Below are 57070 nucleotides of genomic sequence, written 5' to 3'. Positions count from 1 at the left end.
CCCGGCTGTATCGGAAGCAAGGTCATACCCAACGAGCCATCGAGATTGTACAAAAGGGGATAGAACATCATCCTGACTATCTTGAAGCGCAGCTGTATCTGATTGAGCTCTTGAGCGAAGTCGGCGATACTTCGGCCGCTGAAAACAAGGCGTTTTCCGTGTTCTCCAAGCTGCTGTCCTATGAAAAATTCTGGGTGAGCCTCCGCGCACACTATGCAAAGTCCCAGCGCTCCGATTTGGCGTTGGCGTCTTTTCTGGTTGAACGAAACGCACGGGGTGAAGATGTCGATCTGCTCAAACTCCTGACCTACGGCATAGGCCATTACACCGAACTGACCAGTTCGGACTCTCCAAGTGTCGAACCGGAACAGGATCTTGATGCCGAAGAAGTCGCCCAAATTTGCCTCAATTCCGGAATAAAGACGAAAACCATGGCCAAACTCCTGGTGGCCCAGGGGGAATTCGCGCAGGCCATAAAGATTTACGACGATCTGCTGGAAGGGGTGGTCAACGAGGAAGAGCGGAAGGAGTTGAGCGCACTGCGCGCCAACGCGCACAAGGAATTGGGCAGCGTGCCCGATCCGGCGGTCGAAAAAAACAACAAACTTTTTTTTGTGCTCAACACCCTGGCGGATCGTCTTGAACAAAAATCCAATCCGCAATCCCTGAACGCCGATTGAAACTTCACGGCGAAATTCCCTCTTGATTCTTTTTTGTCGCAACTATAGGTCCTTATAAATTTTCATTTTTTACATGAGTTTGCCTTTTTTGGTACTTTCTTATTCAATTCCAATCGATTCCGAGAGACTCCATGAAATTTATCATTCCAATCCTTGCGTTGCTTTTACTTGTAGCGTGCAAACCTGTTAAGGTTACGCAGCAATATTACAATGATTACGTTAATCCGGTAGCAAGTATTGATTACGAAGACACACTTTCCGCTGATATTCCTGCAGAGTTTCTGGATGATTATTATACTGTTGACAGTAAAATTGTTCGGCTGGCAAACCAGCTCGATCTTTTTGATTCACGCGTGGATGAAAATTGGATTGAATATCAAAAATCTATTCAGCCGTGGATCAAGAATGTCGCGGTTTTGGATCAGGATCAGCTTTTTATTTCCGGCGATGACGCACTTGGCTTTGATCCGGCGATCCGCACTATACTGGCTGACTTCACTCCTGAGAAGAGCAGGGTTTTTGTATTTAAAGACAATCGACAATTCTTTATCCATCTTTACTCAACGCCAGACGGGCAATACAAGACGACAGTCGTTGAAGTCGATATGAACGCTCTCGCGGTTGAAATACCTGACAACCGAACCGTGATCGCTATTGACGATCAGATTTGCGGACCAGCAATCGCGAATTATTCCGAAGCATGCATAAATTTGAGAAATGCATCCAAGTATTCAGGAAGTATTGAGATTAATGACAAACAGTGGTATTGGATCAGAAGCATGGGTTCTGATAATCTTGTATATTTACATCTCAATCAAGAGTAATAAGCATGCGCCAAGTAACAGTTGTCGAACATTTGCTCCTGCGTCAAAAAGAGAGGCCAATGGCCTCTGGTCGTTTCACCAGATTGCTGACCGAACTGATCCTGTCCGCGAAGATCATCGATCGCGAAGTTTCCAAGGCTGGTCTGCTTGATGTTCTCGGCGTTACCGGGGAAGTGAACGTACAGGGAGAAATCGTCCAGAAGTTGGATGATTTCGCCAACCGTGTCATCATCAGAAGAATGGAACGGGCCGGCGTGCTTTGCGCTATGGTATCGGAGGAAAACGCTGACTTTATCCCGATCCCCCGCCAGTATCCCGTCGGCGACTACATCCTTATCTTTGATCCACTGGACGGCTCGGCCAACATCGACGCAAATGTCAGCATCGGAACCATTTTCAGCATTTACCGCCGGACGTCCTTCGATCAGCAGGCCGTAAGCGTCGGCGACCTGCTCCAGAAGGGTTCCATGCAGGTCGCGGCCGGGTACATCATCTATGGTTCCTCGACGATGATGGTCTATACCGCCGGAAACGGTGTTCACGGGTTCACTCTTGATCCCAGCGTGGGCGAGTTCCTGCTCTCCCACCCGGACATAAAAATTCCGGAACGGGGAAGAATCTACTCCGTCAACGAAGGGTATTTTTCCTATTGGGACGAGCCCACAAAAAATATTGTGAATTATTTCAAATCCAATGACAGCGCTACTGGTCGTCCTTACAGCTCGCGCTATATCGGCTCCCTGGTTTCCGATTTCCACCGAAATCTGATTTACGGCGGCATTTTCATGTATCCCGCCGACTCGCGTGATTTGCGCAAGCCTTCAGGCAAGCTGCGACTCATGTGCGAAGCCGCCCCCATGGCCATGATCGCCGAGCAGGCCGGCGGACTCGCGACGGACGGAATTCGCCGCATCCTGGACATCGAGCCTCAGGAACTGCATCAGCGCGTGCCCTTGTTCATAGGATCCAAGCAAGACGTCGAGGTTGTCCTCAAGTTCTATGCAGACGCCGCCAAAAGCTAGGAATTCACTTTGTCCCCAGCATCTCTTAAAAACATGTGCAGAAGATGATTTGTCTTGGCATTGAAACCTCCTGTGACGAGACCTCCGTCGCGCTATGGCAAGACGGACATCTCATCACCGATCTTGTGCACACGCAGATTCCCATGCATTCGGTTTTTGGCGGAGTCGTGCCGGAACTGGCCTCGCGGGAACACCTGCGCCTGCTGGACGGGCTTGTCTCCTCGGTGCTTCAAAGCGCGGATCGGCCAGCTGGGCAGGGTATCGACCTCATTGCGGTAACGCGCGGACCGGGCCTGCTGGGCGCGCTTCTGGTCGGCATCTCCTATGCCAAGTCGTTGTCCTTGTCGCTCGGGATTCCGATCATAGGGGTCAATCACCTCCATGCGCATCTGCTGGCCTGCGATTTTACCGAAGCCATCGAGTACCCAGCCCTTGGCGTTCTCGTTTCCGGGGGGCATACGCACATCTACGAAATGCCCGCTCCCTGCGAATTCAACCTGCTCGGAAAGACGCTTGATGATGCCGCGGGCGAGGCGTTCGACAAGATTGCCAAGGTTTTGAATCTTCCCTATCCAGGGGGGAAATACATAGACATTCTGGCCGGGCACGGCACTGCGAATCCGCGTCTTTTTTCAAAGCCGTATCTGCACAACGACAACTGTGATTTCAGTTTCAGCGGTCTGAAGACGGCGGTTGCGCAATATGTGTATAAAAAATCATTTGCCGCCATTGACTATGCCTCCTTTGACGTGGAAAGCATCCCTCAGGAAATCAAGGACCTTTGCGCCACGGTGAACGAGACGATCGTCGAGACCCTGCTTGAGAAGACCAGACGGGCCGTGGCGCGCTGTCAAGAGGTCAAAACCCTGTGCCTGGCCGGCGGGGTGGCTGCCAACAGCCATCTTCGGCAAAGATTTTCTACGTTTGCGCGCGACCGGGGATTCAAATTTTTAGCTCCCGCGCAAAACTATTGTGGTGATAATGCGGCTATGATAGCGTACGCAGGAGTTCAGTGGGCGAATAGAGGTCTCATGAGTTCCATGGATTTTGAGGCCATCCCACGGGGAAAGATTGTTCCCAATGATTTTATTGTAAACCCTTTCTTCAAGGAGTGAATAATGGCTGCACAAGTGAACGATGCCGGATTTGAAGCGGAAGTTTTGAAAGGTGATCTTCCTGTATTGGTGGATTTTTGGGCACCGTGGTGCGGACCGTGCAGGGCCATTGCTCCCGTGATTGAAGAATTGACCCAGGAATTCGAGGGCAAAGTCAAGATCGTCAAGATGAATGTCGACGAAAATCCCGGTACACCGAGCAAGTACGGAATCCGCGCCATCCCGACCTTGATCCTTTTCAAGAACGGAGAAGTCGTGGAGCAGGTCACAGGCGCTGTCTCCAAAGCCAGCCTGAAGCAGATGCTCAGTGACAAGGCTCTCTAATTGCTGTTGATCCTTGAGATTGTCTGATGGGGGTGGCTGCGAAAGCGTAGTGGTCACCCTTCCTTTTTTGTGTTGAGCTTGGAGCATTTTGCCGACGATCAGCTAAATGGCATTCAATCTCGTCCCATCACTTCCATTTACCGTGAGCCAGGTAATTGTAATGCGTAACTATTTGATTCTTTTTTCTTTTGTCCTGCTTTTAAACGGGTGTGGAGCCATTGACTATTACTTCTTGACTCCGCCTGAAGACACCGCCCAGGAGCTTTACGAGAATGCTCGTGGCTTCATGCAAGACAAGGAATATGTTGAAGCCATTGATTCCTTGACCAAACTCAATGACAGATACCCGTTCAGCCCTTACGCCACGGAAGCCAGACTCATGCTTGGCGATTCGTACGCCCTTGATGCGCAGTATCTGGAAGCCGTCGATGCGTACGAAGAATTCCTGAACATGCATCCACGCCATGAATCCATCGATTACGTTCTGTTTCAGATTGGCGTGAACAAATACAACTCACATCGATCCATCGACCTGCCGCACACGCAACTTGGTGAAGCTGTCGAGTCTTTCAGAAGACTTGTGAATGCATATCCTGACAGTGCTTATCGAGACCAAGCTCTTGATTATATAGTCAAGTGCAGAAAGTTGATGGCCGAACATGAAATGTTCGTGGCGGATTTTTACTTCAAGTCCGGCTCGTACAATGCGGCATGGACACGTTACGCATACATCATCGAGAATTTTTCCGAACTGGATGAAATCGTGCAACTGGCCAAATCAAAGGCCAAAGTGGCTTATTTTTACGCCCAGGAGCAGGAAAACGACACCAAACGCCATCCGAGCAAGCTCAAGCAATATTTTGACTGGCTTTGATTTGGCTGCGGCCGTTATTTGAATTATATAGGGGCGTCTGAGACGCCCCTTTTTTTTATTCCAAGCACGCCTGGCGTTTCAACTTCGATTGCGCCTATCCCTCAAAAAAAACAGCTCGGGTTCGCGACGCTCGGCAAATTTTTCATGCAGGGTGCGTCCAAGTTCCAAAATTCTCGGATGGACCATGACCCTGGCCCCAGTCGGACAGACGCGGACGCAAGCGCAGCAGCGCAGGCACGCCATCTTGTCGGTTTCCACGGAGTCGTTGGTCAGGGTGATGGCGTTGGAGGGACAGGACCTGACGCAATCGCCGCAGAGAACGCATGTGTCGGCGTCGGTCTCGGGTGAGATCGGGGCAGGCTGGACTCCTTCGCGATACGGAAAATTTCCCGGTACCTCCAGCACCTGGGTGTTGCCGTCGCCGTCCCCACCTTCGAGCATTTTTTCCCGCACGCTTCTTCCAAAGCTCAGCGCCTTCTCCAGATCGATCTTGTCCGGTCGTCCGTGACCCACAGGAAGATCCGAAGTGGAAAAGGAATGTTCCCCCACGAAGGCCGCTGCCGCGACCGGCACAAACCCCAGTTCCACGGCCAGGTCCCGAAGCTCCAGCAGGGCGTCTTCGTAGGCCCTGTTCCCGTAGACGACCACAAGCACCGCCTTGCGTCCTTTTCCCTGCACGGAAGCGCGCAGTCTTTCCACTGCCAGAGCGGGAATTCGTCCTGCATGAACCGGCATCCCGATGAGTGCCACCTCGCCGTCTTCGATCTGAGCACCCAAAGATAATTTCTCTGAGTCAGGATACGTCAATTCCAGTTGCGTGCAGGTGTCGGGCGCCAGACCCGAGGCTATGGATTCCAGAATCTTTCTGGTTGTTCCCGTCGGTGAAAATAGAATTTGCTGCGCGTCAAATTTATGCATGTCTTGCTGCTCCGGTTAATATTCGAGAATTTTCCCCAAGCGTCGCTCCGCAGGGATCATTGTTGAAATTTTGATCTGCCTTATCCGAATTCTTTCCGACTCTGATCAATGGGCGAGTTCGTCACGCTCCTGTCACCATCCTGTCATCCGTTTTTGACATTTTCAACGCACAAGACAGCAACGTCCGTGATAGACAATTCTTCAAACTATCCATTTTAAAACATCATCTTATTCAAGGTGCGAAACGTATGGGAAAAAATCTCGGATTTCAGATCAAGCTTTCTGTCGTCACCATAGCCATCGTTCTTGTGACAGTTTTATGTCTGTCCCTGTCGCAGATATTCATGACGAGAAATGACGTCTTGCGTCAAGGACGCGATGGGCTTTTCAGCATCTCTTCCACCTTGGTGGAATCAGTGACCTTGCAACATGCTCTCATGCAAAAAAAGATCATCATCGATCGGGATATCATGAAAACTCAGTTCGAATTGGGTGGTTTTCCTGTTCCTGAAGTGCTCATGGATGCCGAACTTGATCTTGTGAATCAGGAAGGCGGAGAGTCCAGCAAGTCAATCATTCCCGCCATGAAGCACGGGTCAGTCTATCTGCATGAGGATGATGCCGTGATGCGCAAGGTCGCCCAGTTCACCGGTGGAGTGGCCTCGGTGCTGCAAGTTCACGAGGGCAAGCTGGTGCGCATTTCCACATCTCTTGAATCTGCATTGCCGTTCTGGGGCAAGGGGTCTTTCATCGGGGAGGATTCCGCGATCCAGAAGGCGGTCATGGCCAATCAAAGCTGGGAAGGCATCGCCTGGCTGGGAGGGGCGTGGCGCATGGCGGCCTACGTTCCCTTCACGGATTTGAACGAAGGCAAGGTACTCGGGGCTCTGGAAATTACGCATCCTTTGATCAGTGACGCCTTTGCGGATTTCGTGCGCAATGTCCGTGTCGATGGACACGGCGGGACACTCGCCTTTGATGCTCTCGGGCGAGACATCATCTCCTTGCCCGAGGAGGGCGAAGTAGCCGCGGGCATCCGTGAGGCCAAGGCAAACAACGGGCATGCTGCCTTTGTCATGCAGGATGGAAGGCATCTGGAAGTCGCCCTGCAGACCTTCGAGCCCTGGAATCTGACTTTTGCGACCTGGGTCGCGACAGAGGACCTCATGGACGGGGTCAATGCGCGGCTGATCAAAAATTCTCTGATCAGCCTGATTCTGCCGCTGGCCTTGTCCGTGATCCTGATCTGCATCGCGGGGCGTGTCCTGCTGGCTCCGGTGCGGCGCATGGCCATGCTTGCCGACGAGGTGGCCGCCGGCAATTACACGGCAACCATCGTCTACCCGGCTCGGGACGAGATCGGGCACCTGGCTGATTCCCTTAACTCCATGGTCGCCAAGAGCAGGGAGATGCTCGCGGAAATCGTCACGGCCACCGGCTCTCTGTCCGGTGCGTCCTCGGAGCTTGACGCCTTGTCAACCGGCCTGACCGACAATTCCGCCGGAACCACGCGTAGGGCCGAAGCCGTAAACAGCTCGGCCAAGTCCGTGAGCGAAAACATGCATTCCGTATCCGCCGCCATGGAGCAGGCCACGGTCAACGTCGGCAGCGTGGCCGCATCCACGACCGAACTGGCGGCGACCATTCAGGGCGTGGCACAGAGCGCCGAACTGGCCAAGCGCACAACCTCGGATGCCGTGGTCAAGGCCGCGGAAACCACTCGCCACATGGACCAGCTGGGCAAGGCCGCCAATGAAATAGGCTCCGTGACGGCAAGCATCGCGGCCATTTCCTCCCAGACCAACCTGCTGGCCCTGAACGCAACCATCGAGGCCGCCAGGGCCGGGGCCGCAGGGCGCGGCTTCGCCGTGGTCGCCGGAGAAATCAAGGAGCTATCCCAGCAGACCGCGGCCGCCACGGAAAACATCCGCCGAACGGTCGCGGCCATCCAGAAGGTGACCACCGTCACCGCCAGCGAAATCGCGGAGATCATTTCCGTCATCGAGGACATGAACGACATCGTCATCTCCATATCGGAAGCCATGGAGGAGCAGGCCGTCATGACCAGGGACATCTCCAATAACGTGAATCAGGTCGCCCAGGGCATCGCCGAAATCAATTCCAACGTCACGTCGAGTTCCGTCATGACCAGAGAAATCAGCGATGAGATAAGGCTGGTTCTGGATTCATCCAACGCCATGCAGGACGAAAGCAGGATGGTGCTGCGCAGCGCCGGAGGGCTGGCCGACCTGTCCTCGCATCTGGAGAAGCTGGTCAGCCGATTCAGGTTCTGATCAGTCGGCAGGCTCAAGGTGCAGCAGCTGGCCGGGATCGTGGTCCGTGAGCAGCCACAGGTTGCCGTCCGGGCCCTGGCGCACGTCGCGGATGCGCAGTCGCAGGTTTTCAAGGAGCCGTTCCTCTTCGATCACAACCTCTCCGGCCAGCTTCAGGCGCGCGAGGTGGCGGTGGGAGAGGGCGCCGACAAAAAGGTCTCCTTTCCATGCGGGAAAGGCTTCGCCCGTGTAAAAAGTCATGCCCGACGGTGCGATGGATGGAGTCCAGTGATGCAACGGGTCAGCCATGCCGGGCATGTGCTTGAGCCCCTCCCCGATGGTGAAACCGGTGTAGTCGATGCCAAGGGTAACGACAGGCCAGCCGTAGTTGACACCGGGATGGATGATGTTGATCTCGTCCCCGCCCTTGGGGCCGTGCTCGTGGGTCCAGATTTCTCCGGTTTGCGGATGCACGGTCATGCCTTGGGGATTGCGGTGTCCGTAGCTGAATATTTCTGGCCATGCGCCTTGTTCGCCAACGAAAGGGTTGTCCTCGGGGACGCGCCCGTCTTCATGGATACGGATGATTTTTCCGGCATGGTCATCCAGCTTTTGCGCGCGCTGCATTTGCCCCCGGTCGCCCACGCTGATGTAGAGATGGCCCTGGCCGTCAAAGCTCAGTCGTGATCCGAAGTGCACCCTGCCCGAAGAGGCGGGTTCCGCCCTGAAGAGTACCTCAACGTCTTTGAGCGTATCGTCCTCAAGCCTTCCCCGGGCCACGTGCGTGGTCACATCGCCATTTAAATTCCCGGAATAACTGAAATAGAGCAGACGGTTTTTTGCAAAATCCGGATGTGGAAGAAGGTCAAGCAGGCCGCCCTGTCCCCGCACCCGAATCTGGGGCAGGCCCTGAACCGGTTCTTCCAGGAGGACTCCATCCCGGACGATGCGCAACCGTCCTGGGCGTTCGCTGATCAGCATATCTCCGTCGGGGAGAAAGGCCAGGCTCCACGGATGTTCCAGTCCGCTGGCCACGGCCGTGACGCGAAAACGGTGATGCTTGGATGAAAACTCTTCGGCTTGCGCCGACATGCCGATGCCGGAAAGCAGCGTCATGGCGCAGATTATGAGGATCACACCGCTGATGCGTGCGGACGCGCTGATTTTCATGGTACCTCCCTTGGACTGGTCCTAGCTGGAAACAAAAGTCACGTGTGCAGATAAATCTTGAAACCTCATGCGTCACATTAGATATTGTCATATGGCCGGGAATAATCACATTCGGGATTCATGACAAAATCGCCTGACGATGCTAACCCGCATAACAGACAATCCGCCTGCAAGCAAAAAAAGGCCGCCCGGGCGTCATCGTCCCGGGCGGCCTTTTTTTGCCTGTGCCGTAAAATCCTTAAAGCTTTTCCACGTTTTTGGCGAGGTAGTCGGCCACTCCGCCGGCGTCGGGCTTCATGCCGATGTCGCCTTTTTGCCATCCGGCAGGGCAGACCTCGCCGTATTTCTCGGTGAACTGCAGGGCGTCGACGAGTCGCAGCATTTCATCAACGTTGCGTCCAAGCGGCAGGTTGTTCACGACCTGATGCTGCACCACGCCCTCGCGGTCGATCAGGAAGGAGGCGCGCAGGGCCACGCCTGCATCGGGGTGTTCGATGCCATAGGCCCTAGCGATCTCGTGCTTCACGTCCGCGACCATGCTGAAGCCCACCGGACCGATGCCGCCCTGGTCCACGGGGGTGGAGCGCCAGGCGAAATGGGTGAACTGGGAGTCTATGGAAATGCCGACAACCTCAACGCCTCTGTCACGAAATTCCTGCAGGCGGCGATCATGGGCGATGATCTCTGTGGGGCAGACAAAGGTGAAGTCCAGCGGCCAGAAAAAAAGCACGACATATTTTCCGCGTAACGAGGAGAGGGTAAAGTCCTCGATGCATCCGCCCGGAGTTACGGAGGGTGCGGTGAAATCAGGTGCCTGTTTGCTTACGAGTACGCTCATTGCTAGCTCCATATGATTGATTGTTCATGATTATGCATGCTTGATGGAATTGATAATTATTCCTGATTAAGTCTGAAGTCAACAAAATTTAACTTGTCTAACTTAATTTTCCAAACCACCTTGTGCCGCTGCGACGCAAATCATGAAACCGCGAAGGCAGCCCGCCGCCATCGCGGCGTTCCTTCGGGGACCGTTGCATTTTCAGGCGCAAATTTTCTTGGGATAAAAAGGAAGTCATCGTGAAATACAAAGCTGTCGTTTTCGATATGGACGGAACCCTGCTCGACACTCTGGCCGATCTGGCTGACGCCATGAACCGGGTGCTCGCGGAGCACGGTTTTGCGACGCACCCCGTGGACGCCTATCGGCATTTCGTGGGCAGCGGGGCAAGCCGTCTCGTGGCCCGCGCCCTGCCTGCGGACAGGCAGGATGAAGAGCTGCGAGCGCTGTGCCTGCAATCCTTCCTGCGCGAATATGAATCCGGATGGCGGAACAAAACCTGCCTCTACGAGGGCGTACCCGAGCTTCTGGGTGCGCTTGCAGCCCGAAAGATCCCTATGGCCGTGCTTACCAACAAGCCTCAGGCTTTTGCCGAACTCTGCATGCAGGAATTTCTTTCGCGCTGGGATTTCACATTGACCCTGGGACAGATGCCCGGTGTCGCCGTGAAACCCGATCCGGCCGGGCCAAGGCAGGTCATCCGCCATCTGGGCGTGCAACCGGAGGAAATCCTGTATCTGGGCGACACGGATGTGGACATGTTCACGGCCGTCAACGCCGGGATGCACCCGGTGGGCGTGCTGTGGGGATTCAGGGCCGAGCGGGAGCTGCTCGATGCCGGGGCGGCAGTTCTTTTGCGGCACCCCATGGAACTGGTCTCTTTGCTGGATTGAAAAAAACTCACCAAGGGCAGGATTTGGTTTTTTTGAGAAGCGCAGGGGCCGCTACCAGCCCCTGCCGCGTTCCCAAATTTCCGTCACCGTGTTCTCTCCCGCGCCGATGACATGGTAGCGGTCATGCTGTGTGGCTGTTGCACAGGCGTGGTTGGGGAGAATCCGCAGGCGCGTGCCGATGGGCAGATCGCAGTCCAACCGGGGGCTGCCCGGGCGAGCCGAGACAATGCCGTGTTCCTGGTTGACGATGGTGACTACAAGATCGGCCATGGGATGACCCGCGACGTCACAGACCAATCCATACCCCTGGTCCACGGCCTGGCCGGCAGTGCCGCGATCCGAGGACAGCGCGGTCCAACCGGCGTCGATGATCGTCCAACCCTTTTCGCGCTGATGTCCGATGACGGTGCTCAGCACCGAAAGGGCGATGTCGTCCGTGGCGCAGATGCCGATGCCGGCCTGGACCAGATCGAAAAAGACAAAGACTCCGGCGCGCACCTCGGTCACGCCTTCGTAGCTTTGAGCCGTAAAGGCCGTGGGCGTTGAGCCGACGCTGACCACCGGACACGGATGGCCGGCCGCGCGCAGCGTCTCGGCGGCCGTGACCGCGGCCATGCGTTCCTGCTCGGCGGCGGCTTCAAGCGCCGATTGCCCACGCGCCTCGTAGCTCTCGCCAGCGTGGGTCAGCACGCCCATGAGCCGTGCCTTGGGTGTCAGTTCCTTTGCAATGGCCAGGAGCAGGGTTGCATCCTGCGGCTTTACGCCCGAGCGATGACCGTCGCAATCGAGCTCGATGAGCACCGGGATGGGGTCGAAAGGGTCCGACGCCGAGGCCACCGCAACGGCCTGTTCCACGCTGTCCAGCAAAACGGCAAGTGTGATCCCGCCCTTGCGAAGCCTTTGAACTCGCGGCAGTTTGTCAGGGGAGATGCCGACGGCGTAGATGATGTCGGTCACGCCATGCCGGATCAATTCCTCCGCTTCGCGCAGTGTGGAGACCGTGGCCGGACCGTGCGGACCGGTCATCATCCGGCTGAACACATCCCACGATTTGGCCGTCTTGAAATGAGGACGGAAGGCCACTCCGGCTTTTTGCAGGCGATCGTGCAGACGGAGGATGTTGGTGTTCATCCGCGCCTCGTCAACAAGCAGGCAGGGCGTGTCCATGGTCTGCAGGGACTGCGAAAGGTCAGCAGGCGAATATATATTTATGGAAGAAAGTCCGTTCATGCGAGCACGCTCCAGGAAGATTTTTTTATGGACAATGTCATTACTTATGGACCTAGCCGACAACCCCATTCGACTCAAGCCCGGTGCCTTTGACGCCGCCATCCACATCGGCGGGTCGCATCTTTTGCGGTTGCTCATGTTCGCGCAGGGCCTTTTTTGAGATCCCGCGCCTCCATGCGGGAAAGAAGTCCCCTCTCGCATCTCCCTCTTTATCTTGAGATAAATCTAGGTTATGCTTCCAAAACGCCCAGTTGTCAGGGTGGAGTAGGGATACCTTGAATGCGCGCAGCGCTCTTTCCCGAGTGTTTTGAGGATTGCAGCTACGCATGACTCATGTCCCAATGGTACTGACGAGACCGTGAACCGACTAACCTTGAATGGACCGGAGAAAACGATGAAGAAGATTCCGATTCGCATGAAATTGATCGGTGGTTTTATGAGTCTGCTGGTTCTGGTCTGCGCCGGCCTTGGATTCATCGCCTATGACCAGGCCAAGCGCTCGGCCTTGAATCAGGTGCAGGAGAATATCCAGCTCATGGCGCAAGACGGCGCGCGATTGGTCCGGAGCCGTCTGGACTATTATCTGGTGGGCATGGAGGGGATCGCCAACCGGGACGTGATCCGGTCCATGAATTGGGACCGGCAGCAAATGATCCTGGAACGCGAAACCGAGCGGATGAAATATCTGGGCATGGGCGTCATCGATGCCGACGGCCAGGCCAGGTATCCCGACGGCAGCACGGCGGAGCTGGGTGACCGGGGATATTTCAAGGACGCCATGGCCGGAAAATCCGTGTTTTCCAATGTCATCATCAGCCGGGTCACCAATTCGCCGGTCATCGTTCTTGCTACTCCGATCTGGGGGTTTGCCGGGGATGTCAAAGGGGTCTTGCTGGCCCGCCTCGATGCCACGCTGCTGAGCGAGGTCACAGACAATATCAAGTATGGCGCTTCGGGATATTCTTACATTATCGATGACAAGGGCGCGCTCATAGCCCACGGCAACCGGCAGTTCGTGCTGGATCAGCGCAACTTCATCGAAGAAGGCAAGAAGGACCCGGAATACGCGACCCTGGCAGTGATGCTTCAGCGTATGACCAACGGCGAGTCCGGGTTTGATAGTTATCCTTTCATGGGCAAGGACCGTTTTTTTGGATTCGCACCCATCGACGGCAATGGCTGGTCCATAGCCGTGGGAGCCATGCAGGATGATGTGCTCGCTGAAGTTTACAAGATGCGCTGGATGATCGGCATTGCCTCCGTTGTCTTTTTCGGAGTCGGCCTCATCATTGCTCTGCTGATTAGCCGGTCCGTTCTGCTCCCGGTGAAAAACTGTGTCGCTCTGTTGCGGGACATCTCCGAGGGAGAAGGCGATCTGACCAAGCGGCTTCCGGTTGAAAGCCAGGATGAGATCGGTCTCTTGGCCCAATACTTCAACACCTTTGTGGAAAAGCTTCAGCGCATCATCTCCGAAATAAGCGGCAATGCGCAGACCGTGGCATCTTCGGCCACGGAGCTTTCAGCGGTGAGCAAACAGACGACGCAAAGCGTGCAATCCCTTTCGTCCAAGACTTCCACCGTGGCAGCGGCGGCGGAGGAGATGAGCACGAATATCACGTCCGTGGCAGCGGGAATGGAACAGACCACGACCAACCTGTCATCGGTGGCGGCGGCCACGGAAGAGATGACCTCCACCATCGGGGAAATCGCGAGCAACACCGAACGCGCCCGGGGCACCACCGACAGCGCCGCGCACCAGGTCGATAATTTCGCGGGCATCCTGCGTGAACTCGGCGTGGCCGCCCAGGAAATCGGCAAGGTCACGGATACCATCTCGGCCATATCCTCCCAGACCAACCTGCTGGCCCTCAATGCCACCATCGAGGCGGCCAGGGCCGGAGATGCAGGACGGGGATTCGCCGTCGTGGCCAACGAGATCAAGGATCTGGCCCTGAAAACCGCAGAGGCCACCAACGACATCAGGACCAAGATCAACGGAATCCAGAGCGCCACGGGCAGCGCGGTCACCGATATCGGGCAGATCGTCAAGGTCATCAGCGATGTGAACGAGATCGTGACCACCATCGCCGCGGCCATCGAAGAGCAGTCCGCCGTGACCCGGGAAGTGGCCACGAACATCAACCAGGCGACATCAGGCGTTCAGGACGCATCCTCGCGGTCTTCGGAGATGTCCGGAGTGTCCAGGGACATCGCCCAGGACATCACCGCGGTCGACTCCATCACCAACGACATCCGTTCCGGCGGCGAACAGGTCCAGGCCAGCGCGGAAGAGCTTTCCAAGCTCGCGGAGCAGCTCAAGGGCCTGGTGGGGCAATTCAGGGTATAGAACGCATGACAGGCCCGGGAAGCGGTTCCCGGGCCTGTCATGTTTTGAAGCTCGTTTATGACTTTTGCTAAATAGAGATTTTGGCTCCAAGCAGCGCGGCGAACTTGGCGATCCAGTCCGGATGCGCAGGCCAAGCCGGAGCCGTGACGAGGTTGCCGTCCACATGGGCCTTGTCGAGAGCGATGTCGGCGTACTTGCCACCGGCGCAGGTCACGTCCGGCCCGCAGGCGGGATAGGCCGCGCAGCTCTTGCCCTTGAGCACCCCAGCCGTGACAAGCACGAGCGGGCCATGGCAGATGGCCGCGATGGGTTTTCCAGCCGCGTCGAACTCGCGAACGATCTCAAGCACGCGTGCATTGAGGCGGATGTACTCCGGAGCACGGCCGCCAGGAACGACAAGTCCGGCATAATCGGCCGTATCCACCGCGCCAAAATCCTTGTTCAGGGTGAAATTGTGACCTCGCTTTTCGCTGTATGTCTGGTCCCCCTCGAAATCGTGGATGGACGTACGCACAAACTCTCCGGCCTTCTTGTCCGGGCAGATCGCCTCTACAACGTAACCGAGCATGGTCAGGGCCTGAAACGGGACCATGACCTCGTAATCCTCGACGTAATCACCTACCAGCATCAGTATTTTCTTGGACATGTTCGCGCCTCCTTCAGCGGTTGAATTCAGGGCCGCGCAGGGCACGCCTGAACTCGTTGGTTTAAAAAGAAGAGTGATTTGTAGATCCTAAAGCGGGTGATTGTCCATCGTCTGCCGGTTACTCATCTGAAATTGCACACGTCTCAGTATCATTTTGCGATTGGCGAAAAATTGTGTATTGGCAAAAAAATACGGTGGCAAGTTGGCCTGCCCACGAGCGGAGGGTCAGCGATGTGTTTGGATATCAAATCCGCAAAATACAAAGGGAGAGCAGGGCAATGCACTTTTTGAAAAACAAGATTTTCTGGATTACTCTGGCTGTTTTGCTTTTTTTCGTGTCTCAGGCAAGTGCTTGGATCGTGCATGCCAAATGGGAGTGCTGCGGAGCAAACCCTAAAGAACGAGTCAAGGTTCGATGCAATTCAGGTGTTGTCCCGACCTTTGTGAAGGTCAATGAAAAATGGTACTTCAAAAAAGAAGGTGGTCCTGATGGTGCGGGAACGGCCTACCCCTCTTTGGAAGCAGCTGCCAAGGATTTTTGCAAAGAGTGATTTCTGAAGAATCAGGACGTTTTTTTATGACAATGCAGGAGAGCGAATAATCTCCTGCATTTTTTTTAACACACGATAGCAGGGAAAACAGGAAATTGCGTCAGATACCTGTTAATTATCGTCAATCAAAAGATCGACAATGTCATGATATCCAGGAACTGGATCGCTTTTGGCCACTATCTCGACAACCCGTGCAAGACCCGTTGCATACGCCGATTTGCCAAGCACCTTCGTTTCCAATCGAATCAAGACTTCAGGATTTTTGATCACTATCTCATGGTATGCATGTCGATCCAAAAATGAAGAGGGGATCTGAAGAACCTCGTTTTGCTCTTTCTGATCCCTGACGGATCGAATCCGGCTCTCGGGTACGCCCAGGGATTTGGCAAGATGGACGGCGGTGCCGGGCCTGGTGCTTTTCGATGCCTGGTGGGATTCGGTGATTTCGATGTCCTGGCCCTGAAAATATTTGGCCGACTGTTTGACCATGGCCATGAAGGAGAGCATCTGCATGTTCACGTTGGGGCAGATGACCACCGGGAACGTGACCGTGGCGGGGAAGCGTGATTCGCCGGTGGACAGGTCGAGAAGGGGCGAAGCGGTGGCGGCGCAGAATTCGATGACATCGCTGAGTTCACGTCCTGAACCGGCGTGCACCACCATGCACCGATCGCTTTTTGGAGTGTTCTGACCAGTCCACGGAATCACGCGAGAGATTGCCGGACCGTTCAGGCCATTCAAGAGCTCGGTCGCCAGTTTTCCGTGGCCAACGATGATGATCGCAAACTTTTCCATACCTTTCTTTCCTTGTCTTTGCGCTTGGGCGCCCCGGGCCCATGAATCCATGTTCAGTTCGCTACATGATTGGCAGTGCTCACGGCAAGCGCTTATTTTGTCCTATATCCTTGTATCCATGAATGTTTTTCTTGCTTGTCAGAACGGCCGGGAAGTGCGCGGCATGCAATGTCACGATTTGCATGCCGCAAGAATGCTCGCGACAGACAGTCGCCTCAACCCAGCCACGTTCACCAGCCCCAAAAAAAACCATCCGAATCCGGATGGCCTGGCCGCTGCCTGATAGCTGCCTTGTCGCTGCCTTGTCGCTGCCTTGCCTCTTCCTGGTATCAGCCCTGGAGTATCTGACCCGCGACACGGAGCATCTCGCGGATGTCCATGGGCTTGGCCACATAGGCGTTCATGCCGACGTCCAGGAAGCGTTCCCTGTCTCCGGCCATGGCGCAAGCCGTCAACGCGATGAACGGAATATCCCTGACCAGTTCCCCGGCCTCGCCTCCACGGATGCGCTTGGTGGCCTCTATGCCGTCCATGTCCTGCATCTGCACATCCATGATCACAAGATCAAAGGGGTGGCCGCGCAGGGTGTCCTGAGCTTCCTGACCGCCCCGGACGTGGAACACTTCGGCTCCGTGGCGACCGAGCAAGGCCTGCTGGGCCATTGCGCTGACCTGATCATCTTCCACCAGCAGAATGCGCCTTCCCTAAAGATTGGTGGCTTCCAGGCCATCGGCGGCGCCTAGGTGATCAAGGGTCGAATCCATCGCAAAAGACAGGGAAAAAGCAAAGGTCGTGCCCTTGCCCGCCTCGCTGATCACGGACATGCTCCCGCCCATGAGTTCCACCAGGCGTTTGCAGATGGAGAGGCCGAGTCCGACACCCTTGCGGCTGCGGACATATCCATCACTGATCTGGATGAACGGGTCGAAAAGGCTCTTGAGTTCATCGTCGGGTATGCCGATGCCCGTGTCCGATACCTCGAAAAAGATCCGAACCGTTTCCGGAACGACGGCGGGCAGTCTGAAAGCCTGTACGGACACGCTACCCGAGGAGGTGAACTTGCAGGCGTTGTCCACAAAATTGTTGAGGATCTGCTGCAAGCGGAACGCATCCCCGATGATGCGGCAAGGCAGGGCCGGATCAAGGGTGAATTCCAGCGTCACTTTGCTGTCCTCAAGAAAAGGCGCGAACAGTTCGCGAACCTGGTCAAAGACGGATTCAAGACTCATCGGTGACGCCTGAATGGCGAGCTTGCCCGCTTCGATGCGGGAAAAATCCATGATGTCCGAGAGCAGCCGAACCAGGCGGTCGCAGGATCTGACGGCCAAGTCCACGAAAGAATCCTGGTCCTCGCTGAGTTCCGTGGTCTGCAAAAGCTGAAGCATGCCCATGATCCCGTTTATTGGCGTGCGGATCTCATGACTCATGCTGGCCAGAAAGCCGGACTTGACCCTGCTGGCCTCCTCGGCCAGTTCCTTGGCTTTCTTGAGGGCCTCTTCTGAACGCCAGCGCTCGGTGATGTCCTCGGCCGAGCAGACCACGTATTCCACTGTTCCGTCAGAACGGAGTTTGGGTGATTTGAGGATTGATACAAGCCTTCGGTCACCCGAAGAATTCGGCAGCCACTCCTCGGTGCGGACCGGGCGGCCCGAAAAAAAGACCTGCTCGTTTCCCTGTCGGCAGATATCTGCCACATCGGTGGGGTAGATTTCGTAGATATCCCTGTAGGCCATGTCTTTAATGGCGAATCCGCCAAAGGCGGCATGAGCCTCGTTGACCGCGCGTTCAGCATCCTGACGCAGTTCCAACTCTCGCTTGGCGTTGGATACCGCGCTGGTCAGGGCTGCCGTCCGATCACGGATGGTGTCGTTGAGTTCCTGCTGGGTGTAGTGGAAGATGCGGCGCGTTTCGAGCCAATCCGTCATGTCCCAGAATATGATGTATGCCGTTTCCGCGAGGTCGTCGCCGCCGTTCAGAATTTCCGCCACCGCCTGCACTCTGCGCTGCACGCCATCCTTGCGGGTCACCGCGAAGATCATGGAGTCCGGGACGTCGCCTTCCAGCACCTGCGTGAAAAAAGCCCGGAATGCCGCTGCCTCATCCGTAGTGAGATGCTTGCAGAATTGGGTCAGGGAGGGAACCCGCACGGACGCATGGCCGAGCATTCTGCACAGGGATTTGGACCAGATGTTTTTCCCGCCGGGGCCGGAGAGCATCCACAGCCCGCAGGTTGAAAAGGGCCGGACGCCTCCGTCGTTTTCAGGAAAGGAATGGGCGTTGATCATGACCGGATCATTGCCGTTACCGTTGCCAAGGAAAAAGCTTGCGATATGCGTGTCCAGGGCACTGGCAGCCTTGGACAAAAAATCAAGCGATGGATTGCATTGCCCGCGTTCGATCTGACCCAGATGCTGCTTCGTAACGCCGATGACCTCGGAAAGACTTTCCTGAGTCAGATTGCGTAGCTGGCGATAGAGTCTAAGCCTCCCGCCGACGTCGTTACGATCCATGCCTACCTCCTGAATTTCAAAACATGCGACAAAACCTGAAAACCGTTCAGTCTTTTCTTCGTGGGCGCAGATGGTCAGTTCAGGTTTTTCGTCCAGGAGGCTAGCTCATAGGCTAAAAAAATTAAACAATGCTCCATCTTGTTTTAGTTGCATGACCAGTATTTCCGGCAAATTTATTAATAATAGAAGCCAAGCTTTTGTTTAAAAAAGAAAATTTGTCATACAAAAAACAATTTTGAATTTTTAGAAACTGCAATGTCATACAGGAATATTCAGTTAAAAATACTCTTAAAGATTTATATAACAATTTAAAATTATTATTGATGAATATAAAATACGAAATAATAGATTAATAAATTGTAAATAAAATTATGATATATAATTAAAATAAGATTTTCTGAGAAAATAGCAAGCAAAGCAAGAAAATAAGATTTTAAAATAATAAATTAATTTTTTATTTTATATTAATTACGAATCATATCGGCTTATTGAAAATCAATTTATGATATTATGACTGTTTTATTGCAAATCAATAATGATCCATAAGTAGTGGAGTATATGCATAATAAGGGTTTAAAAACCGGATGTATTGAGGATGGATTTTGTGGACCGGAGGACCACACCGACGAAGATGAGCAGCACAAACCAAAAGAGCCGGCTGGAGCAAAATTATCCTAACCAAGCCGGACTATTCGGTATTTATCCCGTACGAATCTCAGCCATCCCCGAGTCTTTTTCACCAGATTCATGCCGCGAAAGTACATGTTTTCCCGAATTTTTCTGACGTCGCGATACTGGCATAGTGAACAATAAACTATCGCCGTCACACGGCACAGGGAGGCAATGCGTGACCTAGTGGGTTCGAATCTCGCCGTGGTTTTCTTTGAAACTGCTACCGCCATGGCCGAGCTTTTTTGAATTTCGTATCTCCCTGTGGGGAAAAGAAGGGCGAATTCAGCTCTGACCTTCACCATTATTCGATTCAACGAATTCTTTTGCACTTTCGCACAAGAAGAGTCGCCGGCTGTCGGATGGCCTGTTTTCAAGCGGATAAGCAGGGCGTTGAAGGTGCTGACTAACAACAAATTCTCCAAAAGAGAAATTTCATAATTAAAAGCGAGATGTTATCTTTTTTTAATTGTGTGGCTTCTTTTATCGATCCGATTTCGGTCAGCGCAGCCCTACGCCTGACGGGCCGTTCTCAGGTTTTTTCTGGGCTGACTAAATAACGGCCTCATCGATCAAAAAAGTTGACACAGACTAACTTTTCAAACAAAGAAACAATCACTGCTCTTGGTTATTAGCTTTTTGTTTGCCAAAAAAGTTAGCCAAGTGAAATAATTCATGGGGACAATTTTACTTTTAATCAACAACAACGTCTTATCTACTTTGTATTTTGGAACAAAAATTAATAAAATGGGCGCAACGCGCCAAATGGAGTTGCTGTGAACAAAAAAATTATCCTTTTGCTGACCCTGATTCTGGCCCTCGTGTCCTCCATCCCGGCTGCCGCAGGAGATTTGGTGGTTTATTCTGCACGGGCAGAGCAGCTCATCAAGCCTCTTTTCGATGCTTACACAGCCAAGACGGGTGTAAAAATCCAGTACGTGACCGACAAGGAGCCGGTACTCCTTGAGCGTCTCAAGGCCGAGGGCGAGCGTACCCCTGCCGACATGCTGATCACCGTCGATGCCGGCAACCTCTGGCTGGCGGGCGAGGCTGGCGTAATTTCGCCCGTGCAATCCGAAACCCTTGCAGCCAACATTCCCGATCACCTGCGCGACCCGGGCAACAAGTGGTTTGGCCTGTCGCTGCGCGCCAGGACCATTGTCTACAACACCGATAAGGTGAAGCCCGCCGACCTGACTACGTACGCAGCCCTGGCAGGCCCTGAATGGAAAGACAGACTGCTGCTGCGTACATCCAAAAAGGTCTATAATCAGTCCCTCGTGGCGGCCCTGATCGCTGAACTCGGAGAAGCCGAAGCGGAACGCGTCGTCGCCGGTTGGGTCGACAACACCCCCGTCGCTCCTTTCGCCAACGACAACAAGGCCATGGAAGCCGCCGCTGCCGGCGTGGGTGACGTGACCATTGTGAACACCTATTATTTCGGAAAGTTGATGAAAGAGAAACCCGATGCACCGCTGGCTCTTTTCTGGCCGGACCAGGCCGGGACCGGCGTCCATGTCAACGTCTCCGGGGCCGGTATCACTACCCATGCCAAACACAGGGAAGAGGCCGTAAAATTTCTCGAATGGCTCTCCTCCGGCGAGGCGCAATCCATGTTCGCCGCACTGAACATGGAATACCCTGCAAACCCCTCCGTGCCCGCCGACTCCGCGGTGGCTGCATGGGGCGACTTCAAGGCCAGCACCTTGAACGTGTCCAAATACGGCGAGCATCAGACCCAGGCCATCAAGCTCATGGACCGGGTCGGTTACAAATAACATGGCATTCCCTCATCGGGACATGAGTGCGCAGACGGGGGGGCTTTCCCGCCGCCTGCGCACTTTCCGCACACAATCTCCCGGCACGCTCCTGGCTGCATCCGTGTTTGCGGCCATGGCCGTAACCCCGGTCGCGGTTCTCCTGTATTCTTTCCTGACCCCGGAACAGGACATTTGGCGGCACATGGCCGAACATGTCCTGCCCGGTCTGGTGGGAAACACCATCGCTCTGCTGGCCTTGGTCATCCCCATGACCGCAATTCTCGGCGTCGGCCTTGGGTGGCTTACGACCGTTTGCGATTACCCGGGCAGAAAATTCTTCTCCTGGGCATTGACGCTTCCTCTTGCAGTGCCGCCGTATGTTTACGCCTTCGTGTATCTTGGCCTGCTCGACTTCGCCGGCCCCGTGCAGACGACGATCAGGCAAGTCTTGCCCGGCATCGGTTTCGTGGACATCCGCAATGTCTTCGGGGTGGCAGCCATTCTCTCGATGGCTTTCTATCCTTACGTTTACCTGCTTTGCCGCAGCGCTTTTCTGACCCAGGGCAGAACCGCGATGGAAGCGGCCAGAACACTTGGGCTCTCTCCGTCAAGAGCGTTTTTCCGGGTGGCCATCCCCATGGCCCGGCCCTGGATCGCGGCTGGCGTGACGCTCGTCTGCATGGAAACCCTGGGCGATTTCGGGGCAGTTTCAATCTTCAACTACGACACCTTCACCACCGCGATCTACAAGGCCTGGTTCGGCCTGTTTTCACTCAAGGCCGCTTCCCAGCTCTCCGCAGTGCTCGTCGCTTTCGTCCTCGTCATGCTGGCCTTGGAGCAACGTTTCCGAGCCCGACTCCGTTTTACCGAAGCCGGAAGGTCGGGCACGCCTGCGCTGCACCTGCGTCTGACCGGTGCGGGCAAATGGCTTGCCTTTGCCCTGTCGTCACTGATTTTTGTCTTCGCCTTCGCCGTTCCGTGTCTGCAACTTCTGCTCTGGGCCTGGAAAGCGGCAGGGCCTAACACCGCGCGCTATCTTCAGCTTGGCAAGGACACGCTGATGCTCGGCTTGATAACGGCTGTGGCCACTTCCGCCGTCTCTCTCCTGCTGGCTTACGCCAGGCGCAGCAACCCCAGAACGGGCTGGATCATACGCATCGCGACTCTTGGCTATGCCATGCCCGGAACAATCCTCGCCGTGGGCATCTTCATTCCAGCCGCCTTTATCGACAACACCATGCTCGATTTCATTGCCTCGCTGACCGGGGCGCCGATGAGCCCGTTTATCCAGGGTTCGCTGGCCCTGCTCGTCATTGCATACACGGTCCGTTTCCTGGCGGCAGGCTTCGGATCTGTCGACAGTGCCATGCAACGCATCACGCCATCGGTCGTCGAAGCGGCCAGAACCATGGGCTGCCACGGTGCGGCGCTCGTCAGACGTGTCCATCTGCCCATGACCCGCACCGGCATCTTCACGGCCGCAATCCTTGTGCTCGTCGATGTCATGAAGGAACTCCCCGTAACCCTCATGATGCGGCCTTTCGGGTGGGACACGCTGGCGGTGAAAATCTACGAATTCACTTCGGAAGGGGAATGGAAAATGGCGGCGACACCGGCCCTTGTGCTGATCGCGGCGGGACTTGTACCCATCATGCTCCTGACCGGAAAAACCGAAACACGGAATAAATCATGACGACTTTCCTGAGCGTGGAAGCGCTGTCCAAGAGCTATGGATCCAGTCCGGTGGTCGACAACATCACGTTTTCCCTGGCTCGCGGGGAGATCGGATGCCTGCTTGGCCCCAGCGGATGTGGTAAAACGACTCTGCTACGCAGCATCGCGGGTTTTGAGAACATCGAGTCCGGCAGCATTGTCCTTGATGGCGAGATTGTCTCGGGACCGCGTTTCGTACCTGCTGAACGCCGTCGCATCGGCATGGTATTCCAGGATTACGCCCTGTTTCCGCATTTGACCGTGGCGCGGAACGTGGCCTTCGGCCTGTCAGGTTTGAACGCCGCGCAAATAGCCCGAACCGTCGATTCCCTGCTGGAAACCGTAGGACTGACCGGCGCTGGCTCAAAATACCCCCACGAACTCTCCGGAGGCCAGCAGCAACGAGTCGCCCTGGCCCGCGCCCTGGCCCCCGAGCCCCGACTGCTGCTCATGGACGAACCATTCTCGAATCTCGATGTGTCCCTTCGGGAATCCCTGTCCATGGAAGTCCGCTCCATCCTCAAAGAGCGGGGAATAACGGCCCTGCTGGTCACGCACAACCAGCAAGAGGCCTACGCCATGGCGGACAGGATCGGCGTCATCGCGTGCGGCACAATGCACCAGTGGGACACGCCCCTCGCTGTTTACCATCGCCCTGCGTCCACGGAGGTCGCAGGCTTCGTTGGTGAGGGCTCCCTCATCGACGGAAAGGTCTCCGGCAACATCCTTTCCTGCGCTCTGGGAGAGTTCTCATCCGAGAGCCTAACCAATGTCTCCGCCATCAAGGTTCTCGTGCGCCCGGAAGACATTCTGCCTGATGAAGCCAGTCCCTTTCAGGCGCAGGTAGTCGGACGGACGTTCCGTGGCTCAAGTATTTTATATTCGCTGCGGTTGGAAACGGGGGAAGTGGTTCTTGCTCAGATTCCGAGCCATCATGATCATTCGATCGGGCACAAGATTGGCATTCGCACCGATTTAAAACATTTGGTGGTGTTCCCGGGCGCTGCAACACTCCAGGCCCAGGAGTGCGTGCTGGAATAGCACGTGCAATCTTGGGCCCTACCCGATTCACTCGCATGACCTGTTCATAGCGGCATCAGATCCAAATCGATTTCAAGGCTAAAAAAAGAACTCCTCGGCATCCAAAAGGAAAAAGGGGCAAGTCTCGCTTTGGTTTTTTTGACGTTGCTTGCGCCATGTCCGCGCTGTTTTTGAATTTCGCATCATCCGGCGGCAGGCAAAGGAGGGCGGATTCAGTTCTGACTTTCAGCATTCTCCGATCCTGCTAATTTTTTTCGTACTTTCACACAAAAAAATTCACCAACGGAAAGTTCTTCTTTTGTCATATTTTGGAACTTATCCCGTACGAATCTCAGCCATCCCCGAGTCTTTTTCACCAGATTCATGCCGCGAAAGTACATGTTTTCCCGAATTTTTCTGACGTCGCGATACTGGCATAGTGAACAATAAACTATCGCCGTCACACGGCACAGGGAGGTTCAATGCGGCATCCGACAGCAGACAGATCCTGGTTCACCTTCGAGACTTCCGCCGCTCTTGGTTTCAGAGTCCACGCCTTTTCGGGCGCCCGGGAAATGCATCGTCCCCGCGAGTTCGAGATCGGGCTCGTCCACGACCTGGGCAACCTCGATTTCACAGCACTGCCGGGCCGGGCGGCGTGCCTGTCCATTCGGGACAAAAGCGGCGGCGTACGCCATGTGCACGGCGTCATCCATCGCTTCATACAACTGCACACCGCCAACCAGCGCACCCATTACCGCCGCCTGCTCGTGCCCAGGCTCCATTTCCTGAATCAGGTCAAACCCATAGACCACTTTCTCTGCCAGGACATCGAAGCCCATGTGAACCTGTACGAAGAACCGGCCTGCCGGAAGGTGCTGTCATGAAAAAAATGGTCAGGATCAAGCGCGCCAAGGATGAATACGTCAGCCCCAGAATCTATGAAAAGACACCACAGGAAATGTTCAAACCCCGCGTCGCCTCCAACTGCGAAGTGAACCGGACCCATATTTTTCGGGTCAAGCGGCAGACCGTGGCCATAGTGGTGGTGCCGGGGGTCATGGCGTCGAGGTTGAGCAATCAGGGAGGCGAGACTGTGTGGGATCCGGACGATTTGGGGTTCATGTGGGATACATTCTTCCGCTGCGCCCCTGAGAAGCGTTACGAATTCCTTATTGAAAACGGCCGCCAGGTCATGGCCCAAGGGGACCCAAAAATCCTCAAGAAGTACCCCAAAGCCGAAGAGCGCGGGTGGACAGGCCTGGCCTGGGACTTTTTCGGAAAACTGCTCGGCGGCCTGCATGACTGGAAGACGCCGCTGAAGGTATTTCTGGATTTGCCGGTTTATGCCTTCGGCTTTGACTGGGTGGATTCGTGCCGAGATTCCGGCAAGGCTCTGCAGAAATTCATCATGGGCATCAAAGCGGACAGGGTCATCATCATTTCCCATTCCATGGGTGGACTGGTGACGCGGTATGCCCTGGCCGAAGAGGGCGGGGAAGCCTTGGCCAGGAAAGTCCTGGGCGTCGTGCATGGTGCCCAGCCCGTGCACGGAGCGCCGGACGCCTATCACCGGGCCATAGCGGGCACGGGAGCGGAAGGCGTGCTCGGCAGGGTAGTCAGCGAGGTTCTGGGCCCCAGCGGTCCGCACATGACCGCCATCATGCCTCACGCACCAGGAGTCCTGCAGCTTCTGCCCAACCAGTTCTATCTAAACAACAGGGGGGAGCAGGCCTGGTTGCATATCCAGGACCTGGACGACCCGGAAATGTTCACCTCCTACCCGAAAAACGATCCGTATGAGGAAATCTACGCCAAAAGCCACCATAAGGACTATTGGGGCCTCATCCATGGCGAATGGTTTCAGCCGCATGCCGAGGACGGTGAAACGATTGAAAAGGCCCTTCGCGGTGAAAACAAGAGCGGCAATGGTGGTAACAATCCCGGTATCGGCGAACAGATGGGAATGTTTATCTCGGACGCCAAGGAAGTTCACAGTCTCATCGGACCATACAGTCATCCGCGCACGATTCAGCTCTTCAGCAACGGCGAACATACGACCATCACCGAAGTGTGCTGGCTTGCAAGGGACATCACGCAGCATGTCCTGGACGCGCAAATTGAGAGATATTCACGCGATGACGAGCCGCTGCGGTACCTGAAGGATCTGAGCTGCGTGCCCGACTTCAACCGTTTCGGGAAATACGGAGAGGTGCGCTGGAGGGACGCTGAGGGCGCGTTAGGCGATGTGGTTCCCGGCAACGCATTGCTCTTCAAGCTGCAGAAACGCATCCGCGAACAGGGCCTGCGCCTCTATCTGCTGCGCATGACCGCGGCCGGAGAAGAGGTTTCCGGCCTGACGGACGACCCTCTCCGCCATCAGGGCGACGGAACGGTGCCGCTCAGTTCCGCAACGGCCATGGACCCGGAGGTGGATGACTGGGGCAAGAACCTGCATCTCCTGCCGATCTGGTTTGGACCGAACGGGGAATGCAGGCTTTGCACCGGGCAGGCCAACCATGAGGTTCACGCGTCGTTCTTCGTGGACAAAAAAGGCGATGCGCTGGCTGCGGTCAAGAGAGTCGTTCACAATCTCTGCATTGGCTGGCTGAAAGGGGAGTTCACATGAGACCGCCCCCTTTCCCGTCCCTGTCCATCTTGCTGCTCACCCTAATTCTTGGAGGATGCCATTACATGACCATCGACACTGCCGGCCCGAATCCAAACTTGCCCCCCTGTCCCGTGACCATGTTCCCTGTAGGGCGCTTCATGGTCCCTGTTCCCAAGGATATGAAACTGGGTGCAGGCATTCACAATGTCAATAAAATAACAATCGAGGAAATTGCGTGGAAAAAAGGCCGGGATCGTGAAGAATATTTAAAGGAAGTTTGGATGCTGGTGAGAACGGAAGCCTGGGAACGGTATATTGAAGGTGGAAAACTTGGACCTTCCAATCAAGGAGGTTGGGCTGAAGAAGATGTCAGTCATCTTTTTGGATACCCGGCAATGCTTTTTTGCTATCGGAGTAAAACTGCCGATCACAACATTGACGTACACATAGGCCTGCCTGAAGCCATTCTACGTCTGACGGAAAGTCGATTCTACCCGATTGGCAACGCATGCCTCGACATGGAAGAACGAATCCTGAACCTGTTCAAACACTACCGCTTCGGCAACAAAAACGTGGCTCCGGACAGCTTCTTTTCGGCCGGGGGCAGGGTGGAGGGGCTCAAGACTTGGCATGAGCGAGCGAGCCTCGGAGCCACATGGCCAGCCGGTGCTTCCAGGCCCACAATTCGATTGTCTTTCCATACCAGCCCCTCCTGCACTGATGAATTCCCCAAAAACGTATTCACTGGATCAGCGGTGGCCAGGAAACACGGCATCAGGCTGCATGTGCTGCGTTCTCAAAAACGGACTCTGGCCGGAATGGTAGGTCTGGAGGAAGTATACCTCATAGGTAACAAGGATGACGATGAACTCAGGCTGTCCGCCTCCTGGAAATACCCAGGATCAGGAAAAGACCCGGAAAAACCCGATATTGAGCTTAAAATCACCTGCCCCGAGAGCGCCAAGGAAAAGGCCCTGCACATATGGGACACTGTCATGACCAAGTTCACCACGGTGCGGGAATACTACGGCAGAAGATCATGAATCGGACAGAATGAAGGATGAATCAGTGGAGCAGAACCGGATGGCTTTCGGTTCTGCTCCGCGCCGTTGGAGTTCAAGGATCGGTGAATGAAGATGTTTGCGTTAATCTAAGGAATATCGTGAATACACAGCCATATGACGGGCTGAATATTACGAGCTTCCGTGGTTAGAGGCAGAGCTTCCGTGGTTAGAGGCAGAGCTTCCGTGGTTAGAGGCAGAGCTTCCGTGGTTAGAAACAGAGCTTCCGTGGGATGCATGTACGTAAATTCGGCGTGCCCTTGATACACCAAGGAACAAAATTTACGGTGCCTCTTTCGGTTCCCTCAGACACATCCTGGAGTTGCCCCTATTAAACCGGACACCCTCAAATCAGGGAGCACTCAAATTTTTAGCGCTTGTCAGTGCATCCTCGGCCAGTCGTGCTAGGCTCTCCGCGAGGGCTTCGAGATCAGTGCGGGCTATCAGCCCCAAACGGATACCAAGGAGATTCCCTTCAGCCAACGCGGCGAAAACCACCCCGGTTCTGCGGATGGCGGAAAACGACGCGGGGAACAGCCCCATGCCTTCACCAGCAGCGATGCGGGCCAGCAACACGTCATGCTCCGCCGGTTCCTCCTTGAGCATCGGCGCGAAACCGGCGTGGGCGAAGACCTGTTTCGTGTGATCGAAAAACGCGGGGTGCCCTTCGCGCCGGAACCAGAAGAGAGGCTTCCCGCTCAGATCGCGCAAGCGATGGCGGCTCTGCGCGGCCTCGGGCCAGCCCTCCGGCAGGACGGCGAGCAGCGGTTCCGCGTAGGACAACGGCACGACATGCTGCCCAGGCGCGTCGAGAGGCAGCGCCACGAAGGCCGCATCGACTTTGCCCCTGCGCACATCGCGAACCAGGCGGGGCGATGTCGCGCGCTCCAGACGCAGCCCCGGCCCATGGGCGGCGAAAAGCCGCGACTCCAGGGCTGCGAAGACCCCCTGCTCGAAAGCCGTGGTCAGGCCGACGACAGGGGCACGTGCTCCGGCGACGCGCAAGGCGTGCAGCCGCTCACGGGTGGCCGTCTCCAGTTCCAGCACGGGACGGACGATTTCGAGTACCCTTTCCCCTTCCGTCGTCAGGGTCAGGCCCCGGGAATGGCGGACAAACAGCGCCACGCCCAAGAACTCCTCCAGCCGCTTCATGTGGCGGCTCAGGGGCGGCTGGGCCATGAACAGGCGCTCCGCCGCCCGGCGCAGGTTCAATTCTTCGGCCACCACCGCGAAATAGCGCAGCTGCCGCATATCCAGGGATTCGAGCATACGTTCCGTCATACCGAAAAGGTATCGCAAAAAAAGTACGATGCAAAGCCTCTCCGGGCTCCTACTTCAATCGAAAGAGGACAAACACCCAACAAGGAGAGGGGACTATGACACGCTACGAGACGGGACTCGCCATGCTCGCAAAGGTCGATGGCAGCGTCGGGGAAAAGGTGATCGAGAGCCTGAAGGACATCGCGCCGGACTTCGGACGCTACCTCGTTGAATGCTTCGGAGACATTTACTCCAGGCCGGGCCTGGACCTCAAAAGCCGGGAAATCGCCGTGGTCGCGGCCCTGACCGCCCTGGGGACGGCCGGACCGCAGCTTCGGGTCCACCTGCACGCCGCCCTCAATGTCGGCTGCACGCGGGAGGAGATTGTCGAGGTCATCATGCAGATGTCGGCCTACGCCGGTTTTCCCGCAGCCCTGAACGGGCTCTTCGCGGCCAAGGAGGTGTTCGCCGAGCGGCTGGCCGACGGCAGGGGATAAAGGCTCGCCACATCCTCAGGCAGCCACGGCACTCAAGGAAGTCGCTTGAAAACGACAGGCACACGGCCTATGCCGGTGCATGGGGCTCGCACGGGTTCCATGCGACCGGCTTTAGGCACGTCCGGACGATGAACCATCAACATGAGATACCAACGGCTTCCCGATTCATGACGCACCAATCCTTCACCATTCGGGTGATCGAAGCCATCCACAGCATTCCCCCGGGCTGGGTGGCCACCTACGGACAGATCGCGGGCATGGCCGGAAACCTGCGGGCCGCCCGGCAGGTCGCGCGGATTCTTCACACGTGCTCGCACTCAGAAGGGTTGCCCTGGCACCGCGTGGTCAATCGGGAAGGACGCATCGCATTGCGGGTCTCCCAAGGTTACGAAGATCAGAAGCGGTTGCTCGAAAACGAGGGCGTCGAGTTCGACGGGACGGGCCGGATTGATCTGGAGCGCTTTCTGCTGGGGTCGGATATTGGGACTGGGTCGGGCTGGGTTTCTGAGAGCAAAAGAGACGGGCTGGGTCTCTGAGGCCAAGAGTACACACGGGAACTCACGAAGTCCCACAATTAAAGGAATACCCTGTAATCGATCTTCAGCACTTCAGCCAGCTTGCGAGCCGTCTGTTTGCCGATGGGCCGACGGTTGTTTTCCATGTCGGAAATGTGTCTCCTGGGGATGCCCGAGGCAGCGGCCAGTTGCACCTGGGTCATGTCCTCCTTGAAGCGTGCGCCACGGAGCATGGTCCCCGGTGTTTGGTCCAGAAGTTCTTCGGCAGGAATCGCCCGTTCCACTTGGCAGTCGTAATCCTCAAGCATCTTCAGAACCTTGGCGTAAATATCCTGCGGACAGGCTACGTGCAAAAGCTCAATAGGGGGCTTTTTCGTGGGTTCCAACATACTTCACCTCGATAAGTTGAATTTTTCCGCCCACCTCTTGCCACACTGCGACATAGGTTGGATGGCCTTTTTTGATATGGCAGTGGTGACGGCCATTACTAAGCGTTCCGTAATGCGCCCATTCACCTCGAACCGGACCTTGCTCGGAAGCAGAATTTTTTCTGAAAGCTTTGCTACAAGGTTGCATAAACCCACAGCGGACCCCGCAAAGAAAAAAAGGATTTCAGCGTTTAAACTGAAATCCCTTACTTTCTAATGGCGGGCCCGATGGGACTCGAACCCACGGCCTCCGGCGTGACAAGACGATGAATGTCGCTTTAGTCCGTCGTATTTCAGCTAGTTACGTAACTTCGCGTAGTCTCATGTGGGTTGCTGTGGGTTCAAAAACCCACACACGAATCATTTCAAAAAAACTATAACATATGGCTCACGGGACGCGGTTTTTTGCGCTCCCGTGCAGCAAATTTTTGTCTGAATGTTAGAGATTATTTAGCCATCTTTTTCTCTAAATTTCAGCCACCACAAATTATCACCGATACCTAAATCAATGCATAACTCTTCTAAACTTTCAGCAAGTGGAAATGACACACTTTCAAATAATAATTTAGCAGTTACATTTCCAGATAACTTTAACTTACTAATGGCCTCTTGATACGAACTATCAGAAAATCTATGAGCAACTCCTGTTTTTGATCTTAGCATTTGTATATTTTGTAACGCTCTTTTTATTTTTTCAACTATTGATGGACTCAAACCGTAGACATTATCCAACCAGTTCGAGAAAAGGACAATTGTGCCAAATTTATTGCCGTTTGAGTCTTCTTTCAGATTGTCAGAAAGCTCGATACGAAATAAGTCAATGTTAAGATATTCGATAAACATTCTCGACAACACAGTTATCGCTTCGTTAAATTCAGTATGTTCCTCAAATAGTGGTTCACGCAAAATCTTTTCTGTAGCTTTGTCAGGCCCTTTGTATGGGGACCAAATTATTTTCCCCAGCGAATCAAACTTATTGAGTATATGATATTTGCATTCAATTAGCCGACTTTCAATACTTGGTTCTTTAGGAGGATCGCACATCATTTGAGAATTCCAGAAGTCCATTGCCATTCCACCTCTTGGAGGAACATTGTGAACACGCCAATGAACTATCTCTTCATATGGCAAACCTGCTTTAGCCAGATCACCTAACCACGTAATAATTAAACCTTCGCTATTCCTTCCAATGGAAAAGCTCCATTGATCTAAGAATGACACTCCTCCCATTCCTGGTGCGTGGAATACGACAGAATACAACGAAGGTTCATCATAATAGCGCTTTAAAACTTTTGGCGAAAAGTATGTAGGATAAAGAATATCGGCAGGATTTGGTTTTTGCTTTATTTCCTCACCATCTATTCCTTTGCTTGTTATAAAATCTGGATAATCTTCAGCTGAAAGTTGCTTTTTAGTTTTAGCACTAACAGACCCAGCTTTTTTGAAAGGGGTAACGAAATCTTTTGCAACAATCCTGGAAAATCTATCATGCTTTGAAGATGTAGAGTTAATTACATCCAGCCTGTAACAACCCCACGTTTCGTGTTTAACAATTTCGTCGATTTCTTTTTCAGGAAGATCCCTTATAAGATCATTCCAATGCCGTCTATGATCATGTTGCCGAATAAGCACCATGTTTCGGGCAGCTAAGTAATCCTGCAAGTAATCTGTTCTAACACGGACTGGCCCTCTTTCAGAGGGGTATGGTATCTCAACAACCATTTCTCTATTGTAAGGGTCAAATAAATTTCCATTTTCATCAGGTCGCAAATCAAAATAATTTTCAAATGTTGGCCAAAGCTTCCAGTGGGATTGATAAGTACCTATCGCTTCTTTACGAGATATAAAGATTCGAGCATCTGTACCTAAAAATTCATGAAAAATTGCTCCTTGATCAGTTTCTTCAAAGGATACACGTCCCTGATCATATTGGGTGTCCCAACCATCATAATTAAAAATTTCTTTAAGCTTTTCAATATCGTTATTGACAAGATAGGATAATGTTGCTTTCCTTTCAAAGAATTTACTTGTAGAAATGCCTTTAGAGTCCTCAAGTTCCGCAACAACTGTCCAGTGAGAGTACTTTCCAAAAATTTTGTTTGTCCAATCTTCAAATCTTGCCCAAGAAGACGACCCAATATGAACAGCCTGTTCCATTTAGCTCTTTCCCGTTGTCTGTTATTGGTTAAGTTTGCCAGTTAACAGTATTGTTGTCCGGACAGAAGTGGCCTCGGAAATTTGTACAAGCTGTTTGGCTCCCCCCTCGACGGAATGGTTAGACAACGCCCCTCTACTTACCGGCTTCACAAAAAGAGCGAAGATCCCCTGCATAGGAGTAATGAGGAAACGCCTGAACATTAAGTCGCTCTGCAATCGTATCGATTAGCTGAGAGACATCAGATTCCGATTTCGCAGGAATGGCATTTAAGGACGATAAGGGCTGTCTGAGGGCCGCCACCAACGTGCCACGAACGAGAACCGGCGCAAGGTACTTCTGCGCGCCCCAACGAGCACCAAGTTCGAAGAGCGTGTACGTGGATTTGAGACTTGACGCGCTCAGCAATGCCACAAGAACGGTGGCATCAAAGACTTCCGACCTCAGCTGCTCGTTGAAGCTTGATCCTGCAGGAAGCCGGTACCCCTCGACGCTTGTGCATCGGATCCGAGTTGGCTCGATAGGAAGTGCAGCCCGGAGAAGTGATATGAAGGCCGCAGCCAGTTCGCTGTCATCGGTGCTATGGCTGATGAATATGTCCAAAGTAACGACCTCTTTTGTTGTGCTCTGCGGTATGGATGGTTCTGATTCGAGGAGCTTTTCACCCTGATAGGTTAGCCCCCCAAGCACGACGGCTGCGCGGAAGAACATATTGCCGCGAGTGCGGGCCTTCAGGAACTTCGCGTCGTGGATAAGACCCTGCTGCTTCGCCTCAAGCAGACGATTTGCGACCTTCTGAAAAGCCTGTAGATCGCTCTCAGATTCGCTTGCCGGATCGAAGTTTGATTCTCCTGATCGCACCCGCTCAAGTGTCTCTAGTAGAAGCTGCATACGATACCTTAAAGCCATAACGTCCAGCATCAGCGGCGGCGCTCAGCACCGTCCGTTGCATGCTGTTGTTGGGCCTCAGCTAGGACAGGGTTCGAGCGTCTGAGCATCGAGCATGCTCCCGCGCTCTACCTATACCATTCTGCCTTGATTGCCGCGATGTCCATGTCCTTCCACTCTTCCTTCCAAAGTTCCCAGTACGGAATATCATTCGACGAAGGTGCGGGATCGCATTGAACGATTTGAACAATCGAAGGCAAAACGACCGACTCGCCGACAAGCAGGGCCTCGCCTTGGCGGAAGGAGGTCATCTTGTCGATTAGCGACCCGAGGGAATCCGGTAGCAGTTTCTTGACGTAGCTCTGGTCAACCGGATTCGTTAGTCGCATCGCGATAAAATTGTTGCACTGCGAGAAGATCGTCTCCGAGATTTCGGACGGGCGTTGGCTTGCGAGGAGCAAAGTCACGCCGTACTTACGGCCTTCCTTCGCAATGCGTTCGATGGACGTCTTCGAAGAGCGGTACTTCGAAAGCTCGCTGTTCGGCACGTACTTGTGCGCCTCTTCATAGACGAGGAGGATCGGTACGTCGTTGTTGACTTTTTCGTTCGGGTCGTTTGCGCATCGCAAACGCTTGTAGATGTACCCGTACTCGAAGATCAGGCGGGAAATCAGCGAGACCGTTATACTGAGGACTTCGAACGGTACCCCGCTCAGGTCGATGACGGTGATGTTGGACTTGTTTTCTGCCGAGTAGCCGAGGATTGTCCGAAGCGTGTCCTCGAAAGTCACCGTCCTGGACTTTGTGCCAAGAAAGAAATTAAGCCGACGGTCGTTGACCTTGCTCTCCAGCCGATTGACGAAGTTGGTGAGTTTACCGAACAAGCTACCTTGTGTCATTTTCGTCTGACCCTTCTTGGCGCCGCTTGCGTACGTCTCACCGGTATCAATCATCTCCTCGTTTCTGCTTTTGGCGGCCGCGAGGACAGCTTGAATATCGAAAACCAAAGGAGAGTCCAAGTGAATCCTTTGTCTATCGGTATCCAATCCTTGAAACTTGGCCTTGCGGTCCTGGATTATGGCCTCCTTGAATACGTTGCGCTGGTTGTGGTCGTTGCCTTCCGTATCCAGGAAGAACTCTTCGAGTTCTTCGCCGTTGAGCATCCAGTAGGGTAAGGTTAGATTTGAGACATCAATAAAGTTAGCGCCGGGAAATGCGGATCGGTATTCCGAATGAATATCGAAGACAATCACGTGCGAGTTGTTGAGCGTGAAGTCGCCAGCTTTCTCTGAGATCGCTTTCTGAATAATGGTCGCGAGCGTGTGGGACTTTCCAGACCCAGTGGAACCCACGATGGCGATGTGCTTGTTGAAGAATTTGTTGCCATTAACCGGCACTTCGACGGCGGAATTCGACGAAAGTCTGGAGAAACAGAAGCTCTCTTCGACATTCACCGAGTCTGAGTAGATGCGCTTGATGTCTTCAATCGTCGCCGGTTGGACATCCTTCGGCGGTATCGCCAGCGAGTCACCGCCGCGCTCGAACTTTCCATCCCGCAGAACACCAAGCGGGAAGGCTTCAATGATGTGATTTCGCATGCCATCGTCCCGGACCACAATCTCGAAGTTCTCAATGATGGCGATGAGAATAGCGTTCTCGTTGTCGGCGATCCGGACATACGAGCCAACGCGAAGGGATTCCTCTGCAAGTTTGAAATCTTCAAGCTTGTCGACGACGATGCGCACCTTGTCTGGGAAGACTGCGACCACTTGGGCATTGAGGTTGTCTTCTGTAGTTTCGACTGCCATTTGCGACTCCGATTCGGTTAGATGATCGCCTTGATATTTGTGAGCTTTTGCAGTTGGATCTGGACGTGCTTGACGGCCTTGTTCGCGGGTTCAAAGTAGCTTTTTCCCAAATGGAACTGGTAGACTTCTCGGGTCTTCGTGACGGCGCCCACTGTCGCCTCAAGATCGACGATTGAATTCAGCACTTTCAACTTAATCCCATTGTCGTGTGTGGCGGGCTTAGCGATCGATTTCACGTTGAAGTCGGCACCATGGAAGTCGTAGCCGTCGATGAAGCCGAATCCCTCGGTCGCCAGCTCCTTCTTCAAGCCCACTAATTCGTCGGCGGGGAGCCCGTGAACATAGACGTAGGGGCAGAACGACGATTTTCCGTCGCGTTTAGTCGTCTTTGACCACTTCTTTGACAGTAAGTGCAGCACATCTTTGAGATCACTCCGGACGAGTGTGGTGGGGTCAACTTCGACGAGGAAGAAACGCTCGAAAGGGGATAGGTTGAGGCCAGTAAAGTACTCCTTTCGCAGTGCGGCAAAGTGGGCTTTCTCACCTTTCTTCCGCACGAACCATTCGTTGAACAGCACGCTCGATGTGTCTGATCGCTCTAAGAAAGCCCTCTTGGTAATGGTTCGGTTGGCCGGCAACGGCTGGATCGATAACTCTCGCATCAGAGCAAGGGCGTTGTTGTAATAGAAGTACTCCGCGGTGAACGGCGTGCAGCCGTACGCGGTCTGCAACTCCCGGATGACCTGCGCGAATTGATTCTCGAAGCTCGCAGCGTTGATATCAACATCAAGAACCGAGAGGAATTCGGCAAGGTCGGCGTCGCGAAGACCGAGTTCGTCATGATGGCGGCGCTCGACTTTCCTTTCGCTGAAGGTCAGGAAGTGCTGTTTCAGAAACGCAACGTCTATCGGCAACGTCAGCTTGTGCTGGCCGGCGTTGAAATGGCCGCAGAGCGAATACCTGACGACCTGCTTCCCTTCATCCCTGATCGCTTTGAAATGACTCAGCATGTACCTGACGGCCGGCTTGATAACCGAGTGGTTGTACTCCGTGGCAAAGTAGTATTTGCATTGCACGGCCGTAATTTCCGTTGCAGTATAAATGTCGACATCTTCGATGCATTCGACGGCAATCGAGGCGCCGGGGTCGGACAACTGGAGCACTCTCAGTATCGAGTGGTCGAACTGGTAGAAGTACCCACGTATCGTGTCAACGGCACTGCGGTCCGTCATGCGCTCTTCCCCAACAGATCGTCGAGGAGTCGCAGTGACTCGGTGAAGCCCTCCTGCAACCTACTCATACCCGAGAACCTGCTGATTCGGTGTCGGGAATGAGGTGAAGAAACAAATCGACATTCCATGTCTGGCATCCCGGTTGTTTAAGCCCAAAGAGATTACGCCAGTTCACCTTTCCCTATGTCGCCAAGCTTCGAGTTTTCCCTTGGATACATAGTTGACGTATTTTTTGATTTCGTTCCAGTCGATGGTGCTGAGTGTGTTTGTCTTCGGAATACGGATGGTGAAAGTTTCGTTGTCCTGGCTCGGCTCCGGGACATCTTTAAGAAGCAGCCAGTAGGCTTCATTCGTCTCTTCGCAGTATTTGGCCAGTAGAACCACTTGGAGCTTGTCCCACAGATAGTTGTACGTTGATACCTTGAGCTGGATGATTTCAGTGTCCCCACGTGATTCTGCCTCAGAAGATTTCAATTGCACCAGGAATTCCAAAGGCGATGCTTCTTGTTCAGCGCAGATATCAACATACCTATCAATACCATAATCGTTTTCAGTCGTTCTTGTGGTCCATGAAGGAGGTAAGCAGCCTTCGAAAAACCGCTCTGAAATAGTTTCAAGTACGTGGATATGAGGCCGTTGAGGATATCTTGGCTGCATTTAGGTCCACCTTTGGTCGCGTCAGCAAAAATTTCAACTGCTTCCAGTCCTGTGAATTTTTTAGAGGCGACACCGGAGATTGCTCCAGTTTTCCATCTGCCTCTCTTTTCCCCAACTTTTGTTTAACCTGTATTTTCGTGCCCGAAGTGCTTGAGGCATTTTTGCGTCAGAAACGAATCGACAGCAAAAATGTGACAAAGAAAATATCAGGTTGAAGTATTTGTGGGGTTTTTATTTATCACTTAATTCTGGTTTTATTCTTTCTTGATATACCTGATAAGGTGATTTTCCAGAAAAACTGATACACATTAATTGCTCAAGACTACCATCAGAAGCACCAGCTTGTATTGGTATATATTTGAGGGAAACTTTTTCATAATCAACAATCTGTGGTTCATACATTTTTGAGAATTTTTTCATTTCTGGATTCTGATCAAATAAATTATTCAGCATCCCATCCATTGTATAATTTTTTAGAAATGAAAATTCTGGATTAATAATGTCTATGGGTTCAATACCACCTTTCCTAGTTTCAATCTGTTTAACAAAATTTGGTAGGTATTTTTTTTCATTTTGATTGTATCGTTGCAGACAAACGGACAAGTCAATTATTGAATATGGAGGGGCATATACCCACGCGTGGGGTACATTATAGTTCCCATCGTCAATCAGCCAGAAATATACGTTATCTATTTGTGTATCATGACTGAATATTTGTGTTAACGATCCAGTAAATATACAACACCAAATTTTTTCAGCTTCTAATATCTTTGTTAATGCTTGTGCGATATCGATACATGATCCTTCACGATTTTCTCTGTTCAGTTCTTCAAATAATAGTTTGCAAACTATATCAATTTTATTCTTTGCATTTAATAAATAATCATCAGTGTATGTTTTTGATGTTATATAATAATTATATTCATTCAAGAATGCCGGATTTATATCCTCCTGAAGAATAAAATTAGGGTCGTTATAAAAGCCAGGATATGATGTGTCAATTTTGTACTTATCAAGGTTGTTCATGTTATTGTTCCCCTAGTGCCGAAGTGGTCAATCTAACAAGTGATTGTCTAGTTTCTGGTTAACAACATAAAGTCGAGGCCCAGATCTTGAATCTTGAATTTGCCATCTTCTACCGAGTCAGGCAGGCGTTATGAGGGGCTGACTTTTCCCCACTACTTCCCGCCTCCGAACACGAAATTGCTATTCGAAGATTCGCTACAAGATAAGTTGCACAATCGGCAAGTCCTTCTTTTGTCATACATAATGTATCCAAGAATAGCCGGATCATACGTACATGAACCAAACAAAAAGCCACCCGCAACCGGATGGCTTCCCCTTCATTCGTCAGACACAACGCGAAAACCCACACCAAAACCCACAAACAGAAAAAAGGGTCCCAGTCTTTCGACTGGAACCCTTGTTCTCTAATGGCGGGGCCGATGGGACTCGAACCCACGGCCTCCGGCGTGACAGGCCGGCGTTATAACCGACTTAACTACGACCCCGCATTTGTTTTCGTGGTGGGCGGTACAGGGATCGAACCTATGACCCTCGGCTTGTAAGGCCGACGCTCTCCCAGCTGAGCTAACCGCCCAGTCCCGTCCAACGAGAAACAGTCTTTATAGAGCCACATGCCTGCTGTCAAAGACTTTTTTCAAGAAAATTGAAAAAAGTTGAAATTAACCTGAAAGCGCTCCGGGCAGGGGAGGGGAGAGCGGAAACTCGGGTAAAAAAAAGGGCCGTCCGTGAAGGACAGCCCTTAAGGTCTTCGAAAGCGAGAGTCTTAACCGCAGGATGTGCAGGAAGAGCATCCCGAAGAAGACGCCTTGAGCCCTGACTTGATGTTGAAGCCCATGTGCGGATGAAATTCCACGGAAATGGGTTTCGATTCTTCCATCAGAGCGGTTTCAACCAGGAATTTGTATCCGTCAATTTCGTGTACTACGTCGTTGTCTTTTTGCTCATCCAGAGCAAGCGCCAAGCGAGGCCCGCCTCAGCCGGCAGCCATGTAGACCCGGATTGGGGACACTTCTTTGCCAGCGAAGTGCATATCGAGCTGCTCTTTGGCAGCCTTTGTAAGTTCGAACATGGAATCCTCCTTTGATGTGGGAAAGGACGTAGTTATTGATTTTATCGATGTCAATGTCCGGAGCCGCGTGTTTTTCGTGATGGATCTTCGTGAAATCCCGAGAAACGCCGTCAGCCGGGAACATCGTCATCTCCGAAAAAGATGCTTGTGTCTTACAGTCAAGAAAGTTTACAGTGAATTCACTCTTGATCACCAGAACCCCGGTCCGGACATGTGCCCACAAAATGCCCGCATCCTGCTTGTCGACGACGAGACGACCCTGCTTGAGCTGCTCGGAGATTTTCTGCGCGAGCAAGGTCACGAGGTCATCCTGGCGGACTCAGGCATCAAGGCCCTTGATCTCTACAATTCTGAACTTCCGGATCTTGTGCTTCTTGATTTGAAACTGCCGGACCTGTCCGGGCTGGACGTGCTCAAGCATATTTCATCCAGGGATGACGAAACGGGCCTCATCGTCATTTCCGGGGTCGGCTCCACGGACGACGCCATCGAGGCCTTGCGCCGGGGAGCGTGGGATTTTCTGGTCAAACCCTTCCTCAATCTGGAGTTCGTACTCCATGCCGTGAACAAAAGCCTGGAAAAAGTGCACCTCAAACGGGAGAACAGGCTTTATCGTGAGCATCTGGAAGAAGAGGTGCAGCGCCGAACCACCGAATTGCGGCAGGAGATCATCGCCCGCAAACGCATTGAGGAGGATCTGCGCCGCAGCGAGATGCGCTACAAGGAACTGAGTCTGACCGACGAACTGACCGGGCTCTACAATGCCCGCCATTTCTTCAGGCAGGTTCAGGCCGAGGTGGAACGGGCCATGCGCTACAAAAGCCCGCTGTCATTGTGCGTCCTCGATATCGACAATTTCAAGCAGTACAACGACACTTACGGCCATCTGAATGGCGACGCCGTCCTCTCGGAACTGGGGCGAATCATCCAGAAACTGATCCGCGATGCGGACTCGGCCTACCGTTACGGAGGCGAGGAATTCATCATCGTCCTGCCGGAGACCAATCGCGAAGAGGCCGCCCGCGTGGCGGAGCGCATTCGGATCAGCTTCTTCGAACACGCCTTCTATCCCAGAAAAGGGTCCGGTGTCCATGTTTCGATCAGCCTTGGCGTGACCAGCTATTGCCCGGGGGAAACCGTTTCAGACCTTGTCGACCGGGCTGATCAGAACATGTACGCAGCCAAGAAATGCGGCCGCAACACCACGGTTTGCAGATGATGCGCTAAAGCGCGCACATCCCGTAGCGGCCGCGGCAGCCTGTCCGCAGAAACTCCATCGTTCACGATGCCGAATCGGCATCGCCGTCAGTCCATCCTCATCGCAGACGCAATCATCCTTCGTCGTTCATAAGCGCGGTCAGACGACAATAGCCGCATTCACCGGCAGACGTCGGATAGCCGCAGGTCGTGCAGGGCTGGATGTCCACGCTTGTCTCGCCGCGCGGGGCAAAGCCTTGCCGGCCGTCCTTGAGGAACCCGTCATAAAAGCGGATCTTGCGGCCCGGCTGAATGTCTTCGAGGTCCGCCAGCAGATTTTTGTAGATGGGGAAGCTGGCCTTGGAGCTGTATGGGCACGGGGCGTAGCCGTAGTCGATCCCGGCCAGGAAACACAGGTTTGCGGTCTCGAACTCGGTCAGGCGGAAAAGTGGCTTGACCTTTTTGGCAAAACCCTTCTCGGCATGCATGACCGGCCCCTGGTCGCTCAGAAATTCCACATCCCAGCGCATGACATTGGCGAAAAGCCGCGAGGTCTCGTCATCAAGATTGTGTCCCGTGGCCAGCACCGTGAATCCGTTCTCCTGGGCGAACTTGTTGAACAGGTAGCGCTTGGTCTGTCCGCACACGGAGCAGATGGGGCGCTTGACCCGGCGTTTGACGTCGCACATGGCCAGTCCCAATTTGGCAGTCTCGATGACGTGCAGGGGGATCTCGCTTACCGTGCAGAAACGCTCGGCATAGGCCCGCGCGATGGGTGAGGATTCGGGGATGCCAAGATCGATGTGCAGGCCTTCGATGTTGTAGCCGAGGTCCTTCAATTGCCAGGACAGGGCCAGGGAGTCCTTGCCGCCGGAGATGGCGACGAGGATGCGATCATCGAAGGTGAACATCGCGTGTTCCTTGATGGCCCGTTCCACCAGGCGACGGGCGAAAACAAGGAAGCAGTCCTTGCAGAAAGCGGTGTGGTGACTGGGCAGGGCGACCACGGCGGGGATCTGGCAGCGTTTGCATTTCATGAGACTACCCCTTTGATCCGACGTCGCGCACAATGACGTGATCGCCGTACTTGAGGTTCAGATCCGGAGTGAGCAGGCCGCCGTCGCGGATGACGAGAGCCCGTCCGGGCTTGCGCCCGAGTTTGTGCAAGAGTTGCATGACCGTGGCGGCACGGTCGATGGTCAGTTCCCGATTTTCGGGTTCAAGGCGGACAGTTATCATGGTGCTCCTGTGCTTTTGCTGTCGGTGTCGGCAGGTGCGTGCCCTAAATCGATGCGTCGCAAAATTCAAGACCGCTCTTGTCCGATTTCAAGAACCAGAAAGCCGTCCTCGTCGAGCCTGCCCCGGTCCGTGGTGACGAACCAGCGGATGCCGTCCGTTTCGATGACGGCCTTTTCGGTCAGGTCATCCCGGCCCAGATAGCCCTGCATGACCTGGGTTCCGCCGATGAGGATGCGGCCGCTCTCGCCGTGGGGCAGGTCAGTCAGGGTTTGCGGATGCACGATGCGTAGGGCGGAGCCGGGCAGGGGCAGGCCCACGGTGCCGGGTTTGCGGCCCTGCTGCACGCTCAGGTCCAGAGGATTGAGCACGTCGGGGGCGTTGACGGTGGCCACCGGGGTGGTCTCGGTGGTGCCGTAGCCGTCATGGATGATGAGCCCGAACTTGTGGCGGAAGGCCTGCACGCAGTGATCGGAAAGGGCCAATCCGCCCGACAGGACGGAGCGCAGCGACGCGAACATGAGCGGATGCAGGACGGGACTGACGACGTACGCTTCCAGCATCGCAGGATCGGCGCAGAGCATGGTCGCCTCGAAATCGACGCACATGCGCCCCATCTTGCGGGCCTCGTAGGGGTCGTGGGCGCAGGCCATGGGCACGGATTCAAGCAGCGGCAGGAACATGGTCGTGGTCAGCCCAAGGGCGTCGTGCAGGGGCATGGCGGTCAGCAGCACGTCGTCGCCCCGGGGCGGAAAAAGGGACGCTATCTGCCGGGCGTTGGTGATGATGCTGGAGTGTCCAAGGCGCACGCCAATGGGCATCTGCTCCTCTCTCTGCACGAATATCATGGCGGCCGTGGCCTCCGGCTTGACGCGCAGGGGCAGGATGAAACGCAGCAACGCCACCGGCAGAAGGCGGATCAGAGCGCGCGCCGGAGCCGTGCCGCGCAGGTATGTCCGGCAGTCATCCACGAACATGAAGCGCATGTCGTCTCGCAGAGCGGCGCATCCCCGGCCGCGCAACCTTTCAAGGTGCTCGGGGGTGCTGAGCACCGTCTCGATCCCGGCCTGATGCAGGCAGCTCGCAAAGGCCTCGGCGGACAATCCCGGATCAAGGTTGACGGTCGTCTTGCCGGCCATGAGCACGGCCATATTCGCCGCCGCGCCCCTGACACCCGGCGGCAGCAGGATGCCTACCGCCGTTTCGGGCAGGGTCTTGAGCTTGCTGGAAAGCTTCAGGGCGCAAAAAAACAGTTCTTCGCCCGTGGCCTGGGCTCCGCTGGAGTCGGCCACGGCCAGCCTTGCCGGGGCGCGCTTGACCGCGCGCAGCCATTTTTCCGGGATGGAGGTCTGGGTGCGGGCAAACTCCTGCCAGGCCAGGATGGACTGACGATGCACGGCGTCCTTGACCTCCTGGGGAGTGGCCGAGGCCGGCAGGGCGGGGCCGAAGCACAGATTGACGTCCCGCGCCAGGACTCCGTTGGTGTTGCGGCGGAAATGCCTGCTCACGGCGGACCACCTGCTGCCCCACAGGCCGCGCAGGTAGAAGGGCACGATGACGCATTCGCTCTGGACCGCCGGAATGCAGTAGCCGCGCCTGAAGGCCCCGAGCTGGCCGTTGCGGCTGATGGCGCCCTCGGGAAACAGGACCACGCATTCCCCGGCCTTGAGATTCTCGGTGATCTTGCGCAGGGCCGAGCTGCTGGCGGCGGATGAAATGGGGATGACGCGGTAGAGGTCCAGGAACCAGCGCAGGTACCAGCGACTGTAATAATGACGTGACATGACGAAACGCACGGGCCGGGGCACGGCCAGGTGCAGCACGGCCCAGTCGATCCAGCTGGTGTGATTGCCAAGAAGCAGCACCCCGCCCTGGGACGGAATGTTCTCCAGACCGCTCACGACCAGCCGGTAACGCTGCGCAAAGACGATGCGCAGCAAAAAACGCATGAAGGCCTGGGGCAGCTTGCGCAGGGTGTGCACAGATCCAAGCCCCATGATCGCGGCCAGGGCCAGGATGATGGGCACGCTCGAAAGTCCGGTCAGGGAAGCCAGCACGGTCACGCACAGAAAGCACAGCATGAACACGTTCTGTAGAAAATTGTTTCCGGCCAAAATGGTGCCAAGGTCCGAATCCTTGGCATTGAACTGGATGAGCGCGTTCAGCGGCACCACGTAGAGGCCGCCGAAAAAGCCGTACACGGCCAGCAGGCTGCCTAGGGCCGGAATGTTGCTCATGCCGGGAATGATGGCCAGACAGAGGGTCATGCCCAGGGCGGCCAGCGGGATGATCCCGGTCTCGATGTAGGTCCGCGACAGCCGCCCGGCGGTGATGGAACCGGCGATGATGCCCACGCCCCCGATGGCCAGCAGCCCTTGGGCGACAACGGTGGAGGTCACGCCCGCGAAATCCTTGAGATGTGCGCCGAAGGCGGCGAAAAGGACCTGATTGACGGCCCAGAAGAGCGACAGGCCGAGCACGCACAGCCAGATGGTTTCATGGCCGTGAATGTTCTTCAAGTTTTCCTTGAGATATGTCCCTTTGGCATATGTCCTGAAATTGAGGCGCAGGGAGGCGTCGCCCGGCTTGTATTGCGGGATGCGCAGAGCCGTCAGGGTTTGCGCCACGGCCCCGGCGATGAGCAGCAGGCCGCTTGGGGCGATGGCTTGCAGGATGCCTTCCTTGGTCGTCGCGTCGCCGATGAGGGACTCGAAAAGCAGGGAGAAGAGCACTCCGCCGAGGAGTATGGCGACAATGGTCACGGCCTGGACCACGCCGTTGGCCATGCCGAGGTTGTCCTTGCCCGCCATCTCCTTGATGTAGCCGTACTTGGCAGGAGAATAGAAGGCCGACTGCGCGGCCAGGATCAGGGTCAGGACAAAGGCCGCCTCGAACCAGCCCAGCAGATAGCTGCCGTAAATGAGCACGGTCAGCGGTATGGCCAGGCCCGCGGTCCAGCGCATGACCCGGTGCTTGGAGAAGCGGTCGGACAGAAAACCGGCGGGAGTGAAGAACATGATAAAGGGCAGCAGGATGCAGGCGTTGACCAGGGCGGTCAGCGCGATCTGCGTGGACCCGTCATAGCATTTGAAGACCGTGTTCTGGATGATGATCTTGTGCCCGAGGTCGAGCATGGCGTTGATCAGAACGACCATGAGGTAGGGCATGAACCCACGGATTCCCAGAAGACGGCGATGGCTCGATTTGACGGCGTCCATGGCTCAGCACAGACCCAGCATGCGCAGGCAGGAGGCGGTGACCAGCGCGGGCGTTTCGGGGGTAAGTTCGAGCTTGCCGTAACGGTGCAGAACCAGAGGCTGCAGGATGGCGCCCATGAGCAGCCCCGCATGCAGGTCGGCATCGCAGGGGGGAATCTCGCCCGCACCCACCGCCTGGCCGACGAAGCGTTCGGCCATGGCCATGGGCTCGGTCTCGCGGCTCAGGAGCTTGTCCTCGGGAAAGCCGTGCTGGGTCAGCAGGATGAAGGCGAACTGGTCGCCATTGTATGTGTAATAGTCGTAAATGGTCTGGATCGCGAGCCCCAGCCGCAGATCGAAAGGCATGCGGTCGTCGAAGAGGACCTCGGAAACAAGATGGGTGAACTGGTCCAACTCGCGGTTGAAAAGCTTCCAGGCCATCTCTTCCTTGCCGGAGTAATAGCGGTACAATGCGCCTTCGGTGACTCCGGCCTCGCCCGCGATATCCTTTATGGTCGTGCGGGCCAGTCCTTTGGTGGCAAAGAGGCGGATGGCCGATTCTTCTATGGTTTCGCGCTTCATGACTGGTCGTGACATGGTGGTCCTCCTTTATCGTGTGAGTATTTATTTACTCATTCCGTGCTCAGGTCAAGAAAAAGGGCGTGCCCAAAAGGACACGCCCGCGAGGGAGGTGCGACCGGGGCCTGGGGTTAGTTGTGGCGTCCGGCGATCAGGTCCTGGATGACGGAAGGATCGGCAAGGGTCGAGGTGTCACCGAAGTCCTCAAGGGCCGTTGAGCCCGAGGTGATCTTGCGCAGCACGCGGCGCATGATCTTTCCGCTGCGGGTCTTGGGCAGGCCCACGGTGAACTGGATGACTTCGGGAGAGGCCAGCGGCCCTATCTCCTTGCGCACATGATTGCGCAGGGCTTTGATGAGTTCGTCGGATTCGTCCGCGTCGGCGCGCAGGGTGACGTAGGCATAGATGGCCTGTCCCTTGATCTCGTGGGGCATGCCGACCACGGCGGCCTCGGCCACGGCCGGATGGGAGACCAGGGCGGACTCGATCTCGGCCGTGCCCAGACGATGCCCGGAGACGTTGATGACGTCGTCAAGGCGGCCCATGATCCAGAAGTATCCGTCCTCGTCCTGGCGCGCGCCGTCACCGGCTTCGTATTTGCCGGGAAAGCGGTCGAAGTACTGCTGCTTGAAGCGCTCGGGATCTCCGAACACGCCGCGCAGCATGCCAGGCCAGGGGCGTTCGATGATCAGATGCCCGCCTTCGTTGGGAGCGGTGGGATTGCCTTCGGCGTCAACGATGCGGGCATGCACGCCGGGCAGGGGGCGTGTGGCGGAGCCGGGCTTGAGCGGCGTGGCGAATGGCAGGGCGGAAATGAGGATGCCGCCCGTTTCCGTCTGCCACCAGGTATCGACCACGGGCAGCTTGGATTTGCCGATGTTCTCATGGTACCACATCCAGGCTTCGGGATTGATGGGTTCGCCGACGCTGCCCAGCACACGAAGCGAGGAGAGGTCATTCTTTTTGGTCCATTCGGATCCGTCGCGCATGAGCGCCCGGATGGCCGTGGGGGCCGTGTAGAAGGAAGTGATCTTGAATTTTTCGACCAGTTGCCAGAAACGCGACGGATCGGGATAGGACGGCACGCCTTCGAACATGACAGAGGTCACGCCCAGCGCAAGAGGGCCGTACACGATGTAGGTATGTCCGGTGATCCAGCCGATGTCCGCAGTACAGAAATGAATGTCGTCGTCATGCAGGTTGAAGACCAGCTGCGTCGAGTGGGCCGCGTAGGTCAGATAACCGCCCGTGGTGTGCATGACGCCCTTGGGCTTGCCCGTGGAGCCGCTGGTGTAGAGAATGAAGAGCAGGTCTTCGGAGTCCATGGGTTCGCACGGACAGGTCGGGGCGATGTTCGGATCGGCCACGACGTCGTGCCACCAGAGGTCCCGGCCCTCGACCATGTTGATGTCGATGCCGGCGCGCTTCAGGACCACGCAGCTGGTCACGGTGGGGCAGCCGGCCAGGGCGTCGTCGACATTGCCCTTGAGCGGAATTTTCTTTCCTGCGCGGAGCACCGCGTCGGCGGTGACCAGCACCTTGGCCTCGCAGTCCTGGATGCGGTTCATGAGGCTCGCGGCCGAGAATCCCGCAAAGACGATGGAATGGGTGGCGCCGATGCGCGTGCAGGCCAGCATGGCCACGGCCAGTTCCGGAACCATGGGCATGTAGAGGGCCACGCGGTCGCCGCGTCCGACACCGAGTTTTTTGAGGATGTTGGCGAACCGGATGACATCGGCCAGGAGCTCGCGGTAGGAAATGTGACGGACGTCCTCTTCGGGCTCGCCCTGCCAGATGATGGCGGTCTTGTCGCCCAGGCCGTTCTCCACGTGCCGGTCGAGGCAGTTGTAGCTGACGTTGAGCTTGCCGTTCACGAACCAGTTGATTTTCGGAATGTTGAAGTCGCAGTCCATGACCTTGTCCCAGGGCTTGCTCCAGCTGAGAAGTTCCTTGGCGCGGTCGGCCCAGTAGCCTTCGGGATCCTGATCGGCGCGGCGATAGTGCTCCTCGTAGGTGGCCATGTCGGGGATATGGGCGCGCTTGGCGGCGGGTGGGGTGAAGAGGCGCTGTTCGTGCTGCAGGCTCTGGATATTGTCAGGTGTCATGGTGATTCCTCCTTTACTGTTGAATAGGCGGTGTCCTTGTCGAGGACTTCATCTGGCAATAGTGTGTAGAAGAAATGAATTTTGTTTTCCCCCCTTTTCTGGTAAATGGCTGATATTGGCGGTTAACGGAAACGCCACCACCTTCATGTCGGTAAACGGAGCTTTTCGGACGATGAGCGTCAAACACCTGGATCTGTTGTTCAAGCCCAATTCCCTGGCCATCATCGGTGCGTCCCGCGATCCGAATTCAGTCAGCGCCATCCTCATGCGCAACCTCATGTCCGGCAAGTTCCTCGGACCAGTGCTGCCTGTTTCCGGAGCGCAGGAGGCCATTTTCGGCGTCCTTTCATATGTTGACGTGGCTTCCCTGCCACTGACGCCGGACATGGCCATCATCTGCTCTCCCGCGCACGAAATCCCGGATCGTCTCATCGAATTGGCCGACAGCGGCACCCACGTAGCCGTGATCATGGACCCTGGTTATGCCTTGCTTGAAGCCAAAGAGCGAGCGCAAATGGACGAAAAGATCCGCGCCGTGCTGCGAGAGAAAGACATCCGCGTGCTCGGTCCGGGCAGCCTGGGCATGATCGTCCCGGCGAGCGGGGTCAACGCGAGCCTGTCCCGGGTGGGGGCCAAGGAGGGACGCATCGCCTTTGTGACCCAGTCCGACAGCCTCTTCGAATCGGTTCTGGACTGGGCCAAGACCAACAACGTCGGCTTTTCCCACTGCATTTCGCTTGGCCGCCAGCTGGACGTGGATTTCAGCTGCGTGCTCGACTATCTTGGGTCCGATCCGGCCACCAAGGCCATCCTGCTCTATGTTGAAAACATCCAGGACGCACGCCGCTTCATGTCCGCGACCCGGGCCAGCGCCCGCAACAAGCCCATCCTGGTCATCCGTCCGCGCCGTCTGCCCTGCGACCTGCGCGACGCGGCCAGCGACCTCACGGAGATGGATCAGGATCAGATCTACGACGCCGCCTTCCGCCGGGCAGGCATGGTCCGCGTGGACGACATCGACTCCCTGTTCGAGGGCGCGCGCACCCTGGCCAACTACAAGCCGCTGCGCGGCAACGGCCTGGCCATCATGACCAACGGGCAGAGCATCGGACTGCTGGCCGCCGACACCCTGATCAACGGCGGGGGAGAGCTCGCCTCCATCACCGAGGAAACCCAGCTCAAGCTGGAGGAGATCCTGGGCCATGAGCGCTGCTCCGACAACCCCGTGACCCTGCCCTACAACGCCACGCCCGACACCTACGCCCGGGTCCTGAGCGTTCTGGTCCGCGCGGCGGACGTCGGCTGCGTGCTCATTCTGCATGTTCCGTTTCAGGGCACTTCCAGCCTTGAAATCGCCCAGGCCGTGACCCAGGTTGCCAAGACCAGCCGCTGCCTCGTGCTCGCCAACTGGCTGGGCGAGGAAACGGTGCGCGACACCAAGGACGTCTTCGAGGAGGCGGCCATTCCGGTTTTCGACCGTCCGGGCAAGGCCATCATGGCCTACCTGCACATGCTGCGCTACAAGCGCACGCAAAAAATCCTGATGCAAACCCCGGATTCACTGCCGGCGGACTTTTTTCCGGATACCGAACACGCTCTGAAGATCATCAAGGACGCCCTCGAAGAAGGCCGCAACCACCTCACCGAGGACGAATCGCGTCAGGTTCTGGCGGCCTACGGTGTGCCCGTGGTCGAGACCAAGATCTGCAAATCGGCCATGCAGGCCGTGGAGGCGGCATCCGAGATCGGCTTTCCGGTGGCGCTCAAGATCCGTTCGCCTCAGATCAGTCAGCCTTTCGACATTGGCGGCATCGCCCTGGACCTGACCACGCCCGATCTGGTTTTCGAAGCGGCCGCCAACATGTCCGCGCGCGTCCATGCCCAGGTCCCCAACGCCTACATTGAGGGCTTCACCGTCCAGAAGATGGGCCGCAGACCCGGCGCCCACGAGCTTTTCATTTCCGTCTTCACGGACAAGATCTTCGGTCCGGTGCTGCGCTTCGGTCACGGCGGCGTCTCCGCGCCGGTCATCAACGACCACTCCGTGACCCTGCCTCCGCTGAACATGGGCCTGGCCAAGGAACTCATCTCCCGCACCCGTATCTACAAGCTTCTGCAGGGCTCAAGGCGGCAGGCCGCGGCGGACATCGACGACATCTGCCTGGCTCTCATCCAGATCAGCCAGATGGTCATAGACCTGCCCCAGATCGTGACTCTTGAAATGAACCCGATCTTTGCCGACGACCTTGGAGTGCTGGCGCTGGGCGCCCGGATCTGGATTCAGCCCACGCAGGTTTCGGGCCCCGAAAGGCTGGCCATCCGCCCATACCCGCGCGAGCTTGAAGAGTGCGTGCGCCTGAAAAACGGCGAGCAGGTCCTCCTGCGGCCCATTCGCCCCGAGGACGCCCAGGCCCACCTCGATTTCATCCACAAATTGCCCGAGGAAGACCTGCGGCTGCGCTTCTTCGGCCTGATCCAGAACTTCGTCCTGAGCGACATGCCCAAATTCACCCAGATCGACTACGACCGCGAGATGGCCTTCATCGCCACGCAGAATGTCGACGGGGTTCCAAGGACGCTCGGCGTGGTGCGCACATCCACCAAACCCGACAATTCGTCGGCCGAATTCGCCATAATCATCAGCGCGGACATGAAGGGAACCGGCCTTGGCTCGGTGCTGTTCGAAAAGATGATCCGCTACTGCAAGGGACGCGGCACCCGCTACCTCGAAGGCCAGACCATGCCCCGCAACAAGGGCATGATCGGCCTTGCCAAGCGGTTTGGCCTGACCATATCCCATAACTACGAGGAGGAGCTGGTCGAAATGCGCCTGCCTCTCTGGGAATGGGAACCCGGAAGTTGATATATTCCCGTTTTTTCAGCGCCCCGGGACATCTGGATAATTCAATCGATTTCCGTTAAACGATTTTTTTTACGAGACTGAGCCTGTCCCCGCTTGAGCGAGGACAGGCTCGGAACGTGTTCAAGACTGGTCTTTTTCCTGGCGAGGGGAAAGATTGCAGGAGGATTCATGCAAAAAAAAGATACAGCCACTTTGACCATTGACGGCAAGTCCTACGAGCTGCCCATCGTGCGCGGCACCGAGGGCGAAGTCGCGGTGGACGTGAGCTGTCTGCGCAGCCAGGCCGGGGTCATCACCCTGGACCAAGGCTACGCCAATACCGGATCATGTTACAGCGCAATCAGCTTCGTGGACGGAGAGAAGGGAATTCTGCGTTATCGCGGCTACCCCATCGAGCAGTTGGCCAGGCAGAGTTCCTTTGTGGAAACGGTCATGCTCCTCGTTTTCGGCGAACTGCCGACCCGCGAGGAACGGGCCGCCTTCCGGACCATGCTCGGCGATACGGCACTGCTGCATGAGGATCTCATGCACCACTTCGAAGGTTTTCCACCCAATGGGCATCCCATGGCCATCCTCTCGGCGGTCATCAATTCCCTGGGGGCCTACAACCCTGATCTGCTGGACATCCAGACCGAAGCCGAGTTTCGCAAGGCCGTGGCCAAGCTCGTCAGCAAGGTGCGCACCATCGCGGCTTTCAGTTATCGCAAGTCCGCGGGGCTGCCCATCATCTACCCGGACCCCAGCCGCTCCTACTGCGAGAACTTTCTGCACATGATGTTCTCCGTGCCCTACAAGGAGCACGTGCCCACTCCCGAAGCGCAGAAGGCCCTGTCGCAGTTCCTGATGGTGCATGCCGATCACGAGCAGAATTGCTCCTGCTCCACGGTGCGCATGGTCGGATCGAGCGAAGCCAACCTCTTTGCCTCGGTTTCCGCCGGAATCTGCGCCCTGTGGGGCCGGTTGCACGGAGGGGCCAACTCCGCCGTGGTGCACACGCTTGAAAACATCCGCGACGGGGATCTCACGGTCAAGGAGTGCATCGAGAAGGTCAAACGCAAGGAATTCAGGCTGATGGGCTTCGGGCACAGGGTCTACAAGAACTTCGACCCCCGGGCCAAGGTCTTGAAGGAATGCGCCACGAATCTGCTGGCTTCCCTGCACATCAAGGACCCGTTCCTCGACATCGCCCAGGAACTTGAAGAGATCGCGCTGCATGACGATTATTTCGTTTCGCGCAAGCTCTATCCCAACGTGGACTTCTATTCCGGGCTGATCCTGCGCGCCCTGAACATTCCGGTGAACATGTTCCCGGTCATGTTCGCCATCGGCCGCCTGCCGGGCTGGATCGCGCACTGGCACGAACAGCACCTGGAAGAGAACACGCGCATCCACCGCCCTCGTCAGGTCTACGTGGGGCCGAACATCAGGGATTACATACCGATGAAGGATCGCTGAACAAGAGGGCGGCCACGCAGGGCCGCCCCTACGGAAATGGTGTGGCCCATTGAACGATGCGTCGCCACACCGCCACCACGGCACGATATGGTTCATTGAACGATGCGTTGCCACACCGCCCAATTTTAGGGGCAGGCCTTTTGTGCCTGCCCCTTTTTTTGGTTCCTGTGGTCTGGCGTTTTCATGGTGTGTTAAGAGGGCGGCCACGCAGGGCCGCCCCTACGATTTCTGGGTCATGAGGACAGAGCAGAGGACTACGCAGGCTGCGGCCATCTGCAACGGGTTCATGGTTTCGCCCAGAAAGGCGAATCCGCAACCCACCGCGACCACGGGAATGAGATTGATGTGCGCCGAGGCCGTGCTGGCGGGCATGCGGGTGATGGCCCAGTTGTAGAGGGAGAAAGCGCCCAGGGTCACGCCCGCGCCGAGAAAGACGAGGATCAGGACCAGCTGCATGTCGAACGTGCCCGCCGGAACATCCATCAGGTGAACGATGCCCGGTGAAAAGAAGAGGCAGCCCGTGACGACCTGCATGACCGTCAGCGTCCAGGCGTCATAGCGCCTGCCCAGAATGCGGATGATGATCATGTTTGCGGCCGCGCAGACCATGGCCAGAAATTCCATGCTGTTGCCGAGAAGCGGGGAAGGGGCGGACACGGTGGCCTGTCCGCCGAGGGTCAGGACCGCGACGCCCGCCACGGAGAGAAGCAGGCCGCCGACGACGCGCGTGCTCAGGGGCTCTTTGAGAATCATCCAGGCGGCCACGGCCACGAGCAGGGGGACGGAGGCGGAGATGATCCCGGCCTGGGCCGAACTGGTCAGGCCAAGGGCCGCGGATTCGAGCCAGAAGTAGAGGCAGGGCTGAAAAACGACGGCGGCCACGAGCAGCTTCCAGTCGCCTTTGCGGTATGCGGACAGGCTCACCGTCCGGTACAGCGGCAGGATGCACGCAAGGGCGATGATCATGCGCAGCCACATCACGCTCATCGGATGCAGGTCCTGCAGGGCGATGCGCATGGTCGAAAAGGATGCCCCCCAGAGCACCACCGCACCCAGCACGGCCAGACGAGGCAGAAGGGCGATGGGGCTTACGGCGGTCATGGAGAGGGATTCGGATTTCATGCAGGCTCCTGAATTGATGAAGATGAGCGGACCGGAAAGCCTCAGGGCAGAAGCGCGTACTGCCCCGGCGTGGCTGCGGTATAGAGCTTGAACGTGTTGCTGAAATGGGATTGATCGGCAAAGCCCGTGACCTGGGCCACTTCGGACAGGACCATGCCTTGCCGGATCAGGGACTTGGCTCGTTCCACGCGCTGCTGGGTGCGGAAGACATGGGGAGGAATCCCGGTCTGCCGCTTGAAGGTACGCAGCAGGTGGTACTGGCTCACCCCGAGCACGGCCGCCATGTCCCGCAAGGTTAATTTGTGGTCCAGATTCGAGCGCAGCATCTCCTTGGCATGCCGGACGAGCATGGGAAGAGCCGGAGACTCGCTTTTCACTCCGCAGTGCGCACCCAGAATGTCCCCCAGGGTTCTGACCAGCGCCGATTCCCGCGCCAGTCCGTGACTCGCGGTCAGGTTCTGCGCCAGCCTGTACAGGGACATGACAAGATCCGGGCAGTCGCAGATCAAGGTCGTGAATTCGGGAGCCGCTTCGGGCCGGCGGCTCATGTCTTCCGCCATGCTCCGCACCAGATCCGCGCGCAGGTAGAACATGGTGTAGGATATGGTGTCGTCCGAAATCGGCACGCCGGAGTGGACCTGCCCAGGATTGATCAGGCATGCCTGTCCCTGCCGCAAGGTGGCTTCGGAATGCGACGGGCCGAGGCAGTAGCTTGCTCCCTGATGCATGAGTCCTATGGCGTAAAGGTCGTCATGGAAATGTCGGGGGAAGACATGGCTGCTGCGCGCGACCTGGCTCATTTCAAGACCGGGCTGGACATGAAGGAAACTGATGGACGGGCAGGACATGGGCAAGCTGATAGACCAGAGAGGGGGAGGCCGTCTTGGAAAAAATTGCGCCTTCTTCCGGATTATTCACGCCGAAATCATGCGTGTGTTCGTAGCACTGCCACCCCTGACAGGAAATTCAAACGATCCAGGGTGAAGCGCCCCGGACGCAATTTCGACCTTCGGACTTGGCCCGGTACAAGGATGCATCGGCCAGACGCAAGAGTTCTGCCGGGCCCTGATCCTTGCCCGGCGTGCTTGCCGCCACCCCCAGGCTGACCGTGACCCTGCCGAAGTCCGACTGCTCGTGCGGCATGTTCAGATCTTCCACTTCACGCCGCAGGCGTTCTGCGATTTCAAATGCCCCGTCCAGGCTGGTATCGGGCAGGATCATGCAGAATTCCTCGCCACCATAGCGCGTCGCCAGATCCCCCTGACGGCGGGCGCCCGCCCGCAATACCTCCGCCACTCGCCTGAGACAGTCGTCGCCCTGCTGGTGGCCATAATGATCGTTGTATTTCTTGAAGTGATCGATATCGAGCATGACAAGGGCCAGTGTCGATCCCGCGCGCACCGCCCGGGTCCATTCCTCGACCAGGGCGGCATCGAACTTGCGGCGGTTGGCGATGCCTGTCAGTCCGTCGGTGACGGACAGTTCGGCCAGCCTCTTGTTGGCCTCTTCGAGCTCCATGGTGCGCTGCAGGATCTTGGCTTCGAGCTGTTCGTTCAGATGCACCAGGGCGTTCTGTGAAACCAGAAAGCGGGTCAGGTCGCGCGCCATGCCCCAGATATGCGTGATATCGCCGGTGTCGTTCTTTACCGGCACGAGCAGTGTTTCAAACAATCGCCGGCTGCCTTGCAGGAGGGGGCGCTGTTCGAAGGTCACGGCTTCGCCCGATAGCATGCACTCGTGATATCCGGAAATGAGCTCGTCGCCCTCGGGCCCGTACCCGACGATGGTACGCACCGTGTTTCCGGCGATTTGCCTGGCGTCAAGGCGCAGGGCGGCATCATTGGCCAACAGCAATTCATAGTCGTCGCCAGCGGGCGTGCAGATCCAGAACGGATCGCTGGAATGTTTCCAGAGCTGCTCAAAGACATGCACCAAGGCCTTCGTGTCGAGGGGCGGTGCGGAGGGCTGGGCCGATTCCGGAGAGTTCATCTGCACTCGTGTTCAATGAAAAAATGTTATCCGTCCTATTCCGGACGAGAGGCCGGGATGCGCCCGGGGCCAGACAATACGGAAAAGAGCCTCGCCTTGAAAGAGGAATCTGGGCCGCCCTTGCCCTTGACCTGGACGTTTTAAATCAATATTTGAGCAACTGTTCAATTGTTGACCCGATGTTGACCCAACATTGATCCCATGAAGAGCCACCTAGGCCTAACAAAAGGAAGTTGCCATGAAGGATGTCTGCGAAGTCCGCTGTATCCATGAAGAAAATGTAAACAGAGCGCTGCTGGGCAGGACCGACGATGGCGTGCTCGAAGAAGCCGCCGGGCTTCTGGGTGTCATTTCCGACCCGACGCGGCTCAAGATCATGGACGCCCTGCGTCTTGGGGAGCTCTGCGTGTGCGACCTGGCGGCGGTGCTGGGCATGACCATTTCGGCCGTGTCCCACCAGTTGCGTCTTTTGCGCACGGCCAGGCTTGTACGCGGCAGGCGGGCGGGCAAGGTGATTTTTTACACGATCCATGACGAGCACGTCGAAAAGCTCATGGACATGGCCCTTGATCACTGTCGGCAGAGGTGCGGGGAATGAACGAATTTTTGTGGGCATGCTGGGACATCCTGGTCGATTCGTCGCTCTGGATGCTGTTTGGTTTCTTCATGGCCGGACTGCTGCGGGCCTTTGTGCCGTCCGATCTGGTGGCGCGGCATCTGGGCAGGAATCAGTCCGGAAACATCTTCAAGGCGGCGCTCTTCGGCGTGCCCCTGCCTCTGTGCAGCTGCGGGGTCATCCCGGCGGCGGCGGGGCTCAGGCGACAGGGAGCCGGCAAGGGGGCCACGGCCTCGTTTCTCATTTCCACACCCGAGACCGGCGTGGATTCCATGGCCGTGAGCTGGGCGCTTCTCGATCCGCTCATGACCGTGCTGCGCCCCGCTTCGGCCTTTCTGACGGCCATGGTGACGGGCGTGCTTATCGACGCGGCCGATAAGGAACCAGTCAAGGAACCCGGCAAGGATGCTGAGTCTGGCACCGGCAAGGGCGCGCTTCAGGACCTCCGGCCGACTCCGGACCTTGCTCCCCTGGGCGCCGCGTCGGCCTGCGCTTCCGGCTGCTGTTCCTGCGGCGGCGATCCGGCCGCACAATCGCGCTTCAGGCGTTTTCTGGACGGTCAGCGCTTCGCCTTCGACGATCTGCTGGCGGACATCGCGCCCTGGTTCACGCTTGGCATCCTGCTGGCGGGCGTCATCACCGTCTACCTGCCCGACGACCTGGGACGCATGTTGCCGGGCGGCGGGCTGACCGCCATGCTGGCCATGCTGGCCGTGGCCCTGCCCATGTATGTCTGCGCCACGGCCAGCACGCCCATCGCGGCGGCCCTGGCCCTCAAGGGCTTCTCGCCCGGCGCGCTGCTGGTCTTCCTGCTTGCCGGACCGGCCACCAACGCGGCCACCATGGTCATGGTCGGCAGGATGCTGGGCAAGAAATCCGCCATCATCTACGTGGGTTCCATCATCGCCGTCACCCTGGTCTGCGCCGTGGCGGCCGATGCCCTCTATCTTTGGCTCGGCTACGAGGTGCACGCCTGGCTCGGTGACTTGGGATCCGAGGAGGGCGGTCTGCTTTCCGTCGTGGCCGCCCTGGTCATGCTCGCGATCCTGGGGCGCGCGCTTGCGCTGATGGCGATGCAGAAATTCGGGCGGCGCGGTTGAAAGATCGCATGGCTTGAAAGATCCCATGCACGGGAGCAAGGGCATGGCCAGTCCAAATTCATCTTCGACTGGCTCCCTGAACAAGCTTTCCGCACTTTCACAAAAAAATCCCCCCGGCCGCCTGAAGCTGCCGGGGGGATTTTCATTCAAGCCGCAAGGCTATTTCTTCAGTCGGCCGATGCACGCCAGCCCATCCTCTTCCAACGCCACAAGGTCGTTGTAGACCTCGCGC

Annotated in this window: 50 protein-coding genes and 2 tRNA genes (2 of these 52 only partly in view); 23 read left to right on the top strand and 29 right to left on the bottom strand. The window is 56.0% G+C overall.

Going from position 1 to position 57070, the window contains the following annotated elements:
- The 6 genes from BMZ24_RS10025 to bamD all read left to right on the top strand — a co-directional run.
- Positions 1-680, top strand: the 3' portion of a protein-coding gene (locus BMZ24_RS10025) for a tetratricopeptide repeat protein (protein WP_092191829.1). 73 nt of this gene lie to the left of the window's left edge; 680 of the gene's 753 nt are visible here — the last part of the coding sequence; the start codon falls outside the window, past its left edge; it ends in the stop codon at positions 678-680.
- A 131-nt stretch (positions 681-811) separates the two neighbouring features.
- On the top strand, positions 812-1504 hold the full coding sequence (locus tag BMZ24_RS10020; RefSeq protein ID WP_092191827.1) for a hypothetical protein: 693 nt from the start codon (positions 812-814) through the stop codon (positions 1502-1504).
- 5 nt (positions 1505-1509) lie between these two features.
- A complete protein-coding gene (fbp, locus tag BMZ24_RS10015; protein WP_092191825.1) occupies positions 1510-2526 on the top strand; it encodes a class 1 fructose-bisphosphatase in 1017 nt (338 codons plus the stop codon).
- 44 nt (positions 2527-2570) lie between these two features.
- The gene (tsaD, locus tag BMZ24_RS10010; protein WP_092191919.1) at positions 2571-3641 is read left to right on the top strand and encodes a tRNA (adenosine(37)-N6)-threonylcarbamoyltransferase complex transferase subunit TsaD; all 1071 of its coding nucleotides are present in this window, start codon (positions 2571-2573) and stop codon (positions 3639-3641) included.
- A gap of 3 nt (positions 3642-3644) precedes the next feature.
- The gene (gene trxA, locus BMZ24_RS10005) at positions 3645-3965 is read left to right on the top strand and encodes a thioredoxin (protein WP_092191823.1); all 321 of its coding nucleotides are present in this window, start codon (positions 3645-3647) and stop codon (positions 3963-3965) included.
- Positions 3966-4071: 106 nt separating this feature from the next.
- Positions 4072-4839 carry an outer membrane protein assembly factor BamD gene (gene bamD, locus BMZ24_RS10000; RefSeq protein ID WP_244150329.1) on the top strand — a complete coding sequence of 256 codons (768 nt, stop codon included), beginning with the start codon at positions 4072-4074 and terminating at the stop codon, positions 4837-4839.
- A gap of 78 nt (positions 4840-4917) precedes the next feature.
- Here bamD and BMZ24_RS09995 read toward each other — a convergent pair whose 3' ends face one another.
- Positions 4918-5757: a 4Fe-4S binding protein gene (locus BMZ24_RS09995; protein ID WP_092191819.1), complete on the bottom strand. Its 840-nt coding sequence runs from the start codon at positions 5755-5757 to the stop codon at positions 4918-4920.
- 248 nt (positions 5758-6005) lie between these two features.
- On the opposite strand from BMZ24_RS09995, the gene BMZ24_RS09990 reads away from it, so the two are divergent.
- Positions 6006-8051 carry a methyl-accepting chemotaxis protein gene (locus BMZ24_RS09990; RefSeq protein WP_092191817.1) on the top strand — a complete coding sequence of 682 codons (2046 nt, stop codon included), beginning with the start codon at positions 6006-6008 and terminating at the stop codon, positions 8049-8051.
- On the opposite strand, the gene BMZ24_RS09985 is transcribed toward BMZ24_RS09990, so the two are convergent.
- The gene (locus BMZ24_RS09985; protein WP_208599825.1) at positions 8052-9200 is read right to left on the bottom strand and encodes a PQQ-dependent sugar dehydrogenase; all 1149 of its coding nucleotides are present in this window, start codon (positions 9198-9200) and stop codon (positions 8052-8054) included. It abuts the gene before it with no gap.
- Between the two features lie 238 nt (positions 9201-9438).
- Positions 9439-10038 carry a peroxiredoxin gene (locus BMZ24_RS09980; RefSeq protein WP_092191815.1) on the bottom strand — a complete coding sequence of 200 codons (600 nt, stop codon included), beginning with the start codon at positions 10036-10038 and terminating at the stop codon, positions 9439-9441.
- A 239-nt stretch (positions 10039-10277) separates the two neighbouring features.
- On the opposite strand from BMZ24_RS09980, the gene BMZ24_RS09975 reads away from it, so the two are divergent.
- The gene (locus BMZ24_RS09975; protein ID WP_092191813.1) at positions 10278-10931 is read left to right on the top strand and encodes an HAD family hydrolase; all 654 of its coding nucleotides are present in this window, start codon (positions 10278-10280) and stop codon (positions 10929-10931) included.
- Positions 10932-10982: 51 nt separating this feature from the next.
- On the opposite strand, the gene BMZ24_RS09970 is transcribed toward BMZ24_RS09975, so the two are convergent.
- Positions 10983-12161 carry an alanine racemase gene (locus BMZ24_RS09970; protein WP_092191811.1) on the bottom strand — a complete coding sequence of 393 codons (1179 nt, stop codon included), beginning with the start codon at positions 12159-12161 and terminating at the stop codon, positions 10983-10985.
- A 394-nt stretch (positions 12162-12555) separates the two neighbouring features.
- Here BMZ24_RS09970 and BMZ24_RS09965 point away from each other — a divergent pair, with 394 nt between their 5' ends.
- The gene (locus tag BMZ24_RS09965) at positions 12556-14508 is read left to right on the top strand and encodes a methyl-accepting chemotaxis protein (RefSeq protein ID WP_092191809.1); all 1953 of its coding nucleotides are present in this window, start codon (positions 12556-12558) and stop codon (positions 14506-14508) included.
- Positions 14509-14575: 67 nt separating this feature from the next.
- On the opposite strand, the gene BMZ24_RS09960 is transcribed toward BMZ24_RS09965, so the two are convergent.
- On the bottom strand, positions 14576-15154 hold the full coding sequence (locus BMZ24_RS09960) for a DJ-1/PfpI family protein (protein WP_092191807.1): 579 nt from the start codon (positions 15152-15154) through the stop codon (positions 14576-14578).
- A 278-nt stretch (positions 15155-15432) separates the two neighbouring features.
- On the opposite strand from BMZ24_RS09960, the gene BMZ24_RS09955 reads away from it, so the two are divergent.
- On the top strand, positions 15433-15705 hold the full coding sequence (locus tag BMZ24_RS09955; protein WP_092191805.1) for a hypothetical protein: 273 nt from the start codon (positions 15433-15435) through the stop codon (positions 15703-15705).
- 111 nt (positions 15706-15816) lie between these two features.
- Here the strand turns inward: BMZ24_RS09955 and BMZ24_RS09950 are convergent, their stop codons facing one another.
- The 3 genes from BMZ24_RS09950 to BMZ24_RS09940 form a co-directional block, all read right to left on the bottom strand.
- Positions 15817-16500 (bottom strand): dihydrodipicolinate reductase C-terminal domain-containing protein, encoded by a 684-nt coding sequence (locus tag BMZ24_RS09950; protein WP_092191803.1) that lies wholly within the window; start codon positions 16498-16500, stop codon positions 15817-15819.
- 329 nt (positions 16501-16829) lie between these two features.
- Positions 16830-17186: a response regulator gene (locus BMZ24_RS09945; protein WP_092191801.1), complete on the bottom strand. Its 357-nt coding sequence runs from the start codon at positions 17184-17186 to the stop codon at positions 16830-16832.
- Between the two features lie 18 nt (positions 17187-17204).
- Positions 17205-19010, bottom strand: a complete 1806-nt coding sequence (locus BMZ24_RS09940; protein ID WP_092191799.1) for an ATP-binding protein — start codon at positions 19008-19010, stop codon at positions 17205-17207.
- 1445 nt (positions 19011-20455) lie between these two features.
- Between BMZ24_RS09940 and BMZ24_RS09935 the strand changes: the two genes are divergently transcribed.
- Genes BMZ24_RS09935 through BMZ24_RS09925 form a run of 3 tightly spaced genes read left to right on the top strand, consistent with a single transcriptional unit; the run spans position 20456 to position 24193 of the window.
- Entirely contained in the window at positions 20456-21457 is a 1002-nt protein-coding gene (locus BMZ24_RS09935) for an extracellular solute-binding protein (protein ID WP_092191797.1), read from the top strand.
- Positions 21458-21479: 22 nt separating this feature from the next.
- Complete coding sequence (locus BMZ24_RS09930) at positions 21480-23132, top strand: ABC transporter permease (RefSeq protein WP_092191915.1); 1653 nt, start codon at positions 21480-21482, stop codon at positions 23130-23132.
- Entirely contained in the window at positions 23129-24193 is a 1065-nt protein-coding gene (locus tag BMZ24_RS09925) for an ABC transporter ATP-binding protein (protein WP_092191795.1), read from the top strand. The genes BMZ24_RS09930 and BMZ24_RS09925 overlap by 4 nt, the downstream gene beginning before the upstream one ends.
- A gap of 55 nt (positions 24194-24248) precedes the next feature.
- Here BMZ24_RS09925 and BMZ24_RS19690 read toward each other — a convergent pair whose 3' ends face one another.
- Complete coding sequence (locus BMZ24_RS19690) at positions 24249-24425, bottom strand: hypothetical protein (protein WP_153304610.1); 177 nt, start codon at positions 24423-24425, stop codon at positions 24249-24251.
- A 229-nt stretch (positions 24426-24654) separates the two neighbouring features.
- Between BMZ24_RS19690 and BMZ24_RS09920 the strand changes: the two genes are divergently transcribed.
- The 3 genes from BMZ24_RS09920 to BMZ24_RS09910 all read left to right on the top strand — a co-directional run bounded on the left by BMZ24_RS09920 (position 24655) and on the right by BMZ24_RS09910 (position 27826).
- Entirely contained in the window at positions 24655-25059 is a 405-nt protein-coding gene (locus BMZ24_RS09920) for a contractile injection system protein, VgrG/Pvc8 family (protein ID WP_092191793.1), read from the top strand.
- Positions 25056-26801 (top strand): esterase/lipase family protein, encoded by a 1746-nt coding sequence (locus tag BMZ24_RS09915; RefSeq protein WP_092191791.1) that lies wholly within the window; start codon positions 25056-25058, stop codon positions 26799-26801. The genes BMZ24_RS09920 and BMZ24_RS09915 overlap by 4 nt, the downstream gene beginning before the upstream one ends.
- Before the next feature lie 65 nt (positions 26802-26866).
- Positions 26867-27826 (top strand): hypothetical protein, encoded by a 960-nt coding sequence (locus BMZ24_RS09910; protein WP_143077872.1) that lies wholly within the window; start codon positions 26867-26869, stop codon positions 27824-27826.
- Positions 27827-28195: 369 nt separating this feature from the next.
- Here BMZ24_RS09910 and BMZ24_RS09905 read toward each other — a convergent pair whose 3' ends face one another.
- Positions 28196-29125, bottom strand: coding sequence for a LysR family transcriptional regulator (locus tag BMZ24_RS09905; protein ID WP_244150328.1), 930 nt, complete (start codon positions 29123-29125; stop codon positions 28196-28198).
- 95 nt (positions 29126-29220) lie between these two features.
- Here BMZ24_RS09905 and BMZ24_RS09900 point away from each other — a divergent pair, with 95 nt between their 5' ends.
- Positions 29221-29601: a carboxymuconolactone decarboxylase family protein gene (locus BMZ24_RS09900; protein ID WP_092191787.1), complete on the top strand. Its 381-nt coding sequence runs from the start codon at positions 29221-29223 to the stop codon at positions 29599-29601.
- A 167-nt stretch (positions 29602-29768) separates the two neighbouring features.
- The gene (locus BMZ24_RS09895) at positions 29769-30137 is read left to right on the top strand and encodes an MGMT family protein (protein ID WP_092191784.1); all 369 of its coding nucleotides are present in this window, start codon (positions 29769-29771) and stop codon (positions 30135-30137) included.
- Positions 30138-30175: 38 nt separating this feature from the next.
- Here the strand turns inward: BMZ24_RS09895 and BMZ24_RS09890 are convergent, their stop codons facing one another.
- From BMZ24_RS09890 to BMZ24_RS20140, 10 genes are all read right to left on the bottom strand, one after another.
- Entirely contained in the window at positions 30176-30505 is a 330-nt protein-coding gene (locus BMZ24_RS09890) for a helix-turn-helix domain-containing protein (RefSeq protein WP_092191782.1), read from the bottom strand.
- 489 nt (positions 30506-30994) lie between these two features.
- Entirely contained in the window at positions 30995-32701 is a 1707-nt protein-coding gene (locus BMZ24_RS19440; RefSeq protein WP_143077871.1) for an SH2 domain-containing protein, read from the bottom strand.
- Between the two features lie 133 nt (positions 32702-32834).
- Positions 32835-33620, bottom strand: coding sequence for a toll/interleukin-1 receptor domain-containing protein (locus BMZ24_RS09870; protein WP_092191776.1), 786 nt, complete (start codon positions 33618-33620; stop codon positions 32835-32837).
- Between the two features lie 95 nt (positions 33621-33715).
- Positions 33716-35395: an ATP-binding protein gene (locus BMZ24_RS09865; RefSeq protein WP_092191774.1), complete on the bottom strand. Its 1680-nt coding sequence runs from the start codon at positions 35393-35395 to the stop codon at positions 33716-33718.
- Positions 35396-35412: 17 nt separating this feature from the next.
- Complete coding sequence (locus tag BMZ24_RS09860) at positions 35413-36627, bottom strand: DUF4297 family anti-phage-associated protein (RefSeq protein WP_092191772.1); 1215 nt, start codon at positions 36625-36627, stop codon at positions 35413-35415.
- Between the two features lie 171 nt (positions 36628-36798).
- Positions 36799-37284, bottom strand: a complete 486-nt coding sequence (locus tag BMZ24_RS09855) for a DUF4365 domain-containing protein (RefSeq protein ID WP_092191770.1) — start codon at positions 37282-37284, stop codon at positions 36799-36801.
- Positions 37285-37515: 231 nt separating this feature from the next.
- Positions 37516-38310 carry a hypothetical protein gene (locus BMZ24_RS19435; RefSeq protein ID WP_143077870.1) on the bottom strand — a complete coding sequence of 265 codons (795 nt, stop codon included), beginning with the start codon at positions 38308-38310 and terminating at the stop codon, positions 37516-37518.
- Between the two features lie 408 nt (positions 38311-38718).
- A tRNA-Asp gene (locus BMZ24_RS09850) sits at positions 38719-38795 on the bottom strand.
- Positions 38796-38808: 13 nt separating this feature from the next.
- Positions 38809-38884, bottom strand: a tRNA-Val gene (locus BMZ24_RS09845).
- Between the two features lie 189 nt (positions 38885-39073).
- On the bottom strand, positions 39074-39379 hold the full coding sequence (locus BMZ24_RS20140) for an IscA/HesB family protein (RefSeq protein ID WP_092191768.1): 306 nt from the start codon (positions 39377-39379) through the stop codon (positions 39074-39076).
- Between the two features lie 211 nt (positions 39380-39590).
- On the opposite strand from BMZ24_RS20140, the gene BMZ24_RS09835 reads away from it, so the two are divergent.
- Entirely contained in the window at positions 39591-40598 is a 1008-nt protein-coding gene (locus BMZ24_RS09835; RefSeq protein WP_161949112.1) for a GGDEF domain-containing response regulator, read from the top strand.
- Between the two features lie 112 nt (positions 40599-40710).
- Here BMZ24_RS09835 and BMZ24_RS09830 read toward each other — a convergent pair whose 3' ends face one another.
- From BMZ24_RS09830 to acs, 5 genes are all read right to left on the bottom strand, one after another.
- Positions 40711-41613: a PP-loop family protein gene (locus BMZ24_RS09830; RefSeq protein ID WP_092191764.1), complete on the bottom strand. Its 903-nt coding sequence runs from the start codon at positions 41611-41613 to the stop codon at positions 40711-40713.
- 4 nt (positions 41614-41617) lie between these two features.
- Positions 41618-41815: a ubiquitin family protein gene (locus BMZ24_RS09825; protein WP_092191762.1), complete on the bottom strand. Its 198-nt coding sequence runs from the start codon at positions 41813-41815 to the stop codon at positions 41618-41620.
- Between the two features lie 65 nt (positions 41816-41880).
- Complete coding sequence (locus tag BMZ24_RS09820; protein WP_092191760.1) at positions 41881-45030, bottom strand: MFS transporter; 3150 nt, start codon at positions 45028-45030, stop codon at positions 41881-41883.
- 3 nt (positions 45031-45033) lie between these two features.
- The gene (locus tag BMZ24_RS09815) at positions 45034-45606 is read right to left on the bottom strand and encodes a TetR/AcrR family transcriptional regulator (protein WP_092191758.1); all 573 of its coding nucleotides are present in this window, start codon (positions 45604-45606) and stop codon (positions 45034-45036) included.
- A gap of 113 nt (positions 45607-45719) precedes the next feature.
- A complete protein-coding gene (gene acs / locus BMZ24_RS09810; protein ID WP_092191756.1) occupies positions 45720-47693 on the bottom strand; it encodes an acetate--CoA ligase in 1974 nt (657 codons plus the stop codon).
- 172 nt (positions 47694-47865) lie between these two features.
- Here acs and BMZ24_RS09805 point away from each other — a divergent pair, with 172 nt between their 5' ends.
- Together BMZ24_RS09805 and BMZ24_RS09800 are read left to right on the top strand one after the other, a co-directional pair.
- Positions 47866-50556, top strand: coding sequence for a bifunctional acetate--CoA ligase family protein/GNAT family N-acetyltransferase (locus tag BMZ24_RS09805; RefSeq protein WP_092191754.1), 2691 nt, complete (start codon positions 47866-47868; stop codon positions 50554-50556).
- A gap of 168 nt (positions 50557-50724) precedes the next feature.
- Entirely contained in the window at positions 50725-52011 is a 1287-nt protein-coding gene (locus BMZ24_RS09800; RefSeq protein WP_092191752.1) for a citrate synthase, read from the top strand.
- Positions 52012-52230: 219 nt separating this feature from the next.
- Here BMZ24_RS09800 and BMZ24_RS09795 read toward each other — a convergent pair whose 3' ends face one another.
- From BMZ24_RS09795 to BMZ24_RS09785, 3 genes are all read right to left on the bottom strand, one after another.
- Positions 52231-53133, bottom strand: coding sequence for a DMT family transporter (locus BMZ24_RS09795; RefSeq protein WP_092191750.1), 903 nt, complete (start codon positions 53131-53133; stop codon positions 52231-52233).
- A gap of 41 nt (positions 53134-53174) precedes the next feature.
- On the bottom strand, positions 53175-53981 hold the full coding sequence (locus tag BMZ24_RS09790; protein WP_092191748.1) for a helix-turn-helix domain-containing protein: 807 nt from the start codon (positions 53979-53981) through the stop codon (positions 53175-53177).
- A 118-nt stretch (positions 53982-54099) separates the two neighbouring features.
- The gene (locus tag BMZ24_RS09785) at positions 54100-55122 is read right to left on the bottom strand and encodes a GGDEF domain-containing protein (RefSeq protein ID WP_092191747.1); all 1023 of its coding nucleotides are present in this window, start codon (positions 55120-55122) and stop codon (positions 54100-54102) included.
- Positions 55123-55360: 238 nt separating this feature from the next.
- On the opposite strand from BMZ24_RS09785, the gene BMZ24_RS09780 reads away from it, so the two are divergent.
- Both BMZ24_RS09780 and BMZ24_RS09775 read left to right on the top strand, forming a co-directional pair.
- Complete coding sequence (locus tag BMZ24_RS09780; RefSeq protein ID WP_092191745.1) at positions 55361-55720, top strand: ArsR/SmtB family transcription factor; 360 nt, start codon at positions 55361-55363, stop codon at positions 55718-55720.
- A complete protein-coding gene (locus BMZ24_RS09775; protein ID WP_092191743.1) occupies positions 55717-56838 on the top strand; it encodes an SO_0444 family Cu/Zn efflux transporter in 1122 nt (373 codons plus the stop codon). The genes BMZ24_RS09780 and BMZ24_RS09775 overlap by 4 nt, the downstream gene beginning before the upstream one ends.
- Positions 56839-56997: 159 nt before the next feature.
- Here the strand turns inward: BMZ24_RS09775 and lysA are convergent, their stop codons facing one another.
- A protein-coding gene (gene lysA, locus BMZ24_RS09770; RefSeq protein WP_092191742.1) for a diaminopimelate decarboxylase crosses the window boundary here: on the bottom strand, positions 56998-57070 show its end. It continues 1199 nt past the right edge of the window; the window shows 73 of its 1272 coding nt (coding positions 1200-1272); its start codon lies beyond the right edge, outside the window; it ends in the stop codon at positions 56998-57000.

Origin of the sequence: Desulfomicrobium norvegicum, from assembly GCF_900114595.1 — a bacterium.
GTDB lineage: Bacteria > Desulfobacterota > Desulfovibrionia > Desulfovibrionales > Desulfomicrobiaceae > Desulfomicrobium > Desulfomicrobium macestii.
Note: the sequence above shows the minus strand (reverse complement) of the source record. Positions and strands in the feature narration are given on the sequence as shown.

Excerpts from the sequence above, each read along its gene's own strand:
- BMZ24_RS10020 (WP_092191827.1), top strand. The coding sequence starts at position 812 with ATGAAATTTATCATTCCAATCCTTGCGTTGCTTTTACTTGTAGCGTGC.
- fbp (WP_092191825.1), top strand. The coding sequence starts at position 1,510 with ATGCGCCAAGTAACAGTTGTCGAACATTTGCTCCTGCGTCAAAAAGAG.
- tsaD (WP_092191919.1), top strand. The coding sequence starts at position 2,571 with ATGATTTGTCTTGGCATTGAAACCTCCTGTGACGAGACCTCCGTCGCG.
- trxA (WP_092191823.1), top strand. The coding sequence starts at position 3,645 with ATGGCTGCACAAGTGAACGATGCCGGATTTGAAGCGGAAGTTTTGAAA.
- bamD (WP_244150329.1), top strand. The coding sequence starts at position 4,072 with ATGGCATTCAATCTCGTCCCATCACTTCCATTTACCGTGAGCCAGGTA.
- BMZ24_RS09995 (WP_092191819.1), bottom strand. The coding sequence starts at position 5,757 with ATGCATAAATTTGACGCGCAGCAAATTCTATTTTCACCGACGGGAACA.
- BMZ24_RS09990 (WP_092191817.1), top strand. The coding sequence starts at position 6,006 with ATGGGAAAAAATCTCGGATTTCAGATCAAGCTTTCTGTCGTCACCATA.
- BMZ24_RS09985 (WP_208599825.1), bottom strand. The coding sequence starts at position 9,200 with ATGAAAATCAGCGCGTCCGCACGCATCAGCGGTGTGATCCTCATAATC.
- BMZ24_RS09980 (WP_092191815.1), bottom strand. The coding sequence starts at position 10,038 with ATGAGCGTACTCGTAAGCAAACAGGCACCTGATTTCACCGCACCCTCC.
- BMZ24_RS09970 (WP_092191811.1), bottom strand. The coding sequence starts at position 12,161 with ATGAACGGACTTTCTTCCATAAATATATATTCGCCTGCTGACCTTTCG.
- BMZ24_RS09965 (WP_092191809.1), top strand. The coding sequence starts at position 12,556 with ATGAAGAAGATTCCGATTCGCATGAAATTGATCGGTGGTTTTATGAGT.
- BMZ24_RS09960 (WP_092191807.1), bottom strand. The coding sequence starts at position 15,154 with ATGTCCAAGAAAATACTGATGCTGGTAGGTGATTACGTCGAGGATTAC.
- BMZ24_RS09955 (WP_092191805.1), top strand. The coding sequence starts at position 15,433 with ATGCACTTTTTGAAAAACAAGATTTTCTGGATTACTCTGGCTGTTTTG.
- BMZ24_RS09950 (WP_092191803.1), bottom strand. The coding sequence starts at position 16,500 with ATGGAAAAGTTTGCGATCATCATCGTTGGCCACGGAAAACTGGCGACC.
- BMZ24_RS09940 (WP_092191799.1), bottom strand. The coding sequence starts at position 19,010 with ATGGATCGTAACGACGTCGGCGGGAGGCTTAGACTCTATCGCCAGCTA.
- BMZ24_RS09930 (WP_092191915.1), top strand. The coding sequence starts at position 21,480 with ATGAGTGCGCAGACGGGGGGGCTTTCCCGCCGCCTGCGCACTTTCCGC.
- BMZ24_RS09925 (WP_092191795.1), top strand. The coding sequence starts at position 23,129 with ATGACGACTTTCCTGAGCGTGGAAGCGCTGTCCAAGAGCTATGGATCC.
- BMZ24_RS19690 (WP_153304610.1), bottom strand. The coding sequence starts at position 24,425 with ATGCTGAAAGTCAGAACTGAATCCGCCCTCCTTTGCCTGCCGCCGGAT.
- BMZ24_RS09920 (WP_092191793.1), top strand. The coding sequence starts at position 24,655 with ATGCGGCATCCGACAGCAGACAGATCCTGGTTCACCTTCGAGACTTCC.
- BMZ24_RS09915 (WP_092191791.1), top strand. The coding sequence starts at position 25,056 with ATGAAAAAAATGGTCAGGATCAAGCGCGCCAAGGATGAATACGTCAGC.
- BMZ24_RS09910 (WP_143077872.1), top strand. The coding sequence starts at position 26,867 with ATGACCATCGACACTGCCGGCCCGAATCCAAACTTGCCCCCCTGTCCC.
- BMZ24_RS09905 (WP_244150328.1), bottom strand. The coding sequence starts at position 29,125 with ATGACGGAACGTATGCTCGAATCCCTGGATATGCGGCAGCTGCGCTAT.
- BMZ24_RS09900 (WP_092191787.1), top strand. The coding sequence starts at position 29,221 with ATGACACGCTACGAGACGGGACTCGCCATGCTCGCAAAGGTCGATGGC.
- BMZ24_RS09895 (WP_092191784.1), top strand. The coding sequence starts at position 29,769 with ATGACGCACCAATCCTTCACCATTCGGGTGATCGAAGCCATCCACAGC.
- BMZ24_RS09890 (WP_092191782.1), bottom strand. The coding sequence starts at position 30,505 with ATGTTGGAACCCACGAAAAAGCCCCCTATTGAGCTTTTGCACGTAGCC.
- BMZ24_RS19440 (WP_143077871.1), bottom strand. The coding sequence starts at position 32,701 with ATGGAACAGGCTGTTCATATTGGGTCGTCTTCTTGGGCAAGATTTGAA.
- BMZ24_RS09870 (WP_092191776.1), bottom strand. The coding sequence starts at position 33,620 with ATGCTGGACGTTATGGCTTTAAGGTATCGTATGCAGCTTCTACTAGAG.
- BMZ24_RS09865 (WP_092191774.1), bottom strand. The coding sequence starts at position 35,395 with ATGGCAGTCGAAACTACAGAAGACAACCTCAATGCCCAAGTGGTCGCA.
- BMZ24_RS09860 (WP_092191772.1), bottom strand. The coding sequence starts at position 36,627 with ATGACGGACCGCAGTGCCGTTGACACGATACGTGGGTACTTCTACCAG.
- BMZ24_RS09855 (WP_092191770.1), bottom strand. The coding sequence starts at position 37,284 with ATGCAGCCAAGATATCCTCAACGGCCTCATATCCACGTACTTGAAACT.
- BMZ24_RS19435 (WP_143077870.1), bottom strand. The coding sequence starts at position 38,310 with ATGAACAACCTTGATAAGTACAAAATTGACACATCATATCCTGGCTTT.
- BMZ24_RS09835 (WP_161949112.1), top strand. The coding sequence starts at position 39,591 with ATGTGCCCACAAAATGCCCGCATCCTGCTTGTCGACGACGAGACGACC.
- BMZ24_RS09830 (WP_092191764.1), bottom strand. The coding sequence starts at position 41,613 with ATGAAATGCAAACGCTGCCAGATCCCCGCCGTGGTCGCCCTGCCCAGT.
- BMZ24_RS09825 (WP_092191762.1), bottom strand. The coding sequence starts at position 41,815 with ATGATAACTGTCCGCCTTGAACCCGAAAATCGGGAACTGACCATCGAC.
- BMZ24_RS09820 (WP_092191760.1), bottom strand. The coding sequence starts at position 45,030 with ATGGACGCCGTCAAATCGAGCCATCGCCGTCTTCTGGGAATCCGTGGG.
- BMZ24_RS09815 (WP_092191758.1), bottom strand. The coding sequence starts at position 45,606 with ATGTCACGACCAGTCATGAAGCGCGAAACCATAGAAGAATCGGCCATC.
- acs (WP_092191756.1), bottom strand. The coding sequence starts at position 47,693 with ATGACACCTGACAATATCCAGAGCCTGCAGCACGAACAGCGCCTCTTC.
- BMZ24_RS09805 (WP_092191754.1), top strand. The coding sequence starts at position 47,866 with ATGAGCGTCAAACACCTGGATCTGTTGTTCAAGCCCAATTCCCTGGCC.
- BMZ24_RS09800 (WP_092191752.1), top strand. The coding sequence starts at position 50,725 with ATGCAAAAAAAAGATACAGCCACTTTGACCATTGACGGCAAGTCCTAC.
- BMZ24_RS09795 (WP_092191750.1), bottom strand. The coding sequence starts at position 53,133 with ATGAAATCCGAATCCCTCTCCATGACCGCCGTAAGCCCCATCGCCCTT.
- BMZ24_RS09790 (WP_092191748.1), bottom strand. The coding sequence starts at position 53,981 with ATGTCCTGCCCGTCCATCAGTTTCCTTCATGTCCAGCCCGGTCTTGAA.
- BMZ24_RS09785 (WP_092191747.1), bottom strand. The coding sequence starts at position 55,122 with ATGAACTCTCCGGAATCGGCCCAGCCCTCCGCACCGCCCCTCGACACG.
- BMZ24_RS09780 (WP_092191745.1), top strand. The coding sequence starts at position 55,361 with ATGAAGGATGTCTGCGAAGTCCGCTGTATCCATGAAGAAAATGTAAAC.
- BMZ24_RS09775 (WP_092191743.1), top strand. The coding sequence starts at position 55,717 with ATGAACGAATTTTTGTGGGCATGCTGGGACATCCTGGTCGATTCGTCG.